Origin of the sequence: Frischella perrara, from assembly GCF_000807275.1 — a bacterium.
GTDB lineage: Bacteria > Pseudomonadota > Gammaproteobacteria > Enterobacterales > Orbaceae > Frischella > Frischella perrara.
In genome coordinates, this window is the sequence record NZ_CP009056.1 from 2,364,532 (window position 1) to 2,422,202 (window position 57,671).

Below are 57,671 nucleotides of genomic sequence, written 5' to 3' on the forward strand. Positions count from 1 at the left end.
TAAAACGCTGGTTGATACTCTACAAGATAAAGAACAACATGGTAACCTTTATCACTACGCGATTAGTTATAACGAAGAAAAACAGTTATATATACCAACTGTAAAAATAAGAACTCATGGGGTTGATAACAATTATCTGCTTGATCTCGCATTTGCTCACAGCAATGAGTATCGCAATATTTGTCACTTAGGTTCACAATTAAAAGGTCTAATTGAAGAAGGTGCCTTCATTCAACGAGGTGAACGCGTTGAACCAGTCACTCATTTTGAGGATGCTGTAGAATGGCTAATTAAAGAATCACGTCGTGGATTAACTATCCAACGCTATAAAGGGTTAGGTGAAATGAATCCTGAACAACTTTGGGAAACTACTATGGATCCAACTAGTAGGCGCATGTTGCAAGTGACAATCAAAGATGCGATTGCAGCCGATCAACTGTTTACTACCCTTATGGGCGATGAAGTTGAACCAAGACGCGCCTTTATCGAAGAAAACGCTCTAAAAGCAGCAAATTTAGATTTTTAGATTGATTGCTATTTGATAATAAATATAGAATAAATACAAACCAGACATGTTGTCTGGTTTTTTATTTTTCAATTCAAAATCGGCTAATCATCAGTGATGATCAATAATGAACATTACTAATTTTTATACGGTCGTTTAAAAAGCTAGCATAAATTAGATATTGAAAAGAGAATTATAATGTTATCTATTCCATTGCATATTTAATAATTTGTTTTTTCAAACAATTAAGTCGATTAATAGCATTCATGCCAACTCCTCTGGTCACATTTTTTATAGGGTTGTTACCGTTGAAAATATCTTGAATACCTTTCATTGCAGCCATCATGATTAAGGTATCTTTATGCCGGTTGAGTTGATAATAACGGTAATAACGTGATAAACCTATATCATGATGTTCTATATAATGACTATTAATCAGATCAGTTAACTGCTTAGAATCTTGAAAACCTAAATTAGCTCCCTGCCCTGCTAAAGGATGAATAGTATGTGCTGCATCGCCTATTAGAATTAATCGTGATTTAACGGTGTTCACACAATAACGTGCAATTAAAGGGAAGGTATAACGCTCGCTGATTAACTCACATTGTCCAGTATAATGTTCAACAATTTGATTTAGTTGATAATTAAATTCATCATTAGTTAACCCAACTAACCTATTGGCATTTTGTGGGTTGGTTGACCAAACTAAACAGCTTTCGTTAGATTTCCATAATGGTAAAAAAGCGATGATTCCTTGCGGATAAAAAATCTGTTTTGCACAGGCTTGATGGGCTATCTCTGTTCTCACGGTAGCAATAATCGCGTGGTGCTTATAAGGCTGAGTGAACATTTTAATTTTCTGTTGCTGACGAATAAATGAATTAGCGCCATCCGCAGCAATAATCAATTTAGCTGCAATTTGGTTTCCATTGGCAAGTTGAATAAAACCACGGTCAGAACTAAAAAATAGATCGGTCACCTTCTGATAGAAAAAGTGAACTTGTTTTTGTTCGGCAAGTTTATGATATAGCGTATTTTGAATTAATTGATTTTCAATTATATATCCTAAGTGGGAATGCGGATATGCAACGCTATGTTCGTTAAGAGAGGCAAAACCATCAACTTCCTGTACATCAATGCTATCAAATGGTTGAACTCTATTACTTGCAAGTAAATCATTCCAAATACCAATTTGCTGAAAATATTTCTGACTGGCATAATTAATTGCCGAAGCTCTGATTTCAACCTGATGCTCATCAAGTTCTCGGTATAATTGATGATTATCAGAAATAATTGCAATCTTCATGCCTTGCTGATACAAACCACAAGCTGTGGCTAAACCAATCATACCACCACCCACAATGGCAACATCAAAATCGACCACCCTAACCTCACATCCAATTAACGTTTATTTAAGCGATCATACCATATTTTAAATATTTCTATCAGCGATTAACGCTAACAAAATTACCATAAAATCCTATTAGAATTGTTAATAATGTTATAAATGGATCAGGTTATCGGAAAAAATTGATCTTAAAATGCCTTCTCATTATTACATATTAGGACATTTACAAGGGATAATTAACAATATTTACATAATATTCATATAGTTATAAAGAATAAATTCATCTATAATAGTTACCCCAACATTTTGTACCATAATAGAATAGGAAGAATAAATGAAAACTAATAAAAGTGTGCAAAATTTTAAGCAACGCCTTGCGGAGGTAATGCAAGATAATTCCATTGCAAGTTTTGCAAAAAAATGCGACATGTCGGAAACGGTAATACGTGATTACTTATCAGGAAAAACATATCCTTCTTTGAATCGCTTAGCGCTTATAGCTGAAAAATGTGGGGTCACTTATACTTGGCTAGCATCAGGATATCATCCACAGGATATCGATCTCATTGAGGATAGTCAGAATTATAATGACCCAATCCACCGTATTCCCGTTTATAGTAAACAGTGCCCTACGCTTGAAGAAGCAAGTACACAAAAATATGTTCGCGGTACACCACCTGTAATGAATTATCCCGTGTTAAACGGTTGGTTAGACTATAGAGGATTAGATGCTAATCAATTAATTCTATATTGGGCTAAAGGTAATATGATGTCGCCTGAAATCAAAAATAATAATGGATTACTTATTGATACTACCCCAAAAGATATTGTTGACGGTAGTATTTATCTCATTGAATACTTAGATATTACGATGATAAGGCGTATTAGATTAACACTAGATGGTTGGATTTTATTAGGAAATAATTCCGATTGTGAAACCATTACTGTAAATCGAGAAGATTTTAAAAATTATCACATTGTCGGCAATGTAGTACAAATCATTAAAGATCTTTATTAATTTCGTTCATAAAGATACTATTTAAACTTGTTATATAACCCTGCTTAATCGGGTTATATAACTTTTTTAAATTACATTAGTTAAATATTTTAATATCTAAAAAGACTATTGATTGTCTTACTAGTAATCATTTAGACTACCAAAATAAACAAGCCAAATTTACATTAGTATCTGCTTACAGATTAATAATAACTATATTGAGACAATATCGTGAAATTAAACCAGTTGCGTTATATTGTAGAAGTTGCTCGTTGCGGTTCCATTAATGAAGCAGCTAAAAAACTCTACATTACCCAACCTAGCCTATCAACTGCTATTAAAGAGTTAGAAGAAGAATTTAATATTAAGGTTTTTATTCGTACTACTAAGGGGGTTTCACTAACAACCGAAGGAATAGAATTCTTAGGCTATGCAAAACAAATACTTGATCAGGCTGAACTACTTGAACAACACTATAATAATAAAATACCATCAAAGCAACTTTGTAGTATTTCTACTCAACATTATGCATTTGCAGTAAACGCTTTCGTTAATTTAATTAAACGAAATCATACTAATGAATATGAATTTACTTTACGAGAAACACGAACTCACGATATCATTACTGACGTTGCAACCTTACGAAGTGAAGTTGGAATTTTATATCTAAATGATTTTAATCAAAAAGTAATTAAACGTTTATTAAAAGAAAATCAGCTTACATTCTCACCTTTATTTGAAGCTGCTCCTCACGTATTTATTAGTACCCAACATCCTTTATCAGGACAGAGTATTATTTCTTTGGAAGAACTTGATGACTATCCTTATCTTTCATTTGAACAAGGTGAATATAATTCATTTTATTTCTCTGAAGAAATACTTAGTACTATTTACCATAAGAAAAGTATCCATGTCAGTGATCGTGCAACGCTTTTTAATCTACTTCATGGTTTAAATGGTTATACGATTAGTACAGGCGTTTTGAGTACTGATCTAAATGGCTCGGATATTGCATCTATCCCTTTAGCAACAGATGAACGTATTCTTGTCGGTTGGATTACATCACAAAAAGTGCAACTTAGCCAATCTGCATTAAGTTATATTAATGAACTTAAAATCTTAATTCAAGATTATGGATTTAAATTAAGATAATTGATAATAAAAATTATTTCTTACAGTGTATTTTCTTTAACTTTTGAGATAAAATTTTATTACCTTACTACTACATACAATTTATTATGAAAAACTATAATATTTATAAACATCCGGATGGAAAAATTGAAGCTGTTAAACAAGGTTGGTCTTGGCCTGCATTCTTTTTTGGTTGGATTTGGGCGCTAATTAAACAATTATGGATGGTTGCAGGTTTATTAATTGCGTACGCAATAATATCATCTATTGTTATACAATTAATGATCCTCCCTTCATATGATTATTATGAATATGGCGGACAAGATTTATCTCAAGCTTTTCTATTACAGAGCATATCATTACTAATTCAATTGGGTATTGCGATCTATCTAGGTGTTAAAGGTAATAGTTTACGAGAAGCAAATTTAATTAAACGTGGTTATGAATGCATTGGTAATATAAATGCAGTCAATCCAGATTCAGCAATAAGTGACGCTCTTAAAAATTAATATTTTATAGAATATAATATTGATTATTTTTTAATAAAAGAGAAATCATCAAGTGATTTCTCTTTATCCATTTGTATTTATTTACCTTTACTCATCCTTTGCGTGATTACCAATTTAATAGAGCAAATTTCCGTATTATGCTATTGACTTTTTAAAGATTAATCAATCATTATTGTTATCAAATAACTTAAATAAAATAGAGTAATACAGGAGTAAAATATGAAAATTGGTATTATCGGTGTCGGTCATTTAGGTTCAGCTATTTTACAAGGGTTAATCACTAGTCAATATGTTAATGCTCAAGATATCCTAGTTAGTGGCGGTAAAAGTGGCAGAGCTAAACAGATAGCAGCCCAGTTTGATTGTCATTTTTGTATCAATAATCGAGAACTCGTACAACAAGTTGACGTAATTATTTTAGCTGTTATTCCTCAAATATTGCCTAAAATATTAGAGGAAATTAGTTCCGCAATCTCGCAAGAGCAAATTATTATATCGACAGCCGCTTCTTTTACGCTGGCGCAAATTGTTAATAGTCTTCCTCTAAATGTTGCAGTCATTCGAGCAATTCCAAATATTCCAAGTAAAGTTTGTCAAGGTATGACTACAATTAGTGCAGCTAGCAATGTTAGCTTAAAACAACTAGAGTTGGTAAAACAGTTATTTAGTGCAATCGGTAAAATTGCCATTGTTGAAGAAAATAAATTAGATATCAGTAGTACCGTTACTGGCTGCTCACCTGCATATGTTGCACTTTTTATTGAAGCTTTAGCCGATGCCGGTGTTTATGCGGGTTTATCTCGTGAAGAGGCGTATCTTATGAGTAAACAGGCGGTCTTAGGTGCAGCAAGCGTTTTACTTGAACATGATATGTTACCAGCCGAGTTAAAAGATGGAGTCTGTTCACCGGGAGGTACAACTATTCGCGGTATTGCACAATTGGAAAAATTCGGTTTGCGAAATGCCGTAATTGAGGCTGTAAAAGCATCTGCAAAGATCAAAGACTAATGGTTAGAATGTTTAAACTCGCTCAACAACTGTTATTATACGACTCATTGAGCGAGGATAGAAAATCAGCATTATTTTTGACTAAATTCTTTATCATTTAGTACACGGAGTACTTCCATATCGCTTTCCCCTTTGATCACTAACGATGCATCAGAGCGAAGACAAGCACCGCCATAATGCCCACCAACTGTGAAAGTACAGATTTGTAGGTATTTATTGGCAACTTTAGGTAAACAACAAAGTTGTTGGTAAATATTTTCTTGCTTTGCAAAACGACCATTCGTTCTGTCTAATATTTGTTCTTTGCCATTTATTAATTCAATATTACTACCACAGCGACCAGCAATCGGTTTTACTGCATAGCCGTTGTTAATTAAATGCTCATTAAGCTCAAATGTAGATTCTAATAAATAACGATGATTTGGGAATAACGACCAAAGTACGGGAGAAATAGCTTTATTACTAGGAATAACTGTCCATAATGGTTCAAATACTAGAATTTCAGGTCGTAATAATACATCAATCAATCGCACTTTATCTTGTGGATGACCGGTTCGGATTGGTGGTGCAGCGATCTGCGATTCACTTTCTTCACGTAACTGTTCTAATACTGTTTCCCAAGCCCATGTTTTCCAAACACATTTTACTTGGCGATCGTCATTATCGACGACTCGACCACGGTTATCCCAATGCAAATCATCTAATCCATGCAAAATTTTACTATCAAATCCAGCCTGACTAAGCGCCTTTTGCATAAATAAGGCATGGTAATTTTCTTCATTGTTATTATCTTGCATGATATGTACAAAAGATTTTGCATCACTGTGTTTCCAACAATCAACCAAACTATCTAGCAATGCATTACCTGGATTATTTCCATTAGTTAAGCCTCCTTGTTCCGCCCATTTTTCAGTAATTAATCCACATTCTGTATGACAAGAAGCTGAATCAGCATTATATTCATAACTTTTTAATCCATGTTCATCCATACAAAAATCAATACGTCCACTGATCATTTGATAACGACGTTTCTGCCAAGATAAACGTACCCGTGGCCATAAAATCTCTGGAATATCAAAATTGCGTAATAAATTGTCATCTTTTAATACTTTATCGGTAGCATGCAGATACATTAAATGCAATTCATTAGTAGCCCGAATTAATTCCTGCTCAGCGCTAGCTGAAATTGTGAAATACTGATAAGGATCGCTCTGATTGATCTTGTGTCCATTAGCTAATACATAGGCATGCTCAACAGGATCATTTTCATCTAACCATTTACCACTAAATTGCCCATGGTTTTCAAGGTACTGACAATGAATTGAACGATATGGGAGTGGTGTTATTGGCTGCGGTAAACTATAAGTTGTATCATCAGTTTGAATCATCCATCCTAAAATGACAGTATCATCAAAGTTATCTTCTAAAAAGTAGTGTCCATTTTGTACTTTTAATTTAAGCTCTCTCGTCCACTGCTGACCAACCGGTAAACGGCGATGAATTACATTTTGTTCGACAATACGAACTTTATCATCAAAAATCTCGGTTATAATTGCAACATGTCCCGTATGCTCAAAAATCCCACCTTCTTGCCAAATGAGCAACGCGCCAGCAATAGGTGGTTTTTGACTACCATTGGCAAATGCTTGTAAAGGTAACAATGCTTCATCGACAACCCGACGTAAAATTCTTAAAGAAAAGATCTCATAAGCCATTCCAACATCAGTAAATACCATGCCATAATTGAGATATAAAAATCGGCGAGCAAATTCAACGCATTGCCATTTATATCCCATATATTCATGTCCAATGTAACTACGATAAGATGTATCTTCTGGATAATTGTCTTTATGAATAGTTGTATAATCTGAAGAATAGATGGCAACACCACCAGGTGCAAAACCCAATAATGTGCCAAATGGTTCGGTTTCATTAACAATAGTTACTGACATGATATAAGCCTTAATCTATTATTGCTTTAAAAGTAGCCTATATCATATGCCAATTTATCCGTAATCTCTACCTGAAATCACTTCATGAGCAACCGAATAAAAATTGATATTTATTACTTAAAACCGTCTAAAAGATCGTTCAAAAGGTAATGAATAAAATAGTTTAAATACTATAATTATGTACTATATAAAGTAATAAGGTTGAGGCAATGATCCACATTATAAACGCAATAATCATCTCAATAACACGCCATACTTTTGGTCGCATAAAATAGACTGACAATTTTTGTGCACCATAGCCTAAGCTATAAAACCATATTCCTGAAGCTAGCATTACACCAATCATAAAGAACACCTTTTCCATATTATCAACAATAGTTACTGATACACCGCCAATAATAACTACCGTATCTAAATAAACATGAGGATTCAGTAAAGTAATGCCAAGTGTCGCCATGATGCTCTGAAATACTGATGTTTTTTTTGTGCCATTTTGATCTAATGTCAGATTGGAATTGCCTCTTAAAGCAGAACGAAAAGATAAAAATCCGTACCAAATTAAGAAAATTGCGCCGGCAAATGTAAGAATAAATAACAGAATTTTATTTGCACTAATTATTTCACCGACTCCAAATATCCCCATACACATAAGGAAAAAATCACATATAAAACATGTTGTGCAAATCCAAAAAATATTATTTTTTAACAATCCTTGTTTTAGGACAAACGCGTTTTGCGCACCAATAGCACAAATCAATGATAGCCCTATGGAAAATCCTTTAAACATGGTTAAAAACATTGTATTTCCTATATCAAATAACAAAGTAAAAAATGGAATAATCTATCATAAATATCATCATTATTATAGATAACCTAGGTTGTTTGCAATATGCAAAATTTAGCAACAAGTTTTGAATTCATTTATTGCGATAAAGCCTGATCTTTTATTGTAATAGACATTAAATAAGTTAATAAATATACAATTAACTTATTTTTAATTAAGAACATATATCCTCATAAAATTAAAAAACTTAGATCTTGATTTAGATAAATATCATCAATCATTTTATAATGAGATCTATATCAATTAACACAGATAAAATAGCTGAAATCAAATGACAATAAGGGTATGCTATATCGGTTGAATTATATTTTGTCGCATTAGCTCTTTGTTTAGTCTATATATTTTACTTGAGCGATTAAGGTTCTTAAGTGAATAAGGTTAAAGTAGCGAAGCTACCTGCTTCAACAATATATTGTGACAATAAATGAGATATAGCAATAATACAATGCAATATTTAATTAACCCTATGTTTATAAACCTGATGTCAGACAAGGAATAATAGAAAATGACTAACCTAAAGATTATCGCAGTAGGTGAATATTTATGGGATTATTTACCCAACGGCAAAAAAATAGGCGGAGCTGCGGCTAATTTTTGTTATCATGCCAAATCAGCTGGTGCACAAGCCATACTAGTTTCGGCTGTAGGTAATGATGATAATGGTCGTGAATTACTTAATCAGCTTAATATTTTAGGAATCCCTCATGATGTCCAAACGTCGACTCATTATGAGACAGGAAAGGTAATGGTCGAACTTGATGCTGCGGGTAAGCCAACTTATAACATTATTAATCCCGTCGCTTGGGATGACGTTCAACTCACCGAATCATTACAAAAGCTGTTGAAAGACGACATTGTGGCGATTTACTTCGGTAGTTTGATTCAACGCAATAAAAATAATCATCAATTATTAAAAACCATTGTAACAAGTTTACCATCTAACATTAAAATTATTGTTGATATTAATCTTAGACAAAATCATTATACCTATGAGATTCTACGTTTTTCCCTTGAACACACTCACATTCTAAAACTCAATGATGAAGAACTACCCGTTATTGCCGATTTGCTTAATATAAAAGCAGATCCTAACGTACTGTATGATTATCTACATAAAAACTATCAACTTGAATTGTTGATTTATACCTGTGGTAGTGAAGGTAGCTATCTGATTAGTGAAAATGAACAAGATTATTGTCCTGCGGAAAAAATCACACCAATTGATACCGTAGGCGCTGGAGACTCCTTCATGGCGACAGCGAGTATACTGTATTTAAAAGGCAGAAAGTTAAAAGAAATTAATGCTAAAGCAAACCACATTGCAGCCTACGTCTGTACTCAAAGTGGACCGATGCCTCTAATGCCTGAAGAGATGGTGAAAGACTTGTAATATATTGATTATTAAATCCGCGACAGCAAGTTGATTGCATTGTTAACTATTATTTAAATATCAGTAGTACTATATTTAATCGATACCCTCCCTAAATGTGACCATTAATCCTACACATTTAGGAAGGGATTAAACCTTCCGTTGGCGCTGTAATCTATGTTTTCACAATGCCCCAACTATTGCATGTGGTAAATATAGCTCTTCTAGATATTTAACATCTTCATCCGTCAATTTAATCTTTAAAGCGCCAATAGCATCGTCTAAATATTGTGTTTTGGTTGCACCAATGATCGGCGATGTTACCCCTTTTGCAAACTGCCATGCCAAAGCGATTTGAGTCATTGTTACTTGATATTTATTTGCCAAATCTTCAACTCGTTGCACAATGTGACTATCGGCTTCCTGCGTTTTATCGTATTTGGACATTGCCGTTGTATCAGTTTTACTACGCATTGTATCTGCTTTCCATTGTTTACGCGATAATCGACCCGCAGCTAATGGACTATATGGCGTTAAAGCTACATTTTGTTGTCGACAAATAGGAATCAATTCCCGTTCATCTTCTCGATAAAGTAAATTATAATGATTTTGCATAGATACAAAGGGGGTTAATCCTTCTTGTTCCGCCAGTAATTGCATATTATAAAATTGATAACCATACATTGCTGACGCACCAAGTGCTCGAACTTTACCGGCTTTAACTAACTGATGTAAAGCCTCCATAGTCTCCGCAATGGGAGTTGTATAGTCAAAACGATGAATAATATAGAGATCCAAATAATCGGTTGCTAAACGCTTTAGTGTTCCATCAATTTCTTTCATGATGGCTGTTTTAGAAAGATGATTCTCATTAAAATAGACTTTGCTCGCTAGCACGACTTTATCACGAGCAACATTTTTCTTCAGTGCTCTAGCAAGATAATCTTCACTAGTACCTGCTGAGTAACAATTAGCTGTATCAAAAAAATTGAGACCAAGATCAAGCGCATGTTTAATGATTGTTTCTGATTGTTCTGGATTAAGCGTCCAAGCATGCATTTGACTAGCTGGATCGCCAAAACTCATACAACCAACACCAAATCGCGACACATAAATATCGGAATGACCTAATTTTACATAATCCATACTAAAATCCTTCTGCTGATGATCAGTTAAGTTACTTTAAATTAGAAATCAACAAAGCTTAAAACATAACATCATATTACGCCCTTTTCCCTTAAAATAAATGGGTTTTTACTATATAACTTTGTTTTCAAAATTATTGTTGGAATATCGATCGCAAACTCTCATTTTTGGTCTATGCTTAAATAATCTGTAATATACTATATTACAGATTATTTGTTTTATCGGATAAAAAGATGGATATAAGATTAACCAAGCGCGATAAACACTATATTGAAGGAACTGAGGACGTGTATGCAATTATGCAACGTATATTATTACGTGAAAATAAAGTTGATCAAGAAAAGGAACATCTTTGGATGATTGGCATGAATCAAGCTGGTTATATTTTATATATAGAATTAATTGCATTAGGTACATTTCGTTCTGTGGACATTGAACCAATGAATGTATTTCGTGTTGCAGTTATGAAGAATGCCTCTCGCGTTATTCTGATTCATAACCATCCTTCAGGCTCATTAATACCTTCGGATAACGATAAAGATGTGACAGATCGTCTCATTCAAGTCGGTCGGATTTTAAATATTGAACTTACAGATCATTTGATTATTACACCATTTAACTACCTTAGCTTTCGTGCAGAAAAACTCATGGATAAGCTTGAGAAAAGCATAAAATACGTACCTACCTATAAAGTGATCGAGCAAATTCGCAAAGAAGAACGGAAAATTACTAGAGAGAAACTAGCTATCGCCAATAACAAAATTAAAGCAGAAAAAGACAAAACCAAATTAGCGCGAGAAAAAGCTAGAACAGAAAAAGAACGTCGCAAAAAACTTGAATATAATATGATAATTACGTTGTTCGAAAAAGATATTTCCATAACTGATATCGCTAAAATAATGGGCATAACAACGAAAAAAATAGAGAAAGTTGTGATCAGTCGAGAATAACTGATTTTATTTGAATACATAGAGCTATTTCTAAAATAGCGAATATACAATTCATTTTATCTTCAGTTTAACTCCCCCACCATCAACCCGATTTTGGTGAAGAATTGGTTAAATATGTATTGGCTAAATGGGATAAGCGTCGGCATGAGGTAAGATAGTATAATCAGGCCTAATAGTAATGTCGCCGGATAGCCAACAACAAAAATAGAGAGTTGTGGGGTCATGCGATTTAGAATGCCCAGAGCCATATTCATGATTAATAATAATGTCATTAAGGGTAGTGCCAACATAATGCCGTTAATAAATAGCAGTCCACTCGAATCAATCAAAGTTAAAAAGCCATTAGCATTAAGCGGTATAGTATTGATAGGAATAATGTCAAAACTCTGGCTTAAACAATAAAGTAACCAAAGATGGCCATCAAGACTTAAAAAGATAAGTAAAGTAATTATATTAAACAAACGTGATAATACTGAGGTTGATGGCCCGCCAATGGGATCATAGAAAGTTGCCATACCGAGTCCCATTTGCATGCCAATGAGTTCCCCAGCAATGCGTAATGTCATAAATGCCAATTGCATGGTATATCCAATAACAACACCAATGATAATTTGTTGGGCAATGACCCATATACCAATTGGAGAAAATAACGCGATTGTTAGATGGTTATTTGCTATAGGTAATAATAATGCAATTAATAATGCTATCCCTATTTTTACTCGATTAGGCACCTCTTTCTCGCCAGTAATGGGAGCAACCATAACTAGCGCTAATATGCGAACAAATGGAAAAAAGTACTGTTGCGCTAACGTTGAGAAATCAAGATTAAATAGGTTGTCCATACTTGATCTACTTAAAGCGGATTAACTCGTTAAATTGGGAATATCAGTTAAGAGAATTCTAATATAATCAACAATAACCGATAGCATCCATGGTCCAGCAATAATCAAGACCATTACCACAGCTACTATTTTGGGAATAAATGATAACGTCATTTCGTTAATTTGTGTCGCAGCTTGCAACAAACTAATGATTAAACCGATGATTAATGCTGCAAATAATAATGGTCCTGCTAATGATGCTGCAACTTTTATCGCTTGTATTGCTAATGTACTGATATACTCAGGTGACATAATAATCCTTAGCTGAAAAAACTCTGCGCCAATGATCCAAGTAACAGATGCCAACCATCAGCTAAGACAAATAGCATCAATTTAAATGGTAACGAAATCGTGGCTGGAGGTACCATCATCATCCCTAATGCCATTAGAGTGCTGGCAACGACTAAGTCAATCACTAAGAAAGGAATGAATATCGTAAATCCGATTTGAAAAGCTGTTTTTAATTCACTGATGACAAAAGCAGGAACAAGTATACGTAAGGGCATATCTTGGCGTGATTGAATTTCCCCTACATGTGACATATTGGCAAAAAGTGCCAAATCATTCTCTCTCGTCTGATTAAGCATAAATTCGCGTAAAGGTTGTGTGGCTTTATTCAGCCCTTGCTGCATTGTAATTTGATTTTCTGAATAAGGCACATAGGCATCTTCATATATTTTATCGAATACTGGTGACATAATGAATAATGTCATAAACAATGCTATACCTAATATTACTTGATTAGGGGGAGCAGATTGAGTCCCTAATGCATTACGCAAAAGCCCTAATACAATCACAATACGAGTAAAACTAGTCATCAACAATAAAATTGCCGGAATAAACGTTAATAAAGTTAAAAAGACTAGCGTTTCAACCGGTAATGACCAACTTTGTCCTCCACCATCTAACGGTTGGCTGATAATAGAAGGCAACGGGGTTTGTGCCATACAGTGATAACAGTTAAAAAGTAGAGCACCAAATAAAACCAATTTGAATCGCATTACGTTTTCCTTTTTAATGCTGATTGCAAAAGTCGATAAAAGTTATTGTCATTTATCGGGATCTTAGGCGTATCTTGTTGCGTTAAAATCGCCTGACTATCTTGTTGATTGATCGTATGCAATAATGTCATTTGTTGTTGCGTTACACCAACTACTAATAATTGATGATTAACTTCAATGACGATAATGCGTTCTTTAGCATTAATGGAATAATTATCGCGAACATGAATTAAGCGTTGTTTAGATCGATTAAATCTACTCCGTTTCAATAACCAACCTAAAACCATGATTAAACCCATCACCCATAAAAGAGACATCCCCACATTGGTATAGATATTGAACTCTGGTATAGCTGAATCTATTTTACTAGTAGAAGTAGCAGAATTGAGTGTATTTGGCACGTTATCAATCATGAGTTGATTGCTTATATCCATTAACGACTTAACCTTCTTACTCGTTCTGAAGGGGTGATAATATCCGTTATTCGCACGCCATAATTATCGCCGACTACCACGAGTTCACCTTGAGCGATTAAATAACCATTTATTAATATATCTAAGGGTTCCCCTGCTAGCCCTTCTAAGCCGATAATTGAACCTTGTGTAAGCTTCAATAATTCTTTAATCGTTATCTTGGCACGCCCCAGTTCAACGCTCATATTAACTGGAATATCAAAAATAAGATTAATATCTTGTTTTTGATTACTCGTGGCCAGAGGTGATAATGTTTCAAATTCCGCTTCTTTAGTTTCTGATTCATTAGATTCATTAGATTCATTATCAACCATGTTCATGTCTTCATCAGTGGTATTGGAGTTATTCATTGGAGATTTCCTCATTCAATTGTTCTAAAACAGGATTTATTACCTGTTCAACTTGAATTGCATATTGTTTGTTTGCTTTACCATATAGCCCTTTTAACACCGGCACGCCGCCAACCGTGACATCAAGCAAGGATGGTTTATCTATGAGCAAGACATCATTTACTTTTAATTCCAACAATTTATTAACTGTTGTCGGAATTTCTGTAAAATTGGCGACTAATTCAACTGTCGAATTTTTAATTCCCGATGTGATAGAGCTTAACCATGCTTTATCATCTTGATAAGATTGTTGTTCTATGGGTGGTTTGACTAATAATTCTCTAATGTGCTCAACCATTGAGTATGGAATACAAATACAGAATCTCGCTTTAAACTGCCCAACTTCGACCATAAATGTCGATGTCAACACGATATCTTCCGGTGAACTGGTAATATTAGTAAATTTACTATGTATTTCTGAACGCACATATTCAGCTTCAATTGCATAGATGTCAGCCCAAGCGTTTTGATAAATATTAAGTGCTATTTCTAAAACACGTTTGATAATTTGTTGCTCAGTATGGGTAAATTCTCGTCCTTCACGTTCGATACGATTAAAACGCCCTTCACCACCAAATAAGGTGTCTACAACAATAAAAACGAGCTCTGGCGATAAGGCAAATAAACATGTTCCTCTTAGAGGATTAAGATGAACAAGATTTAATTGAGTTGTTGAAGAACGGCTTGAAAATTCATTAAAGGTTTGTGATTCAATAGGTGCAGTTATAACATCCGTATTACGTCTCAATAAATTGAATAAGCCAATACGAAATTGCCTAGCGAAGCGTTCATTAACAATTTCTAATGCCATCAACCTTTCGGGAATTACATTGTGTTTAACTGATAAATCATAAGGTTTTACTTCAATTTTTTTATCATCAACTTTTCGAGTTAATTGCTTCTTATTCACGGTTATTTCAGCGTTTAATTCAACTCGTTTTTTTTCCTGATTATTGTCAGGTTGACTTGCCGTAGTAGCTTCCTGATTATCCGTCATGGTGATCACCGTATAATAAAATCCGTAAACAATACCTCATTAATTTCAATAGGTTGATTAGTATCATAACCACGAGATAATTCTTCTTTAACTAGTTCTTTAAGTTGTAACTTACCTGATTCACTATTAAGATTATCAATACTTTGTTTGGATAGTAGTAGTAATATATTGCTTCTTATTTCTGGCAAATATTCAAGTAATACCGACTTTTGCTCTTCATTTGTTAACCTTAATACCATACCGATATAGAGAATTCTGTTAACTTCATAGCCATTTTTCATTCCAGGTAAGGAAACGGTGAAGGGTTTTAAGGTTAAGAAAACCGGTAATTGACTTGGCTGAGGTACTTCTTCTTTATTTTTGGTTTTTGCTTTTCGATATGATTTGCTAATCGACTGATTCTGATACCAAAAATAACCCGCAGCACTTAAAGACAATAAAGTAATAATCATCAGAATTAGGGTGAGAAAACTCACTTTTTTTTTGGTAGTTGTCATATTGTGTTATCGTCTCAATAAGAATTAAAAATAATTATATCCAATCTGTTAACACGTACAGGCAGGCTATTGTCCCTATCATTATTATTACCGCTCCATTATTATGGCAACGCTTGGCTAGCCTTATGAAACTTAACGATTCATTACGCATTTGATCGGATTAGAATGATTACAAATAATAAATCATCATTTCAAAATTTAATTTGAAGAATAGATAATAAAAATATCATCTATTCAGCGTTTATAGTCATGCCAAGACATTAATGATTTAAGCAAAGACGCTTAATCCCTCCTGATTGTTAGGCTTTGGTAATGTAGGATCAAGCAATACCTCATTATCACTTAAGATGTTGACGGTATCTTGATGTGAAGCACTAAACTGTTGTTGAAATTGTGAGGATTGATCGTTTTCCATCATAGTCGTAAAGTCAGTGACTTCTGTTTGTTGTAATTCAATACCTTGTTCAGCTAAATATGTGCGTAAATAAGGTAGGGCTGATTCCAAAATCCCCTTAACGACTCCAACTGCCGCAGCCATATGTAATTGCATTTTGCCATCATGCATACTAAGTTTTATCTGTAATGAACCTAATTCTTCGGGATGCAATCGAATTTCAGCCTGTTCAATATTATGGCGCTTAAAAAGTATAATTTGTTGAGCGAGTGATTCTTGCCACTGAGGTTGGTCTACAGCTACAGGTAAACTTATTATAGGTGAATTTGCAACAACTGATTGTATTGAGGTCGTATTATTTGCTATAGCACTTTGTAATAAATGATGATTAGTTGTAGAATCACTTTGCCATTGATTGAGTGATATATCATTCAACTTAAACGTTTGATTTAAATTTGGCTGATTTGTGGCATTACTAATCTGATTTGATGATATCATGTTGTTAGATAGCGCCTTGGTTGTACCGCTTGGCTTTTTCTGCTCTAATATTTTTGGTTTTACTTGTCGTCGATCAACTAACGTTGTTGATGAATTTGATAATAAGTTGTCAGTTAATTGATCGTTAACAAAATCATCATCCTCTGGTTGATTGAGCAAAAGATCCTCTTCATCAATTATTGTATCAACAACTAATTGCTCTTGATTAAATAACATTAAAGATAGTTCAGAAGACGAATTGACTTGAAAATCTGGTTGATTAACAGTTGCTACTGAAATAGCATTGATTAGCATCGCCATATCATTAACATATAAAACATCATCGTTTATAGATGACTGTTTATTTTTTTTGGTTTGTGATAATCGCTCATCAACTTTCTCGACTTGACTCTTTTCATTAATTTGTAATAACCGTTTAAATTGTTCGCCATCAGTTGTGATAGGATCACTTTGATATTGATTTGACTGATTTGATGTTAGCGTACTAGCCCCAACCAAATTACTAAGATTCATATAAAGCTCTCCTTATTGATTGTTGTTGCGCAAATTCATCCGTCATTTTTTGTTGTATACGATTTTGTTGCTGTAATCTAATTTGCTGCTTTTTTTCAAGCAACGTTGTATAACCATTCAATTTCTTTTGACATTGATAAAGGTGTTGTGTGGCTTGCTTTTGTTGAATACTTAGCATAATTAAGCGTTGCTTTTGCTGTGTTATCGATTGTTCCAATGTGATAATAAATGATTGAAAATTTGCGAGCTGCCCCCCTCCCATTCCACTTAATAAAGCGTGATTCAGACGCTGTTGATATTCTTGGTAATAGTCATTCAATTCATTAAGCTGATGCTCTACAGAATGATAATGGTCACAGGCTTTTTTTAATTGAATCGCGGCTTTATCTACCGCTTTCTGTGCTAACTCTTGTAAAGTTAAAAAAGCGGTTTGATTATCATTTTGGTGGTAATAATGCGCTGACATAAGATCTCACTAATGGGATAACAAAGGATTAACAATATTGGCGAGTTGCTCACAAGCCTCGCCATAACCACAATATTCATGAATACCTTGCTGCAAAAATTGTTGTAGCGTTGGAAACAACTTAATCGCCTGATCGAGTTGTGGATCACTGCCGGTCGCATATGCCCCTACATTGATAAGATCGCGATTGCGTTGATAGCTAGAGAAAAGTTGTTTAAATAAACGCGCTTTTTTCTCATCTTCTAATGGTGTTAAATCAGTCATGACGCGACTAATAGATGCTTCTATATCAATCGCTGGATAATGACCTGATTCGGCTAATGATCGTGATAACACAATATGTCCATCTAAAATTGCACGTGCTGAATCGGCAATTGGATCTTGTTGATCGTCACCTTCTGTTAACACCGTATAAAATGCTGTAATAGAACCTTTACCTTGTGCATCATTGCCGGCACGTTCCACTAATGCTGGTAATTTGGCAAAAACTGATGGCGGATAACCTTTAGTGGCGGGAGGCTCACCTATAGCCAATGCAATTTCACGTTGTGCCATAGCATAACGAGTTAAAGAATCCATAATTAATAAGACATTAAAGCCGCGATCTCGGAAGTCTTCAGCAATTTTGGTTGCATAAGCTGCGCCTTGCAAACGTAAAAGTGGCGATACATCAGCAGGCGCGGCAACCACAACAGCACGTGCTAAGCCTTGTTCACCTAATATATTTTCAATAAAATCCTTAACTTCTCGTCCACGCTCACCGATCAAACCTACAACAATAATATCGGCTTGGGTATATCGCGCCATCATACCAAGTAATACACTTTTCCCAACGCCTGACCCGGCAAATAATCCCATACGTTGCCCTTTGCCAACCGTTAAGAGTGCATTTATTGCCCTAACTCCAACATCAAGAACGTCATGAATAGGTGTACGTTGCAATGGATTAAGAGTTTTATTGGTTAAGCATTGATAGACAGCTTGGTCAGGTAATGGTTTACCATCTAAAGGATTTCCTGTTGCATCCAAAACCCGGCCAAGTAATGCTGTTCCTACCGGTAATAACTTTTGATTACCTTGTTGTTGATCTTGACGTGAAGTATAAACACGTGCTCCCGATAAAATACCGTCAATCGCATCAAACGGCATCAGATAAAGATTTTGTGCATTAAAGCCAACTACTTCACACTCAACAGCTTCAATACTGTTTTGAGTTTGACGCTCAACAAAACAACTGGCTCCTAATGGTAGCGTTAATCCAGTAGCTTCTAACACTAATCCCGAAGCTTTGACTAGCCGACCATAATGCCTAATCAGCGATAAATTCTGTAATTGTGAAACTGTTTGATCAAGTTTATTAGACCAGCGTGATAGATATGCCACCTTAGCTCCTTTCACCGTTGACAACATCACGAAGTGTTTGCCATTTACTGTTTAATGTCACATCTATCTCATTTTTATCAGACAACAATTTACACCCGCCAGCATCAATTGTTGGATCGGCCACTAACTGCCAGTGATATTTATTAAGTTCATCACTAAGTATCGTTTCTATGTATCCAATATCATCTGGATTAACATGTAATTGAATTGAGTCCGGCAACAAAGGAAATTGTTGAATCAGCGTTTGGATTGATTTTTTTAACTGCATATGTAACGATTTAGGTAAATCACTAACCATTTTTTGAGCCGCAACCAAAGCCACATCAGCTAACTGAGGAATAATGACATCATCCAAGTCATTTAACGCTTGTTGGAAATTAGCCAGTAAACTCGCCATAGACTGACTTAATTTCATTTTTTCTTCATTGAATTGTTGCTCAGCCTGCGCAATACCTTGTTTTAATCCTTCTTGATAACCTTGATCATGCCCCAATTGTTTACCAACATTAAATCCATCTTGCTGGCCCAAAGTATGTCCTTCATGGTAACCTTGTTCGGTAGCTTCAGTTTTAAGACGCTCTAGATCAAAAGTGATTTCTGGCATAGCCTCTTCCGTCTCGTTCATTAAAGATGATGCTTCAATCATCTCTACTGTGCTATCTTCTTCAATAATAGCGATAGATGGACTATTGGATAATGTAAAGTCTTGTAAACTCAATGGTTGCCAATAATTAGAATCTGATGAACTATACATATTCATCATCTCCACGACTTAATATCACTTCACCTGTCTCCGCTAAGCGACGCGCAATAACCAAGATATTTTTCTGTTCTGTTTCAACTTGTGACATACGTACAGGTGGTCGATTTTCAAGATCTTCACGTAAAATAGTAGCTGCCCGTTGTGACATATTGTTTAAGAACTTCTCGCGTAATTCCACTGAGGCTCCTTTTAGGGCAATGATCAGCGTTTCATTATCCACTTCTTTGAGTAAACGTTGGATACTACGATCATCAACTTCAACCAGATTTTCAAATAAGAACATTTCATCAATGATTTTTTGTGCCAGATCATTGTCGTATTCACGTAAAGCGGCGATAACCAATTCTTCTTGCTGGCTTTTCATTAAGTTAATGATTTCTGCTGCGGTACTAATGCCGCCCATATTATTAAGCTTGATATTTTGTCCATGTAATAAGGTTGATAAAGATTCTGACAGGACTTGCAATGCCGATGGCTCGACCCCGCCAAAAGTGGCGATCCGGAGCATGACATTATTACGTAGTTGATCGTCAAACAGATTTAAAATTTCAGCCGCTAAATCACGTTTTAAGTGTACTAATATTGTTGCGATAATTTGTGGATGTTCTTTCTTGACTAGATCGACAGCCGTTGAAGCATCAACATAATTAAGCATATCCAACCCATTAGATGTATCTTCATCATGATGCGCTAAAAGATCATCAAGTAAGCGGGAAGCTTTTTCTCCACCAATAGATTTTTCTAGAATACTGCGCAAATAATCATTGGTATTAATATTAAATATCGCACACTCTTCCATTGTTTTTTGACAATCATCTAACACGTTTTTTAGCTGTTCTTGTGATAATTGTGGCATGCTTACCATGGAACGACTAATCTGTTGTACTTCTTTAGTACTTAAATAACGTAGTACTTGAGCAGCTAAATCTTCCCCTAAAGTCATCAATACAATTGCTGATTTTTGTGTTTGACTAAGTATCATTTATTGACCGTCCTTATCATTCATCCAACCACGAATAATCAATGCTAATACACGTGGATCTTTGGTCACCATTTCACGGATATACTGTTGTTGTTGTAAACTATCTTCAAAGTTTTTCTGCTGTTGTCTACTGTAAGCTTTATAACGATTATTTTCTTCATTATTATTTTGGGATTCATCATCATTATTTTTGTTTGCAAAAATTTGGTTTTGCCATTTCAACCAAATTGGTTTAATGAATTTGCGCCAAAGGACCCAAATAATTAATGCCCAAACAATATATTGCACATAGGTTTTCATTGCGTCGTAAAACTCGCTAGTTTTCCAAAAGGCAATACCATCATCGTCAACTGTTGGCTGTTGAGTAAATTTTAGATTTGCAACAGTCAGTGTATCGCCTCTTTCAGATGAATACCCCATAGCCTGACGAGCTAATGCTTCAATATTATTTAATACTTCCTCATCAAGTCGCTGATAATCCGTAGTGCTAGTTGGATTGTCTGATTCATCAAACTCTTCAACATCATCACTATCCTCTGGTGATTGAACAGCTTTTTCTATCGCTTGATAATTAACTAATACTGCCACTGATAGACGTTTAATTCTTCCTTCAGGAATCTGACTATGTACGATATGACGGTTAACTTCAAAATTAAGGGTATCATCACGTTGTTGACTATACTTTTGATTATCCGTCTGTTCAGTTGTTTTATTCTCGTTTTGCGCTTCATCTATTGGTGCACTTGCTATCGGTACCGGCTGATTAGATAAAGCACCCGGCACGCCCCCTACACCGTTAACATTCCCTGATTGCAAATTTTCTGTTTGATGTTTGCTACGAATAGTTTGATTAGCGATATCACTATTAGGATCGAACCGTTCCATCGTTGATTCTTGTCGACTAAAATCAATATCAGCAGTAACTTGAACATTGACATTATTATTACCAACTACTGCACCGACTAATTTAACAATGCGATCGCGTATTCGTTTTTCGATTCGTTCAGCAAAATCAATCTGTGTAGCATTAAGTAAAATATTTCGATTTTGTTCATTAGTTAGTAAATGTCCATGCTGATCGATAATAGTGACTTTATCTTCTACCATTTCGGGGACACTGCTGGCAATTAAATGAATAATGGCATCAATTTGCCCCTGAGATAATGATCGACCGGCATATAATGAAAGTGTTACAGAAGCGGTAGGTTGTTTACGTTCACGTACAAACAAAGAAGGCTTAGGCATTGCTAAGTGAACACGAGCGCTTTCAATGCTATTAATGGTGGATATGGTCCGAGATAATTCTCCCTCTAATGCTCGCTGATAATTGACTTGCTCAGTAAATTGACTCATACCAAATCGTTCTTTATCCAGCAACTCAAAACCAACTGCGCCTCCTTTTGGCAACCCTTGTTGGGCTAAGCGTAGGCGCGTATCATAGACTTTATTTTCAGGAATTAGAATCGCAGAGCCTCCAGCAGAAAATTGATAAGCAATATTCATTTTTTCTAGCTGGCTAACTATTTCACCACCATCCTGATTACTAACATTACTAAAAAGAACCCCGTATTTATCTTCTTTTAGCCATAGTAATGCCATCATGATAATTGCCGTAACAATGACACCACCTATAAGCAGGAGCATTTTAGGATTTTGTTTGAGTCGATTAATAAAAGATAGTGCATTGCTCGCGGCACTACCCTTATTGCCCACAGTTTGGGTATTCATAATTATCCTGACTTAACCTAATTAGACTTTCTACATTCTGTATTATCTGAGCAATTACAAAAATCAATAGCTTAAAAAGCATATTTTTTTTGCCTTAGTTATTAGCTTTAAGTAACGTTGGCTATGATAAATTAACTTCGTTATTAGTCAGGAGAAAATTCTATGTCAGTCCAAGCACTTCATGGCAATCTCAACTTTACACTGCCTAACTTAATCGAAGTTAATAATGCTCGATCTCCTTCTTTAGAAGGCGGTTTTTTAAACGAGTTCAAAACGGCATTAGATACTATTAGTCAAAATCAAATCCAAGCGCATAATCAGGCAAAAGCTTTTGAAATGGGGGAGCCAAATACATCTTTAAATGAAGTCATGGTTGATATGCAAAAATCCGTGGTTTCTTTGCAATTTGGTATTCAAGTCCGCAATAAATTAGTTGCAGCTTATCAAGAAATTATGAATATGAATGTTTAGCTTACTGACCAATGTTTTGACCAATAAGCTATTTAACTTTTTTATTTTTAATTAGCTGAACAATATTAACTATTAAGTCAAAGTGGCAATTTGATGATAGTGATTAATTTTTACCTGTTGATCTACGGTTTCACCAATTAACTTACCCAACTGCGTGTGCTGAGCTTTAAGTAATAAAGACAGTTGTTGTTGGCTATTTAATATATCATTAATAGATTCCATTAACGTAATGCGTAGTTGTGACCGATCCTCGGTTAAAATTTCCGTTATATCATATGTTGATAAGTACTCCGATAACGTCAAATATTGTGTTTGTAGAGCAAAGAAGATTTGCCATTCATTTTGTCTAACAGCGGTAAGCATCGATTCTATTATAGTGTGAAATTGCTTATATTTTTCTATCAAAATATGATTCATAACTATCCCTTATGATTACGCAATTTCTCGCCAAGATTGAGCGATATTATTTAATAAATCATAACAGCTATCTAACTTAGCTACATCATTATGTAGATTTGCCAATACTAATTGATGACTAATATAGTGGTAAAGATCATCCAAATTAGCTGCAATTTCCCCGCCTTTTTCCATATCTAAACAACTTTTTAAACCATTATCAATAATATTGATTGCCTTAGAAATTGCTGTACCTTTGCCGGCAATATTACCTTTTTCAATATACAGTTTAGCTAGTTTTATGGCATTAAGCGCACCGTCAAACAACAATACGATTAACTGATGTGGTGAAGCTTGATTAACACTAGTTTCTAAACTAACTTGTTGATAAGCCTTTGAACCGGCTTGATACATCGGGAAACTCCTACTTCAGATTTTTCATCATTTCAAATTGTGTATTTAAATAATTACTCATACTATCAAGTGAACTGATCATGACATCAAGTTGAGTAAACTGGGTTCGATAACGTTCTAAGGTTTGGTCAATCGATTGATTGACTTGATCATAACGTTTCTCTAATGATTTCAAAGTGCTATTTAAACCATTCGTTACTGTATCAATTGTTCCATCACTATCAATAAAACTGCTAACTTTGGCAAAAACCTCATTAGCAATACCCGTTGTTTGACCATCACCGGTAAAAAGTTTTGCTACTGCATCACTATTTGTACTCAATGCTTTATTAAGTTCATTTTCTTTGATGGTTAATGTGCCGTGACTATCCATATTTATACCAATTTGCGCCAACACACTGATTTCACCAGGTTGACCCTTAGAAAATATCGAACGAATACTTTGATCAATATTTCTTAACGTTGCATCGCCTAATAAAGGACCATTACTACTATTTAGTTCAGCAGAATTGGGGTCTTTAGCCGTAAATTGGGTTAAAGAAGACATCGTAGATTGAAGTTGATTAAATGCATCCACCCATTCTTTAATTGCAGTTTGTGCTTGTGAATTATCCGCTTCAACTGTTAGGAATTGTTCTGTCGTTGTTACTTCTTTTAATGTGATATCAACCCCTGTTACCACATCTTTTATTGTATTACTTGCGCTTGTTACGGCGATTCCATTTAAGGTAAAGTGAGCATCTTGTGCTTTAGCAACTTCAGTCATCGCACTTTGTTCGCTATTTTGGCTATCAAAACCCATAACCGCATTTAATTGTTGATCGCTAGATGAAATAGCAGTAATGGCGTTTTGCTCACCGGTCTCTTTAGATGTGATAACTAACTGATAATCACCAGCACCTGAACGCACTATCGTGGCGTTGACACTTGAAGGACTAGTCGTACCATCTTCATGTGTAATCTTGGCATTATTAATCGCATTGGAAATTGCTTCTAGAGAGGTTTCATCTTTATTCAAGGTAACTTCAAGTTTTTCACCATTTGCTTGTTCAATTGTTATTGTGCGTGATTCATCATCATTGCCAAGTTGTGCCGTTTTATCATTGGTGGCCGTTGTAGCAACCGAATTTGCTGTTGCGAGTTGATCAATCTTAATGGCATAACGACCTAATGCAGCATTACTATTAGCTTTAGCCGTAAAGAAATTATCATTGCCTGTGATTTGTCGGCTATTAAATAAATCAGTCTTTTGTAATTTTTCAGTAGCAGAATTAAAACTTGTGAGGGCACTTTTAAGTTTACCAAAAGCACTAATTTTAGCATTGATCGCTTTTTGTTGTGTTTTAATAGGCGTTAAACGCATTCTTTCTGCTGTTTCTAATTGATCCAATACTTCATTTAAATCAATCCCTGAACCAATTCCAAGTATACTCATTGACATGATTAATTACCTTATCACTAATTTTTACTTTCTGTTATATCGGCTAATAAAATAAAAAGTTTAGGCTTTTTTAGCATTTTTAATTTTATGAAAGTTATACCGTATTATTAGATTAAAGCTTATCTAGATTAATGACTATAAATCTAACAATGATAAAAAAACGGTATTATTAGCTTCAGTTAACTTCAAATTTCAGTGAATGTCAGTAGTGGATAATTGTTATTTAAGGAGGTTCACTTTAATACTATAAATGAATTTACTTTGAAACATTACTTTTGATTTTTTAACCCATTTTCTACTGCTGAAACGAACATAAAATCTATATTTTACGATTCTATCAAGATTGTTAATAAGACAACATATTGATTTATTTATAATAAAAATAATCATTCGCTGATTTATTCAGCAATAATAAATAAATTTGCAAAAAATATTAAAGTTATCAAATCGGCTTCCGATAATTTATCTGTCAGGAAAATTGATGACAGGCTAATAAGCTGATTATTTTAACAATTTAAGAGGATATAAATATGGCACAAGTAATTAATACCAATACCATGTCTTTGGTGGCGAAAAATAACCTAAATAATTCACAAAGTCTATTAGGTACTGCAATTGAGCGCCTTTCTTCTGGTATGCGTATCAATAGTGCAAAAGATGATGCAGCGGGTCAGGCAATTGCTAATCGTTTTTCTTCCAATATTAAAGGTCTTACTCAAGCAGCTCGTAATGCTAATGATGGTATCTCTATTGCTCAAACAACTGAAGGTGCATTAAACGAAATTAATAACAACGTTCAACGTATTCGTGAACTAACTGTACAAGCTGCAAATGGTACTAACTCTCTAAGTGACCTTGAATCAATTCAAAATGAAATCGACCAACGTTTAGATGAAATTGATCGCGTTTCTAAACAAACTGATTTTAATGGTTCAAAAGTACTTTCCGAGGATAAAACTCTAAAAATCCAAGTCGGTGCGAATGACGGCGAAACAATTCAAATCAATTTGAAAAAAATTGACAGCACTGAATTAGGTTTACAAAATTTCAATGTATCTGATGCTCCAACAGCAGATCCACTAAAAACAATTGATGCTGCATTATCTAAAATTGATGCATTACGTGGTGAACTTGGTGCGGTACAAAACCGATTCGAATCTACCGTTAACAACATCAACAATACTGTTAATAACTTAAGCTCTGCTCGTAGCCGAATCGAAGATGCTGATTATGCGACTGAAGTTTCTAACATGACTCGTGGTCAAATTTTACAACAAGCGGGTACATCTGTATTAGCACAAGCTAATCAAGTTCCACAATCAGTACTTTCTTTATTACAATAATAAGTAGTTTTAGTGCGAAAAAAACAAACCAATTATTAAAAATTGGAACGTAGCACTTTTTAGGGGCTTCCTACTAGCCCCTTTTAAAAAAACTGACATTCACTCATACAATATTAATTATTGTCTATAACCTCGAAAGCCTAACTTATAAAGTTATTCATCTTATTTTTGCATTTGCTTACATTAAATTTATGGATGCTACTATCTTGTTTTATAGAAAATCTAATAAACGAAATAATCAACTAAGATCTTATTAATTATAAAGCTACACAAAATAACAAAATGCCTTGTAAAAGTTGCAGTTTTTTGGGCTTTAGCCAAATTTATGATAAGCTTGCGAGTTAATTATTTTTATGGAATACACTTATGATGTCTTTACCGATGATCGTTACGTTTGCTATCTATATCGTTGGGATGATTGCAATCGGACTTTTTGCATTTTATGCCACTAAGAATTTTGGCGACTATGTACTTGGAGGTCGAAAAATTGGCAGTTTTGTGACAGCTTTATCTGCTGGTGCTTCTGATATGAGTGGCTGGCTTTTAATGGGTTTACCCGGTGCGGTATTTTTATTTGGTATTTCTCAAAGCTGGATTGCTATTGGCCTCATTATCGGAGCTTATTTTAACTGGCTACTTATTGCTGGGCGTTTACGCGTATTTACTGAAGTGAACCATAACTCATTAACGTTACCCGATTATTTTGCACGTCGTTTTAACGATAAAAGTTCATTACTGCGCTTAATTTCTGCCATTATTATTTTAGTCTTTTTTACTATTTACTGTGCTTCTGGTGTGGTTGCAGGGGCAAAACTATTCCAAAGTACCTTTGGACTCAGTTATGGTTGGGCTATGTTAGCCGGCGCAGGGGCAACGATAGCCTATACATTTGTAGGTGGATTTTTGGCGGTTAGTTGGACGGATACCGTTCAAGCCAGTTTAATGATGTTTGCTTTAATTCTAACCCCCATTATGGTAATTATTTCTTGCGGTAGCTTTAGCGATACCATAGCTTCAATTGAAACACTAAATCCGCAGTATTTGAATATCTTTTCTAATATGAATGTGATTACTATTATTTCATTATTAGGGTGGGGATTAGGTTATTTTGGTCAACCGCATATTTTAGCGCGGTTCATGGCTGCTGATTCACATGAAGTTATGAAAAATGCTCGTCGTATTAGTATGACTTGGATGATTTTATGTTTAGTCGGTGCAATTACAGTTGGCTTCTTTGGTATTGCTTATTTTTCATCCCACCCGCAATTTGCATACTTGGTCAACAATGATAATCATGAACGTATTTTTATCGAACTGTCTAAGTTACTCTTTAATCCATGGATGGCAGGTGTATTATTAGCCGCCATTTTAGCAGCTGTTATGAGTACATTAAGTTGTCAGTTATTAGTATGCTCAAGCGCAATAACCGAAGATTTATACCGTGCATTTTTAAGACCAAAAGCGAAACAAAAAGAGTTAGTTTGGGTTGGACGATTTATGGTGCTATTAGTTGCCATCATCGCCATTTTATTAGCACTTGACCCGAATAATAGTGTATTAAATCTTGTCAGCCATGCATGGGCTGGTTTTGGCGCTGCATTCGGTCCATTAATTATTTTTTCAGTTTTCTGGCATCGAATGACACGTAATGGCGCTTTAGCGGGCATGTTGATTGGCGCATTAACCGTATTATTATGGATTGAATATAATTGGTTTAATCTTTATTCATTAATTCCAGGCTTTGCCTTTGCCTCTATTGCCATCATTGTGGTGAGTTTACTTGATAAAAAACCGCCTGAAGAAGTTTTGGATCATTTTAATACTGCTAATAAACTATACCATAACAAAGGGTAATATCGGCAAATCACGGCTTAATTTCTATCAAACTGTTGATTTATTCCTATAAAAGAATTAGTTAACAACATAAGACATTATGAAAAGAATACGCTATACTCATTCGCTTATAAATGATGAATGTTTTAGTAGCATTTGAATGAAAAATAGGATAAAAAAATAAGGTAATATTATGGCAATAGATGTGATCAAACAGCTTCAAGAAAGAGGATTAATTGCTCAAGTCACTGATGAAACAGCGCTAACCGAACAAATTATGCAGGGTCCGATTGCACTGTATTGTGGTTTTGATCCCACTGCTGATAGTTTACATTTAGGTCATTTAGTACCATTGCTCTGTTTGAAACGTTTCCAACTAGCTGGTCATAAACCTGTAGCATTAGTTGGTGGCGCAACTGGATTAATTGGTGATCCAAGTTTTAAAGCTGTTGAAAGAAAACTTAATACACAAGATACTGTTCAGGATTGGGCTGATAAGATTAAGCAGCAAGTGTCACCATTTTTAGATTTTGATAGTGGTGATAATGCGGCGATTGTTGCAAATAATTATGATTGGTTTGGTAGCATGAACGTGCTAGACTTTTTACGCGATATTGGTAAATTCTTCTCAGTTAATCAAATGATTGCTAAAGAATCTGTGAAACAGCGTATCGATCGTGAGGATCAAGGTATTTCATTTACTGAATTTTCATATAGCCTTTTGCAATCTTATGACTTTGCCAGCTTAAATAAACAGCATAAAGTAATATTACAAATTGGTGGCTCTGACCAATGGGGTAATATTACTGCCGGTATTGATCTAACACGTCGTTTAAATCAACAACAAGTCTATGGTTTAACTGTACCTTTAATTACCAAATCCGATGGCACTAAATTCGGTAAAACAGAAAGTGGTGCGGTATGGTTGGATCCGAAGAAAACCAGCCCATATAAGTTTTATCAATTTTGGATTAATACTGCCGATTCTGATGTTTATCGTTTCCTTAAATTCTTCACATTTATGTCTTTGGATGCTATTAATGCACTTGAAGAAGAAGATAAAAACAGCGGTGTCGCGCCACGTGCACAACAAGTGTTAGCTGAAGAAGTGACTAAACTTGTACACGGTGAACAAGGTTTAATTGCAGCAAAACGCATTACAGAAAGTCTTTTCTCTGGTTCGCTTAAATCATTATCACAAGATGATTTTGCACAACTTGAACAAGATGGTATGCCAACGGTTTTACTAAATACAGATGCTGACTTACAGCAAGCATTAGTCAATGCTGATTTAGCACCGTCACGTGGCCAAGCGCGTACAATGATTGAATCTAATGCTATTTCAATCAATGGCGAAAAGCAATCAACCGCAGATTATAAATTTAGTGAATCCGATCGATTATTTGGTCGTTATACGCTATTACGTCGCGGTAAAAAATACTATTGTTTATTAATTTGGCAGTAGGCATCATTACAGAATGTGAAGTAGTAAAACTTTTTTAAGTTATCCGGTTATCTATATATTTTAGATGATTCCATACATAATAGAGACATTTTATATTTCCAATGGACTGGCGACCGCTTCACGTCTTTGATTATACCAATGGCTAAATGCCATTGGTGCAGTAATCCCAAGTAATACCTAATTTGATTATTAACTATAGTTCAAATTAATGAAAAAATACTATAGTAATTCGGTAGTTAAGTATTACAAACGTCAATAAGATGTTAAAATATAATACCCAATAATGATTTAAAACAAAAAAATAATAATTCATGATATGAATATCATTAAAATTATACTTTTTTCTTTTGTGAGGTCCTCATGAGCGAAGAAAATAACGCGGATCATGAACACGTTGTTTCATTAGGTAACAAGTTATCACTTTTACGCCAAAAATTAGGGTTATCCCAAGCTGATATCGCAGCAAAACTTCATCTTCATTCCGCTATAATTGAACAAATTGAAACAGATAATATACCGAATATCCCTAATGTGTTTATCAAAAGTTACATTAAATCGTATGCGGAAATCGTTGGTTTACCCGCTGAAGAGTATTCACCATTCTTACACATTAAGTCGAACCAACAACCCAAACGACATATGAAAAATTACTCTCAAAAATCGCAACATAAGCGATTAGGTAAAATGATTTTTTTTATGACAATCATAACCATTTTAATTGCATTGGGAATTACTTGGTTTTCGGTCTGGAATGATAACAACAATAATTTTATTGAAATTAGCCACTATGTTTCTCCTCCTAAAGAAGCCGTCAACAACAGTTAGTTAACAATACATTTTTATGTCAGGATATTGACTAACGAAATGATTCTGCCCTTTTGAAAAATAAAAATCTAAATAAGGGCAGTTAGATAAGTTAATCACCAATGCTGAATCTTATATTTCATTAACTTGGACTCCCCATGTTAAGATTTGAACATATTCGCCACTGATTGAGTAATATTACAAAAATTAGCCACCAATTTGAACAATAAATATCCATATAATGCGGATATTTTTCGATTTCATTTACAGACATTTTTATCAATTCTTGCTAAGATTAGCGAATTTATTTTTATATTTAGTTTAGGCTGATTTATGAGTCACAAAGATTCGCCAATTAGACGGCGGGAATCTACTCGAATCTATGTAGGAAATGTTCCCATTGGTAATGGTGCACCAATTGCTGTACAATCAATGACAAATACTCGAACAACTGACGTTGCTAGTACGGTGGCTCAGATTAAATCACTTGAAAGGGTGGGAGTTGATATTGTACGTGTATCCATTCCAACCATGGATGCAGCAGAGGCATTTAAGTCAATAAAACAGCAAGTGAATGTACCTCTTATCGCCGATATTCATTTTGATTATCGTATTGCTTTAAAAGTAGCTGAGTACGGCGTAGATTGTTTAAGAATTAATCCTGGCAATATTGGTAATGAGAACCGAATTCGAGCGGTAGTTGATTGTGCTCGTGATAAGAATATTCCTATACGTATTGGTGTTAATTCTGGTTCACTTGAAAAAGATATACAAGAAAGATATGGAGAGCCAACACCGCAGGCAATTGTGGAATCAGCCATGCGACATGTTGACATCCTTGATCGGTTTAACTTTGATCAATTTAAGGTTAGCGTAAAAGCATCTGATGTGTTTACCGCTATTGAAGCTTATCGATTATTGGCGAAGCAAATTAAACAACCATTGCATCTGGGTATAACTGAGGCGGGTGGTGCAAGAAGTGGTTCAATCAAATCAGCCATTGGTTTAGGTATGCTACTCTCGGAGGGGATTGGGGATACATTAAGAGTATCTTTGGCTGCTGATCCAACAGAAGAGGTTAAAGTCGGATTTGATATTTTAAAATCACTCCGTATCCGTTCACGGGGCATTAATTTTATAGCCTGTCCAACCTGTTCTCGACAAGAATTTGATGTTATTGGTACCGTTAATGAGTTGGAACGTCGCTTAGAGGATATTATTATTCCTATGGATGTTTCAATAATTGGTTGTGTTGTAAATGGTCCTGGTGAAGCACTAGCCTCAACGATGGGCGTTGCAGGTGGGCATAACAAAAGTGGCTTTTATGAAGATGGTATTCGCGTAGATCGTATAGATAATGATAGTATGATTGATGTGCTAGAAGAAAAAATCCGATCCAAAGCGAATTTATTAAAAAACCGGATTAAAACCAAAGAATTATAATCTTATACAAAATTAATAAAGTGAATAAAATGGCAAAGCAAAAGATACAAGCTATTCGTGGCATGAATGATTTACTTCCAACTGAAAGTGCCCTTTGGCAACAAGTTGAGAAGATAGTTAAGAACGTCTTAAACAGCTATGGTTATAATGAAATCCGGACTCCAATAGTGGAAGAAACCGCATTATTTAAACGTGCTGTTGGTGAAGTAACTGACATCGTTGAAAAAGAGATGTACACCTTTAATGATCGAAAAGATATCAGTCTTACTCTCAGACCTGAACTAACCGCGGGTTGTGTAAGAGCGGGTATTGAACATGGATTATTATATAATCAAGAACAACGTTTATGGTATTTTGGTCCTGCTTTTCGCTACGAACGCCCACAACGTGGACGTCATCGCCAATTCCATCAATTTGGTGTAGAAGTATTTGGCCTTGCTGGGCCGGATATTGATGCCGAGCTCATTTTATTAACAGCGCGTTTATGGAAGGCTTTAGGCATTGCGGAACATACTCATTTAGAACTTAACAGCATTGGTTCATTAGCTGCACGAGATAATTATCGACATGCATTAGTCGAGTTTTTAGAACAACATAAAGATAGTTTAGATGAAGACTGTAAACGTCGTATGTATACCAACCCTTTACGGGTACTCGATTCAAAAAACCCAAGCATACAAGAATTATTAAACCAGGCGCCTAAATTATTTGATTATTTAGATCCCGAATCAAAAGATCATTTTGTCGGTTTATGTCAGTTACTAGATGCAAACGGAATCAAATATACAGTTAACCAACGATTAGTGCGTGGACTTGATTATTATAATCGTACCGTTTTTGAGTGGGTAACCAATAGTTTAGGCACTCAAGGAACCGTTTGCGGTGGTGGTCGTTATGACAGTTTAGTTTCACAACTTGGTGGTCGTGCAACACCAGCTGTAGGTTTTGCTATCGGAGCAGAAAGACTAATATTACTTATTCAAGCGGTTAATACTCAATTGAAAAGTGATAATAACATTGATGTTTATATGATATCATCAGGCAATAACACTCGAGTACAGGCACAAAAATTGGCTGAAAAAATGCGTGATGTTATGCCAACTAAACGAATTATGACGAATTATGGCTCCAATGATTTCAAAAAACAATTTAGTCAAGCCGATAAATATGGTGCTAAACTCGCTATCGTCATTGGTGAAAACGAAATATTAACTAATAAAGTAGTCGTTAAAAATTTACAAAGCGGTGAACAAATTGAAGTCGAACAAGACCAAGTAGCCGATTATTGTTTGAACATTTTGGGTTGAGGAGATTAATGTGAGTCATTCTGATACAGAAGAACAGTTATTGAAATTGAGAGAATTTTTCGCAAAAACTTGGAAAATTATTGTTCCGGTAATTGTGTTAATTTTCGTAATCATGTTTGGCTGGCATTTTTGGCAATCACATAAAGCTGAACAATTGCTTATTGCATCTGACAAATATGAATCTTTACTCACTCAATTCAATCCAACAGATCCAAAATCAATTGATGACCTTGTCAACTTTGCTAATGAAAACGATAACATCTATGGTGTTTTTGCCGATTTAAAGGTAGCTCAATTTTACGTTGTGCAATCAAAAGATTTTGCTGGAGCCGAATCATTATTAATAAACGCTCGCAAAAAGACTAACTCTGAAATCGTTTTAGCGATTATTAATATTCGTATCGCTAAATTGCAATATCAATTGGAAAAATATCAGGATAGTTTAGATACTTTAGATCGAATAAAAAATGCTAAATGGGCAAGTGCAGTAAACGATATTCGTGGCGACATTTTTGTTAAACTTGAAAAATATGCAGATGCTTGTAATGCTTATAACTTGGCTTTATCAAGTTCATTACCAGAAAAGCTAGCTGAATATATCAAGATTAAACTAAATCAAGCTGAAATACTGAAAAGTAAACAAGTTTTTGAGCAAGAAAAAGTGGCTAAACAAAAAGATTCGGAAACTAAAACAAATTAATTATTGCTTTATTACGGGTATTATAATTTAGTTATTTGACATAATAATATTAAAACACAGGTGATGAAAAAATACTGTAAAAAAGATTTAACTTCTAGCTGATTAATCAATCAGTTATTATGTGTTTTAATTATTAAATTATAGTATTACATTTTACTGATATGTTAAGTAGCACGAGTTTGTGAAATTTAACATCGTCATAGGAAAATAATATGAATTTGCGTAAATATTTATTGGCAAGTGTTATTGCTCTTTCGGTAGCATCATTAGCTTCTGGGTGTTCAATTTTTGGGAGTGAACAAGATACAATTGAAGTTGCGCCCTCACCCGTTGTCGATACATCATTTCCACTAAATCAGAATTGGCATAACGACTTATCGGGAAATGCTAAAATTTATTCGTTATTGTCCCCAGATGCCTATTTAAATATTGTTTATGCCGCTAGCCGTAAAGGGCAAATTAAAGCTATGGATTTAGAAAGCGGTAAGACCTTATGGAATATTGATGTTTCAAATAGCTCTTTTTTCAGTAGCCAATCCGCATTACTGTCTGGTGGCGTAATTGTCGATGATAAATATGTATATGTCGGTAGTGAACGGGCAACAATTTATACCATCGATAAATATTCCGGTACCATAATTTGGCAAAAAGATGTGAAAGGTGAAGTCATCGCCAAACCTATTTTAGTTGATGATAATCTTATCGTTTTAACTTCAAATGGTTATATTCAAGCTTTCAATCGTGATAATGGTAATGAATTATGGGAAGTCAGTACCGAAGTTCCTACTTTGAGTCTTCGAGGTCAATCAACGCCATCATTAGCCTACGGTGCAATCGTTTTAGGTGATGATAGCGGCCATGTTAATGCTTATTATGCAAAAGATGGGCAATTAATTTGGCAACAACGTATATCTCAGCCTAATGGTTCTACAGAAATTGCTAAGCTCAATGATGTTGATGCCTCACCAATCATTGAACAAGGGTTAGTCTATTCAGTTGGTTACAATGGTAACATTGTTTCGTTAGATCTAAGTAATGGGCAGATTGTCTGGAAAAAACCGTTGGGTTCTTACCATGATATCGTAATGAATAACAATGATCTTTTTGTCGTTGATCAAGATGATAATATTTATTCATTAGCTAAAAATGATGGTGCAACAATTTGGAAACAATCTGAGTTATTACATCGTCAATTAACTGATCCCGTAATTTATCATAATTCGTTAGTGGTCGGTGATTTTGAAGGCTATCTCTATTTGATCGATATCAATAGTGGTAATATTACTGCTAAAACGCAAGTTAGCAGTAGTGGTTTACTTTCTAAACCACTCATTGTGGATAATAAAATTATTGTTCAAGCTAAAAATGGCGATGTTTTTGCTTATAGTCCAAAATAAGCTCGGCAAAGTCTTTTAAATTGATATTTGATGTTACTTCCTTATAGGAAATTAATGTCGAATTAATATACATTAATTGTTAAATCATTAGGTCGTTTTTTACGACCTAATGTTTATAAAATCTTTAATTAGCAAAGATTTGTTAGATATAATAAGTGCTAATATTAAACACTTATTTTTTAAATATTGAATTTTGAAATGGTAAATGTGGTGAATTTAATATGATTATTATCGATCATTATTGTATCCATGACCATTTTATTATGAGTTATTGAAAGTTATTATTTGATCTTAATTCAGTACGATTGAATCTATTTCCAATCCTAGCGCTACAGATGATAAGATTGGCTACATTAAAAAGAGAATTGACATGATACCCGTCATTGCATTAGTTGGTCGCCCAAACGTTGGCAAATCAACATTATTTAACCGTTTAACTAAATCCCGAGATGCTTTAGTTGCCGATTTTCCAGGATTAACTCGTGATCGTAAATATGGTCGCGCTGAAATTAAAGGCCATGAATATATTGTTATTGATACCGGTGGTATTGATGGCTCAGAAGAAGGCATTGAGAGCTTCATGGCTGATCAATCACTGCAGGCAATTGAAGAAGCCGATATTGTTTTATTTATGGTAGATGCGCGTGCAGGTGTGATGCCAGCAGATCACGCCATTGCTAAACATTTACGTACCCGTGACAAACCAACTTTTTTAGTTGTTAATAAAACTGATGGACTTGATGCTGATGTAGTCATTAATGAGTTCTATGAGCTTGGTGTTGGTACTGTATACCCTATCGCAGCGAGTCATGGACGTGGGGTTACCTCATTAATTGAAACTGTTTTTGAACCAATCTTTAATTTTCAAGACAATGCTGAGTTAGATGAGATTGATGATGATAGTAATGCATTACCTGAATCTTATGATGACTCTATTTTAGATGATACTGAGTCTCTCATTAATCAACCCATAAAAGTTGCAATAGTTGGGCGACCAAATGTCGGTAAATCAACACTTACTAATCGTATTTTAGGTGAAGAGCGAGTTATAGTTTATGATATGCCTGGCACCACTCGCGATAGTATTTATATCCCAATGACGCGTGATGAACGTGAATACATAATCATTGATACCGCTGGCGTTCGTAAACGTGGCAAAATTAACGAAACAGTCGAAAAATTTTCGGTTATTAAAACATTGCAAGCAATTGAAGATGCAAATGTAGTGATATTAGTTATTGATGCTAGAGAAGGTATTTCTGATCAAGATCTTTCATTACTAGGTTTTATCATTAATAGCGGTCGTTCATTGGTAATTGCTGTAAATAAATGGGACGGCTTATCAATGGATGTGAAAGAACAGATCAAATCAACTTTAGATGATCGTCTAGATTTTATTGATTTTGCTCGATTGCATTTTATTTCAGCTTTACATGGCAGTGGTGTTGGTAATTTATTTGATTCAATACAGGAAGCGTATGATTGTGCTACTCGCCGAGTTAATACTGCATTATTGACTAAAATCATGCATATGGCGCAAGATGATCACCAACCACCATTAGTACAAGGTCGACGCGTTAAGCTTAAATATGCCCATGCTGGTGGCTATAATCCACCTATCGTGGTCGTTCATGGTAATCAAGTAACCGATCTTCCTGATTCCTATAAACGTTATCTAATGAACTATTTTAGACGCTCACTGAAAATTATGGGAACACCTATCCGTATTCAATTCAAAGAAGGTGCTAATCCATTTGAAGGGCGTAAGAATAGTTTAACGGCCTCACAACAACGTAAACGCAGACGATTATTGAAACATGTAAGAGGACGACGTTAATATCTATGTGTAGCGAACATCATATATCTGGCACTGAAGGAATTTGTCCGATTTGTCACCAACAGATGGAACGAATAAAACCTACAATATGTTATTGTCAGCATTGTAAACAAAACTACAATGAGCAGTATGTTTGTCCATTATGTTCATCAGCACTACAACAAATTAAAGGATGTGGAGCGATAAATTATATTTGTCGTAACGACGGATTAATCTCCACTAGCAAAGTAAAATTTCATTATCTCCCGATTTCGGGTGAATAAATTATAAATAAAAGAGGTTATTGTATAATGCGAATCATTCTATTAGGTGCACCCGGCGCCGGTAAAGGTACACAAGCTCAATTTATTATGCATAAATATGGTATACCACAAATTTCTACGGGTGATATGTTACGCGCTGCAGTTAAAGCAAAAACACCATTGGGCTTACAAGCTAAAGAATTAATGGATGCGGGAAAATTAGTAACGGATGAATTAGTCATTGCACTAGTTAAAGAGCGTATTGCTCAACCTGACTGTAAAAATGGTTTTTTGCTTGACGGTTTTCCACGTACGGTTCCACAAGCCGATGCAATGAAGGCTGCCGGAATCAACATTGACTATGTTTTAGAGTTCGATGTCCCTAATGAAGTCATTATCGATCGAATGAGCGGGCGCCGTGTACACTCAGCTTCTGGGCGTGTTTATCATGTAAAATATAACCCACCTAAGCAAGAAGGAATTGACGATATTACCGGTGAACCATTAACCACCCGTAAAGATGATCATGAAGATATCGTAAAAAAACGTTTAGTTGAATATCATGAGTTAACTAAACCATTAATTAGTTATTATCAAAATGAAAAACAAGCTGGCAATACTGAGTATTTTAGAATTGATGGTACTCAGCCCGTTGAAGAAGTGACCAAAGAATTACAAAAAATTTTAGGTTAATTCATAGCTTTCACTTTGGATAACGACAGTCAAAAGATACTCATTTTTGGCTGTCATCTTTAAATATTTACTTTTATGATCAACTATCATTATTGCTAATAAATGATCAGCTATTCTTTACAACAACTAAAAACATGACACTCTAATGATATCTTAATTAATAGATATTGATGCCTTGATAAAATTATAACTATATTCATTTAGTATGTTGTTTTTGAATTCGTATTATATAAAAGCATGTAAGCTGATCACTCTTTTCTAAATAAGTATATCCTATTAATTACTGTTATAATTTGTCTCCACTTTGGAGAATAAACCGCTATTTCTTAAGACTTATGATTGTAATAATTACAAAGCTAATTTTTTATTTTAGAGCTCAAGCATTAGTGCCTTCAATTAGTAATGCAATTAGCGAGTAAAGTTGTACATCAACCCATCTTAGTTAAAATTAACAAATGCCAATTAACCAACATAAATTGTTTCAACTGAGCAATCTTTTATTCATTGATTAGATACTTCTAAATCACTAAAACCTAAAAAATACAATTCAATTACTCTTTAATATCTATTCACTAATAATTTTTTTAGATTATTTTTGTAATAAATTAACTACTTATAAGAACTAACAGAATTTATTTTTGTCTTATATGTGTTATTTAATAAGTCGCAATATATAAAATACGTAACATATAAAATAATTGTAGGCATTTTGCTTGTATCAATTATCCAATAATAATGATTTCAATTTAATATGTATTAATAGAAATTGAGTCATAAATAAAACAATTGGTAACGTGTAATTAACATTAATTTTTTGTTATATAACAAGAAATTTTTCAGTAAGACGATGATTCTATGAAAATATTAATTACCGAAGATGATCCATTATTACTGAAAGGATTATATAGCGCATTAAGCGCAGAAGGATTCGTTTGTGAAATGGCAGATACAGCCAAATTAGCTAAACAGTTGATGCAAAGCTATTCGTTTAGTGTTGCCATACTGGATTTAGGTCTTCCCGACAGTGATGGCTTGCAGTTATTACGTACATGGCGCCAACAAAACAACGATATCCCAGTATTAATATTGACAGCGCGAGATACGATAGAGGATCGGGTAGAAGGTTTAGATTTAGGTGCGGATGACTATCTAATAAAACCTTTTGCTTTGCAGGAATTACTAGCGCGTGTCAGAGCTTTAATTCGTCGTCGTGAAGGTATTTGTCTTAACATTATCAATTATGGGCATTTTAAAGTAGATCTTAAGCAACAATTAGCCTTTGATAATAATATCCCCCTGAATTTAACACCTAAAGAATTTGCACTTTTGGCTAGGTTAATAACTAAACCGGAACAACAAATTCATCGTGATATTTTACAGAATGATTTGTATAACTGGAATAATGACCCAAATTCTAACGTCTTGGAAGTACATATTCACGGTTTACGACAAAAAATTGGCAAAAGATTTATCCAAACCGTTCGAGGCTATGGCTATCGTCTGACTTTAAATTGATGTGCTTTTTATGGAATATCTTAGATGCGTCTAAAACGTAAATTAGCAAGTTTAAAATATAGTATTCGGTGGAATCTTTTTATTACCTTAGGTTTACTGATGTTTATTGGTCAAACTATCACCGTGTTTTGGCTATGGTTCGAAAGCAAAGAACAAATAGAGGTTATGGTTGACTTAACATTAAATAAAAAGATTACCGATTCGATTGTCAGAAAAGAAGAATTTGAAGCAGTCATGGTATTATTATTTTCAACTTTTACTATTATGTTAATAACATTATTATTAGCATATCAAGCCATTAAAAGAATCACTAATCCATTAGAACAATTACAAAAAAAATTATCTCTTCGTACCGCTGAAAATCTCACACCTATCAATTCACTTAGTCAAATGAACGAAATAAAATCAATTACCCAGACATTAAATGGGTTATTCACTCGTTTAGATGAAACACTACAGCAAGAAAGATTATTTACAGCGGATGTTGCTCATGAATTAAGAACACCATTAGCCGGAATTAGATTGCATTTAGAGCTATTAGAACGTAATGAAAATATAGACTGTCAAGATTTGATCGAACGTATCGATCGCTTAGTTAATACCGTAGAACAATTGTTAGCATTAGCCCGTTCTAGTCAAAAATTTATAAGTGGAACTGAGCAAGTGATTAATTTTCAAAATGATATATTTAATCTATTAAATGGTGAACTAAATGATATGGTAAAAACTAAACAACAAATATTAATTTGGCAATTAAGCGCTCACCCTCTGTTATTTAAAGGCGATTGTACATTAATTTGTCTTTTATTACGTAACTTAGTCGAGAATTCTTCACGTTATAGCCCAACCAATAGCCAAATCACTATTAATTGTTCCTGCCATCAACAAAAAATTGTTATTGAGGTTATTGATGAAGGAATCGGTATTGATGAATCTAAACTTAGTTACCTTACGCAAGCTTTTTTTAGAATGGATAGACGTCATAAAGGTGTCGGGCTTGGTTTAAGCATTGTCAGTCGTATTATAAAATTACATCGAGGCGAATTAATTATCAAAAATCGAGATAATACATCACGTGGCACATGTGTTAAGTGTATTTTACCAATTTTAACTATATAATATTAATACGTTTTTATCTTATATAGGATAATCGGTATGTTTAAAATGTTTAAAAATTCCATTGATTGTAAAATTATTATCTGGACAACTATCATAGGTGGTTTTATCAGCTCATTAGTAAAATGGGGATCAGAAGTCAATATGCCACCACGTCAACCTGGTGAAATTTCACCGCCGGGCGCAAATATTGACGCTTGGTTAGGTTGGACAGGTTTTAACTCACATAGCCTCGATTATGTCTATCAAGCAACAACAGTTACTGGAGCTGTAACGCTTTACCATTGGCTATTTAGTTTCATTTTTGCATTTGTGTATGTTTATATTTCTTATTTTTGGAATAATATTCGCTTATGGTATGGTGTTTTATACGGTTTGATTATTACCGTTGTTATGCATGGTTTTCTCATTCCTTTATTTGGATTTAGATATCCAGCATATAATAATGGTGCCATTGGTTGGTTGTGGAATCTTAATGGCTATGAATTATGGAGTGAGATTCTGGGTCACATTTACTGGTCAGTTTCAATTGAAATTTGTATGATAGCAGTATTAGCTCATTTCGCTAGACCAATTCGTGGTGTATGGCATCAGTAAAATAATATATTCACCATCGACAAAAAAGCCATATTTGAAGATGGCTTTTTTGTTGTTATAAATTAATCTAATAATTAAATCAATTACTTAGCAACTACAACCATTGCAGGACGTATTAAACGACCATTTAAGGTATATCCTTTTTGAATAGTATTAACGATTTCACCTGATTGATGATCTGGCGACTCAATCATAGTAATTGCTTGGTGCACATCTGGATTTAACTGTCCATTTTCTGTACCCACAACTTCAATACCAAATTTCTTAACAGTATCTAAAAACGATTTAAGTGTTAATTCCAACCCTTCAACCGTAGCTTTATGCTCAGGATTTTCTTTATCTGTAGCTTCTAAAGCACGTTCAAGATTATCAATAACTGGAAGTAACTCATTAGAGAATTTTTCTAAAGCGAATTTATGTGCTTTTTCAACGTCTTGTTCAACTCGTTTACGAACATTGTCAATTTCTGCTCGTGCGCGAACCATTGCTTCGCTTTCATTTTTCTTAGCAATTTGTAGTTCTTTTTCTAATGCTTCAATTCTCTGATCTTTAGCTTGGATTATTGATTCAAATTGGGATTGTTTATCATCATTGTCTGATTTTGTTTCAGTGATATTTTCTGCCCCTTCTGGTTTTGTGCTAATATCTTCACTTTGTTCTGACACCGTCTTTTCTTGCTCAGTCATAGGATACTCCAAAATTATCAAAAATATTTTTTATTTAAGGTATTATGGGGATAAAATTTAAGATTACAAGACCAGACCTTAAAGTGGAAGGGATAAAACAAATTTCTTTCAAAGAATCAATAAATTAACAAGGGTTATTTTATGCATAAGCAATTTAATTGCATTGGATTAATAGGAATACCTAGACAACCGACCGCCTTAGTTACTCATCAAATTATCTTTAATTGGTTGAAAGAAAATGGCTATCAAGTGTTAGTCGAAGAAAAACTAAGTGAACATCTTGCTTTTGATGTTGAACATTTTGCATCGCTAGAAGAAATCGGAAAACAAGCTCAACTTGCGATTATCATAGGTGGTGATGGCAATATCTTAAGAGCTGCTCGTTTTCTTTCATATTATGATATAAAGATGATTGGTATCAATCGTGGAAATTTGGGCTTTTTAACAGATATTTCGCCCGATAATGCCATCGAAAATCTATCAAAAGTGTTATTAGGTGATTATATTGATGACCCAAGGTTTTTACTTGAAGTCTCAATTTACAATAAAAAGGGTCAGAACACAGCTTCAAGTTTTGCCGTCAATGAAATTGTACTTCATCCTAGCCATGTAGCCCATATGATAGAGTATGATGCTTATATTAATAACCGTAAAGCCTTTTCTCAACGGGCTGATGGTGTGATTGTTGCTACTCCAACGGGTTCAACAGCCTACTCGCTTTCAGCTGGAGGTCCAATTATCACGCCACAGTTAGATGCGATTATTATTACACCTATGTTTCCTCATTCATTATCAGCTAGGCCATTAGTTATCAAAAGTAATAATGTAATCAAATTAAAGTGTCCAAGTGCTAAAGAAGCGCTCCAAATAACATGTGATAGTCAAGTTATTCTTAATGCTGAAGCTACAGATAGTATCATTATTAAACGTTCTCAAAATGCGTTTAATTTAATACATACCGCTAATTATAACTATTTCAAGAACCTATCAAGTAAATTAGGTTGGTCAAAAAAGCTGTATTAGATAGTTCAAGAACTATGGAATATTAATGGAAATTTCTATACATTATAAAGAATGTGCAATTGTATTTAATATGCTTATTACATAATTGGTTTATTAAGATCAATAAAAAGAAAATTATCGTGCAATAAATGCACGATAATGAGTAGATTGGTTGTTAGCGATTACTACGGGTTAAGTCAATAACACGTAATTTAGCAAGTGCCTTAGACAATTCAGCTGAAGCTTGCGCAAAAGACATATCCCCTCCCGGGTTGTTAATATGTTCTTTCGCTTGTCTTACCGATTCTTGTGCCCTTGCTTCATCAAGATCTTCTCCACGAATCGCCGTATCAGCCAAAATCGTGACCATTGTTGGCTGCACTTCTAGAATACCACCTGATAGATAGATAAACTCTTCTTCTCCATCTGCTTTAACAATTCCAACCATACCAGGTCTAATTGTTGTTAGCAATTGAGTATGACCAGGAAAAATACCTAATTCACCTTCACTACCGGTTACTCTTATTCGCTGAACTTCACCTGAAAAAAGGTGAGATTCAGCACTAACAACTTCTAATTGATAGGAAGTTAGTGCCATAATACTATCTCCGCGCTAGTTATCTCTTACAGAGATTTTGCTTTCTCGATTGCTTCTTCAATTGAGCCAACCATATAGAATGCCTGTTCTGGTAAATGGTCATAATCACCATTCATAATTCCGGTAAAGGCACTAATAGTATCTTTTAATGGTACATATTTACCCGGTGAACCGGTAAACACTTCGGCAACGAAGAATGGTTGAGATAAGAAACGTTGAATCTTACGTGCACGAGCAACTGTTAATTTATCATCTTCTGATAATTCATCCATACCAAGAATTGCAATAATATCTTTAAGTTCTTGATAACGTTGTAAGATAGATTGTACGCCACGTGCACAATCATAGTGTTCTTGCCCAACCACTAATGGATCTAATTGTCGACTTGTTGAATCAAGTGGATCTACCGCTGGGTAAATACCTAATGATGCAATTTGACGACTTAATACGATAGTCGCGTCTAAGTGTGCGAAGGTCGTAGCTGGTGACGGGTCAGTAAGGTCATCGGCAGGAACGTAAACAGCTTGAATCGAAGTAATTGATCCTTTTTTAGTTGAAGTAATACGTTCTTGTAGCTGTCCCATTTCTTCCGCTAGTGTCGGTTGATAACCCACAGCTGACGGCATACGACCTAATAATGCTGATACTTCAGTACCGGCTAAAGTATAACGATAAATGTTATCAATGAATAACAATACATCCTTACCTTCATCACGGAATTTTTCTGCAATGGTCAAACCGGTTAAAGCAACTCGTAAACGGTTTCCTGGTGGCTCATTCATCTGACCATAAACCAGAGATACTTTGTCTAATACGTTTGATTCACGCATTTCATGATAGAAGTCATTACCTTCACGTGTACGTTCACCAACACCTGTAAATACCGAATAACCAGAGTGCTCAATAGCAATATTACGGATTAATTCCATCATATTAACTGTTTTACCTACCCCAGCACCACCAAACAAACCGACTTTACCACCTTTAGCAAATGGACATATTAAGTCAATAACTTTAATACCCGTTTCCAAAAGTTCGGTTGAGTTTGCTAGTTCTTCATAATTTGGTGCGCTACGGTGAATTCCCCAACGTTCTTTTTCATTAATTGGGCCCGCTTTATCAACAGGATCACCTAATACATTCATGATACGACCTAAGGTTTCAGTTCCTACTGGTACTTCTATACCATGACCAGTATTAACAACATTTAAACCTCTTCGTAAACCATCGGTAGATCCCATTGCAATACAACAGACGACGCCACCACCTAATTGTTGCTGAACTTCCAGAACAAGTTTATCTGCGCCAGTTTCCACTTCTAATGCGTCATAAATATTTGGTACCGCATTTTCCGGAAATTCGACATCAACAACCGCGCCGATAATCTGGACAATCTTTCCAGTAGCCATCTTTAATCCTCTATGTCTTAATCTTAATTAATCTGTTGCCTATTATTATTTGTAGGCAACATGACCTTAACGTTAACCTGAAACTGCCGCAGCACCGGAAACAATATCAATCAATTCATTGGTAATAGCACCTTGACGTGCTTTATTATAAACAATTTGTAATTCATTGATTAGATTTGCACCGTTATCGGTTGCAGCTTTCATCGCGACCATTCGTGCTGCCTGCTCACTTGCCAAGTTTTCAACTACCGCTTGGTAAACTTGTGATTCAATATAACGACGTAACATCACATCCAATAATGAACTTTCATCAGGTTCGTAAATATAATCCCAAGTTTTTGATTTAAGCTCATCATCATCAGCTGGTTCTAATGGTATCAGTTGTTGTATAGTCGGTTTCTGTGACATTGTGTTAATAAAACGATTTGTCACAATATATAAGCGATCGATTTTACCTTGATCATAAGCTTGCAACATTGTTTTCACAGGACCTATCAGATTTGATAGCATCGGCTCATCACCTAAACCTGTTACTTGTGTCAAAATATTAGCTTTAATTGATGTAAAAAACGAAACACCACGAGAACCAACCAGCGCCACATCAGCTTCAACGCCTTGTGCTTGCCAGTTATTCATGTCAGCAACAACAGATTTAAATAAATTAATATTTAAACCACCACATAAACCACGATCCGTTGAAATGATCAGGTAGCCAACGCGTTTAACATCCCTTTCGATAAGATAAGGATGTTTAACGCCTGAATGCGCTAACGCTAAATGCCCAATTACGTTACGAATTAACTCTGCATAAGGACGACTTGCCGCCATTCTATCTTGCGTTTTGCGCATTTTAGAATTTGCAACCATTTCCATCGCTTTAGTAATCTTTTGTGTACTTTGAATACTTGCGATCTTCGTTCTTATTTCTTTTGCATTAGCCATTTATTCACCTCTGCTTGATAATTACCAAGTTTGTGTTGATTTAAAGCCTTCAAGAATTTCTTTTAGCTTATTTTCAACATCATCATTGTAATTACCTGTTGTAGCAAGTTCAGTCATAAAATCAGCATATTGACTGTGTGCATAAGAAAGAAGTGCTGCTTCAAAGGTTAGAACTTTTTCTAGCTCAACATCTTCTAAATAACCACGCTCGGCAGCAAATAAAACAACAGCCTGTTCAGCAACAGTCATCGGTGCGTATTGTTTCTGTTTTAGTAATTCAGTAACTTTTTCGCCATGACTTAACTGATTACGTGTTGCTTCATCAAGATCTGAAGCAAATTGTGAGAATGCAGCAAGTTCACGATACTGTGCTAAAGCAGTACGAATACCACCTGAGAGCTTTTTCATTACCTTAGTTTGTGCAGCACCACCAACACGTGAAACCGAAATACCAGGGTTAACAGCAGGTCGTACACCTGAATTGAATAAACTTGTTTCTAAGAATATTTGACCATCAGTAATCGAAATTACATTGGTAGGTACGAATGCTGAAACATCCCCTGCTTGCGTTTCAATAATCGGCAATGCTGTTAGAGAACCGGTCTTACCTTTTACTTCGCCTTTTGTAAATTCTTCTACATACGCAGCATTAACACGTGCAGCACGTTCTAATAAACGTGAATGTAAATAGAAAACATCACCAGGATAAGCTTCACGTCCAGGTGGACGACGTAATAATAACGAAATTTGGCGATAAGCGACCGCTTGTTTTGAAAGATCATCATATACAACCAAAGCATCCTGACCTCGGTCACGGAAATATTCGCCCATTGCACAACCTGCGTATGGTGCTAAATATTGTAATGCAGCCGATTCAGATGCTGATGCAACCACAACAATTGTGTTTTTCAATGCATCATGATCTTCTAATTTACGGACAACATTAGCGATAGTTGATTGCTTTTGACCAATCGCTACATAAATACATTTTACACCTGAATCACGTTGGTTAATGATGGCATCAATTGCCATTGCTGTTTTACCAGTTTGACGGTCTCCAATGATTAATTCACGTTGACCTCGACCAATTGGAATCATAGAGTCAACTGCTTTATAACCAGTTTGTAATGCTTGATCTACCGATTGACGATCAATTACACCGGGTGCCACAACTTCAACTGGTGAAAAACCATCATTTTGAAGTGCTCCTTTACCATCAATTGGTTCACCTAATGTATTAATTACTCGACCAAGTAATCCTTCACCAACAGGTACTTGCAAAATATGACCCGTACATTGAACTTTCATACCTTCAGAAAGATCTTCATAAGGTCCCATTACAACAGCACCAACTGAATCACGTTCTAAGTTAAGTGCCATTGCATAGCGATTTCCGGGTAATGCAATCATTTCACCTTGCATTACTTCTGTTAAGCCATGAATACGAAGAATACCATCGCTAACTGATATAATCGTTCCTTCATTGTGAGCATTACTCACGACATTGAACTGAGCAATTCGCTCTTTTATTAGTTCACTAATTTCAGTTGAATTTAGATGCATTATCAGTCCCCTTAAGACTGTAGCGCGTCACTTAAACGATTAAGGCGCCCTCTAATACTACTATCAATAACCATATCACCCGAACGAATAATAAAACCAGATATAATTGATTTATCAATATGACAATTTAGTTTTACTTTTCGAGATAAACGTTGTTCGACTGCTGCCGTAATTTTATTAAGCTGTGAATCTGTTAATGGTGCAGCAGATATAACATCCACATCAGCCACCGCTTCTTTCGCTAGATTATAGTGAATAAAAAGCGTCAACACTTCAGGCATTAAAATTAATCGCTTATTTTCAGCCATTACTTTAATAAAATTAGTTTGATATTCATCAAGTTGATCATTACAAATATTGATGAATAATTTCGCAATTGAGTCTGGCTTCATATCAGATGTTAAAAGACTTTTAATTTGGTCATCTTGGCTGATATGTGATGCTAATGTTAGTATCTTCTGCCATGCTTCAACACGATTATGTTCAACAGCAAAATCGAAAGCAGCTTTAGCGTAAGGGCGAGCAACTGTAATATTGTCAGCCATTGCTCTGTCTCCTTTTATAATTCTGCTACAAGTTTGTCAATAATATCGCTATTAGCGGCTTCATTCACAGAACGTTCAATAATTTTTTCTGCACCAGCAATAGCAAGACTTGCAACTTGTTGTTTTAACTCATCTCGGGCACGTTTACGTTCTGCCTCAACTTCAGCAAGACCTTGTGCGACGATTCTTTCTTTTTCACGATTCGCTTCTTGCTGAGCTTCCTCAATTATTGCAGCTTTACGCTTATTTGCTTGCTCAATAATTGCATTAGCTTCAACCTTAGCCTGTTGCATAATTTCAGATGTATTTGCTTTGGCTAATTCCAAATCTTTTTTGGCGGTTTCTGCAGAATTTAAACCATCAGCTATCTCTTTTTGACGTTTTTCGATAGCATTAATAACTGGTGGCCATATAAACTTCATACAGAACCAAACAAATAATACAAATGTAATTGCTTGGCCGAGGAGCGTTGCATTCATATTCATGAGACAATTCCTCTTAAAATATTCATATACAATTGGTTGTTAACTAAGCAACAGCGAAAATAACATACAATGCAATACCAACACTAATCATTGGAATAGCATCAACAAGTCCCATTAAAATGAAGAACTGTGTACGCAACATTGGCATTAATTCAGGTTGACGAGCTGCACCTTCAAGGAACTTACCACCTAGAACACCGATACCAATCGCTCCACCAATTGCAGCTAATCCCATCATTAAGCCTGCAGCTATATATAATATTTCCATCTTAATACTCCAGTAATATCATTAAAAATAAATGTTTATTCGTGATCTTCCGTTGTCGATGCCATAGCTAAATAGACAATCGTCAACACCATAAAAATAAATGCTTGTAACGTTATAATCAAAATGTGGAAAATAGCCCACGGTAAAGATAAAAACCATTGCGACCACCAAGGTAGCAGAGCAGCAATAAGAATAAAAATCAATTCTCCTGCATACATGTTACCAAACAGTCGCAGCCCTAAAGAAATTGGTTTAGATATAAGACTAACCATTTCAAGTAGGAAGTTTATTGGCGCAAAAGCCCAATGATTAAAAGGATGTAATGTATAATCCTTAATAAATCCTTTTACACCTTTGTATTTAAAGGTATAAACAAGTATTAATATAAAGACACCGATAGCCATGGACATCGTAATATTAGCATCAGCTGTTGGTACAACACGTAAATAAGGTAAACCTAATTGCTCAGTTATGTATGGTAGAAAATCTATTGGTAGTAAATCCATAAGATTCATGAAGAATACCCATACAAATACTGTTAACGCTAAAGGTGCGATTAATTTACTTTGACCACTAAACATGTCTTTAACAGTTTTATCCACAAATTCAATGATCATCTCAACTGCACACTGTAGTTTGCCTGGCACCCCTGACGTAGCTTTATTAGCGATACGATAAAATAGGAGTAGGAAAATAAGACCGAGTGAAATTGAGAAAAATAACGAGTCAATATTAAACGTCCAAAATCCTTCACCAACTTGCAAGTTGTGAAGATGGTGTTTAATGTACTCTTGTGGTGAACTTGGAGAAGAGATTGTCATATTACCTCTTACCTTTATTATTAAAAATAGAAAAATATTGCTTCATTCCTTTATTATTGAATTCAATAAAAGAAATAAACCAATCGCTTTTATAATTTAAATAGTGCCCGTTATTGTAAACCTAATTACCTATGCCGAGTCAATAAATGATTCAGAGAAATGGGGAAATTCAACACAATTTAACAAATTATTAACGATAATGGCTAATATTTGCACTATATTTAACGATAAATAAACAATTTCCCGTGAAGTGAATATAGAGAATAATCCGACTTTTGTCGGATTATTAATAAATATAATAACGAAAATGTTTAAAATTCCATTAACTCTTTTTCTTTTTCAGCTAAAACTAAATCTAATTTTTTAATCATTGCATCTGTTATCTTTTGGACAACATCTTGCGATTTTCGTTCCTCATCTTCAGAAATTTCTTTATCTTTTAATAATGCCTTAATTTGATCATTAGCATCCCGACGAATATTACGGATGGATACTCGACCTTGTTCCGCTTCACCACGCACAATTTTTGTTAAATCACGACGGCGTTCTTCTGTCAAAGGTGGCAATGGAACACGTATGACGGTACCAGCAGAAGCGGGGTTTAAACCTAAATCAGAAGCCATGATAGCTTTTTCAACGGCTGGTGCTAAAGATTTGTCAAAAACAGTAATAGCAAGTGTTCTTGAATCTTCAGCAACGATATTAGCTAATTGGCGTAGTGGCGTAGCACTACCATAGTATTCGACCATAATACCATCTAATAAACTTGGTGATGCTCGACCTGTTCTAACTTTTGCAATATGATTTTGGAATGCTTCTAAGCTCTTTTCCATTCGGTCTTGAGCATCTTTTTGAATCTCATTTAACATAGTAAAAACCTTTTCCCTTTAATTAACTCACTTTCACATCATTATTAATAAGAGTTCCTTCTTGTTCGCCTAAAATAACGCGACGAAGAGCTCCTGGTTTATTCATATTAAATACACAAATTGGTAAGTTATGATCACGTGCTAAGGTAAAAGCAGCAAGATCCATAACTTTTAATTCATCATCTAAGACTTTTTCATAACTCAATGTTTTATATAATTGAGCATCAGGATGTTTAACTGGATCAGCTGAATATACCCCATCAACTTTGGTTGCTTTTAGTACAACATCAGCTTCTATTTCAATACCTCTTAAGCAAGCAGCTGAGTCTGTTGTAAAAAAGGGATTACCTGTTCCTGCGGATAAAATCACGACTTTACCATGACGTAATAAGCTAATTGCTTCTGTCCATCGGTAATCATCACACACACCATTTAGTGGAATTGCCGACATTAATCGAGCATTTACTTCAATACGATGTAAAGCATCACGCATTGCTAAACCATTCATAACAGTGGCTAACATTCCCATATGATCGCCTACAACGCGGTTCATACCTGCTTTTGCTAAACCCGCGCCACGGAATAAATTACCACCACCAATAACAAGAGCGACTTCAACACCCATTTCTACCAAATCTTTTACTTCTAATGCCATTCTATCAAGAACAGAAGCATCAATGCCAAAACCTTCATCACCTTGTAGTGCTTCACCACTAAGTTTTAGAAGAATACGTTTATAACGGGGAGTTTGCTTTATCATTGCGGGAAAATCCTATGGATAAAAAATAATGACTGTATTGCTATAATTCTAAAGTATTTTGTTGGTAAAAAAAACCGCCAAACGGCGGTTTTAATATTTTTATAAATAAATTAAGATTGTTTAGAGATCGCTGCAACTTCAGCTGCAAAATCAACTTCAACTTTCTCAATACCTTCACCCACTTCAAAGCGGATGAAATTAGCAACAGTGGCTTTTTTCTCTTTTAATAAATCACCAACAGTTTTAGATGGATCCATAACAAATGGTTGACCAGTTAAAGATACTTCACCAGTGAATTTACGCATACGGCCTTCTACCATTTTTTCAGCGATTTCACGTGGTTTACCTGATTGCATAGCGATATCAATTTGAATTTGGCGTTCATGAGCAACCACATCTGCTGGAACATCATCAGGATTAACATATTCTGGTTTACTTGCAGCGATATGCATTGCAATATGCTTAACTAATTCATCATCAGCTCCGTTTGCTGCAACTAAAACACCAATACGTGCACCATGTTGATAGCTACCAACAACATCACCAGCAATTTCAGCTACACGACGAATACCGATATTCTCACCAATTTTCGCGACTAATGCAGTACGTTCTTCTTCAAATTTAGCTTGTAATGCTGCAACATCACTAATACGATCGGCTAATGCAGTTTCAGCTACTTTATTACTAAATGCTAAGAATCCAGCATCTTTTGCCACGAAGTCAGTTTCACAGTTAACTTCTAAAATTACACCAAATTTCTTATCATCAGAAATTTTTGAGATAATCACACCTTCAGCAGCTACTCGACCTGCTTTTTTAGCTGCTTTAGCTTGGCCTGATTTACGCATGTTATCAATCGCTAATTCAATATCACCATTAGCTTCAACAAGCGCTTTTTTACATTCCATCATTCCTGCGCCTGTTCTTTCGCGCAGTTCTTTAACCATAGAGGCAGTTACTTCAGCCATTTTTTAACCCTCTGTTTAAAATCCGTCATTTACTCAAAGTTGTTTTTCAGTAAATTATATTTGATACACAAGATAGGAGGAGTAAACTCCTCCTTTATATAAGATAAATAATTTTCTATTAATTATTCAGCAGTAGCTACAGATTCTTCAACAAATGTTTCTTCTGCTACTGGAGCTTGGTTTTGCTCACGACCACTACGTACTGCATCAGATACAGCATTAGCATAAAGCTGAATTGCACGAATAGCATCATCATTACCTGGGATAACGTAATCAATGCCGTCTGGATCTGAGTTAGTATCAACAATCGCTATCACTGGGATACCAAGATTATTGGCTTCTTTGATAGCAATATGTTCATGATCTGCACCAATAACAAAAATTGCATCTGGTAATCCGCCCATATTTTTAATACCGCCAAGGCTATTCTCTAATTTAGCCATTTCACGGGTACGCATTAAGGCTTCTTTTTTAGTCAATTTATCAAAAGTACCATCTTGTGATTGCGTTTCTAAATCTTTTAAACGCTTAATAGATTGACGAACTGTTTTCCAGTTAGTCAACATACCACCTAACCAACGGTGATTTACATAGAATTGTCCACAGTTTTCTGCTGCTTGTTTTACCGCTTCACTTGCAGCTCGTTTAGTACCAACAAACAAGATTTTACCGCGACGCGCAGCAATTTTGTTAAGTACATCTAATGCTTCATTGAACATTGGAACTGTTTTTTCAAGGTTAATAATATGAACTTTATTACGAGCACCAAAAATGAATGGTTTCATTTTTGGGTTCCAATAGCGGGTTTGGTGACCGAAGTGAACACCAGCTTGCAGCATGTCGCGCATAGAGACTGTAGTCATGATTTCCTCATTAAAAAGTTGGGGTTATGCCTCCACATATTCGCTCTAACCGACTTTAATCAATAATTAAAGCACCCCGGTAAAGTGTGGTAATATGTGTGTGTTATAACGTTAATAAAATTAAAGTGTTTTAGCTTTAAACTATATACATAGAATGAAGCACGCGTTTTATATCATATTCATAAAAGAAATACTAGTATTATTTATGTTCAAAATCGGTTTAATTACTCAATTATATCGTGATTAAACGTGTAGTTTACTAATTGAATGGTTAAATATCTAATTAAATGCTTTGTTAGTCTTCAAAAATATAATTGAGTAAGAGCGTATTAATTATGTGTTGACCTTATAGTCACTTTAAGTGTTTATAGCATAAGTAAAACTAAAATCTATTATAATTTATTGAAAAACAATGAATTTTAATTAAAGGGATAACTTATGGTTCACTATCTTTTTATTTGGATTAAAATTATATTAATATCTCTTTGATAAAAAAGGAAATTAAGTGAAAACTAACACATATCAATTTATCATTGAAGGCATGTCTTGCGCATCTTGCGTTAATCGAATTGAAAAAGCATTAAACAAAGTTAGTGGTGTTTTAAATGCAAGTGTCAATCTAGCTACTGAAAAAGCAACGGTGCAAACAAATAATGATATTGATATTACTGTTTTATTGCACACCATCGAAAATGCTGGCTATCACGCAATACCAATTACCGCAAAAGACGAGCATTCTGAGATCACCTTATCCATCATCGGAATGAGCTGTGCCTCATGCGTTAATCGAGTTGAAAAGGCATTAAAAACAGTCACTGGCGTTCAACAAGCGGTTGTTAATTTAGCAACCGAAAAAGCAACCATACGTGGTAATAATATTAATGTTACTGATCTTATAATTGCCGTTAAAAAAGCCGGTTATGATGCTAAAATACTCAATGATCAACAGTCGCAGCAATATCACTATAAATCACCTTCATTAAAACCAGTAATTATATCTGCTTTATTGGCATTTCCATTATTGCTCCCTATGTTATTAATGCCTTTTGGAATTATTGTAACATTACCGGGTTGGCTACAACTTTTACTTGCAACACCCGTGCAATTTATTTTGGGGGCAAGATTTTATCGTAGTGCATGGAAAGCAATTAAATCGCTATCTGGTAATATGGATCTTTTAGTTGCCATTGGTACTAGCGCTGCATATGGATTATCCATATTCCAGTTAGTTATACATTGGAATAGTAATCAGATGCCGCACCTCTATTTCGAGTCATCGGCGGTAATAATAACTTTAATTCTCTTAGGTAAATGGCTAGAAGCCAAAGCTAAACATCAAACAACTCAAGCTATTGAAGCATTAACAGCTCTTCGACCTGAAACTGCAAGGGTCAGACGTGACAACCAAGAATTAATGATACCTATTAATCAAGTTAAAGTGGACGATATCGTAATAATTAAACCCGGTGAAAGTATCGCTGTAGATGGTATAATTATAGAAGGTTCATCTAGCAGTGATGAATCGTTAATTACGGGTGAGAGTTTACCCGTAATTAAGCACATTGGTGATCCCGTTACTGGAGGCGCTATTAATGGTGAAGGGCTGCTAATTGTTAAAACTACAGCAATATCAAACGATTCAACATTAGCTAAAATCATTCACATGGTTGAATCTGCTCAGACAAAAAAAGCACCAATTCAGCGTATTGTTGATCGGATTAGTGCTATCTTTGTTCCTATAATCTTGCTTATCGCATTCATCACTCTGCTATTATGGGGTTTTATTACAAATGAATGGCAACTCGCCCTTATAAATGCAATCGCTGTATTAGTCATTGCTTGCCCGTGTGCACTAGGCCTTGCAACGCCTACAGCTATTATGGTAGGAACAGGTATAGCCGCTCGGCAAGGTATTCTAATTAAAGATGCTCAAACACTTGAAACAATACATAGTATTAGAGCCGTAGCTTTCGACAAAACAGGAACATTAACAGTTGGTAAACCTGAACTTATCATATTTAAAGTAATAAACAATTCAAATGAAGAAGCGTTATTAACCATAGCCGCAAGTATTCAGTCAGGTAGTGAACACCCATTAGCCAAAGCAGTGTTAGCCAAAGCTGATGAAAAACACTTAAATTATCAATATGCTAAAAATATAGAAACAATTACAGGCGCTGGAATTAAAGCGATTGTTGATAATCGTCAGTATTATTTGGGAAGTTATCCTTGGATAAAGTCATTAATTGGTGATACGAATAATATTCAAGATACTATAAATGAATTGGAGAAAAAGAATTTAACCATATCTTTATTAGCTGAAAAAACAACAAATAACATTAATATCATAGCTATTCTAGGTTTTTTTGATGTTATTAAACCGGAAGCAAAACCCGCTATTGAAGCACTTCATGAGCTACATGTTAAAACGATTATGCTAACTGGTGATAATATTAATACAGCTAACATCATTGCTCATGATTTATCAATTGATGAAGTATTTGCACAAATTACACCTCAAATTAAAGCAGAAAAAATCTATGAACTACAAAAGAATTATGGCAAAGTTGCTATGGTCGGAGATGGAATCAATGATGCGCCAGCTTTAGCTGCAGCCGATATTGGTATCGCGATGGGCACAGGTACCGATGTAGCTATGCACACGGCTTCAATGACCTTAATGCGTGGAAATCCATTATTAATTGCTGATGCGATTGATATTTCTAGAAGAACCTATAATAAAATCAAACAGAATTTATTTTGGGCCTTTTTCTATAATGCTATTGGTGTACCTTTAGCCGCTTTAGGTCTTCTCAACCCGATGATTGCAGGAGCTGCCATGGCACTAAGTAGTGTGAGTGTAATTACAAATGCGCTATTATTAAAACGTTGGCAACCTAAGGCTAAACAGCGAAAAGTGTAAAAAATAATAGCTAACGCTTTATTTTTCAAAATCACTAAATCAAAGATTACCGGTCATTATCATTATTGACTAGAGGTTGAAAAATGAAAATTTAGCCTAATATAGAAATTATTAACAAAATAATAGTTAGGGATAAAACGACATTATGCACTTACTTACTTTTATCATTTTTTTCGTATATCTCTATATCGAATTTAGCATTTTCAATGCTGTTGCCAATATGATAGGTGTGTTTTTTACATTGATTGCCATTATTATGACATCAGTTATTGGCTTTTATTTAGTTAAATCACAGGGTATTAAGAATTTTATTTTAATGAAAGATAAAATCGCCAATAGAGAAAATCCAACTAATGAAATAGTGAAAAGTGTTTCTTTTTTATTCGCTGGAATACTCCTTTTAATACCCGGCTTTTTTACAGATATTTTAGGCGCTATTTTAATATTTCCACCGATTCAGGACATATTAATACAGCGAATAGTTCAGAAAAAGAGTTTCAAAACATATAGTAATAGACATTCTTCAAAACAGAGTATTGATGACACTGTCATTGATGGCGAATTTACACACAAAGATGATGAATAATTAATCACTTAATTATTTTTTTGATGGGTTCAACTTGAAGTATGTTTATTCGATCCCCATGTTAAGTTCACTATTACATAATATGCTTAAATATATTATGCTTTCGCTTTAATTTATTTTATTGAAACTTAATTTAAAATTAGTTTAGGAGAATAATAAATGAAAATTCGTCCATTGCATGATCGAGTTATCATCAAACGTAAAGAAATTGAATCAAAATCAGCGGGTGGAATCGTTTTAACTGGTTCTGCTGCAGGTAAATCTACTCGAGGTGAAGTTTTAGCTGTAGGTAATGGTCGTATTTTAGAAAATGGTCAAGTACAACCATTAGATGTGAAAGTTGGTGATATCGTTATTTTTAATGAAGGTTATGGCGTTAAAACAGAAAAAATCGATAATGAAGAAGTTTTAATTCTTTCTGAAAACGATATTTTAGCAATTGTTCAGGCATAATTTGATTATTAATCAGTATAAAAGGCAGATTTTAGGAGAAATTTAGAATGGCAGCTAAAGAAGTTAAATTTGGTGATGACGCGCGAACAAAAATGCTTCGTGGTGTGAATATTCTTGCTGATGCAGTTAAAGTTACTTTAGGTCCAAAAGGTCGTAATGTTGTTTTAGATAAATCATACGGTGCTCCATTAA

General features: G+C 34.8%; 60 protein-coding genes (2 of these 60 only partly in view). 27 read left to right on the forward strand and 33 right to left on the reverse strand.

Annotated features, from left to right (window positions below; translation table 11 throughout):
- Positions 1-526 carry the 3' portion of a DNA topoisomerase (ATP-hydrolyzing) subunit B gene (gene gyrB / locus FPB0191_RS10210; protein ID WP_039105857.1) on the forward strand. 1,886 nt of this gene lie to the left of the window's left edge, so only the last 526 of its 2,412 coding nucleotides appear in the window; the start codon falls outside the window, past its left edge; the stop codon is at positions 524-526.
- 184 nt (positions 527-710) lie between these two features.
- Here the strand turns inward: gyrB and FPB0191_RS10215 are convergent, their stop codons facing one another.
- Positions 711-1,889: an FAD-dependent monooxygenase gene (locus FPB0191_RS10215; RefSeq protein ID WP_039105859.1), complete on the reverse strand. Its 1,179-nt coding sequence runs from the start codon at positions 1,887-1,889 to the stop codon at positions 711-713.
- A 298-nt stretch (positions 1,890-2,187) separates the two neighbouring features.
- Between FPB0191_RS10215 and FPB0191_RS10220 the strand changes: the two genes are divergently transcribed.
- The 4 genes from FPB0191_RS10220 (at position 2,188) to proC (ending at position 5,498) form a co-directional block, all read left to right on the forward strand.
- Entirely contained in the window at positions 2,188-2,871 is a 684-nt protein-coding gene (locus FPB0191_RS10220; protein ID WP_039105861.1) for a LexA family transcriptional regulator, read from the forward strand.
- A gap of 210 nt (positions 2,872-3,081) precedes the next feature.
- The gene (locus FPB0191_RS10225) at positions 3,082-4,002 is read left to right on the forward strand and encodes a LysR family transcriptional regulator (protein ID WP_039105863.1); all 921 of its coding nucleotides are present in this window, start codon (positions 3,082-3,084) and stop codon (positions 4,000-4,002) included.
- Between the two features lie 86 nt (positions 4,003-4,088).
- The gene (locus tag FPB0191_RS10230) at positions 4,089-4,490 is read left to right on the forward strand and encodes a DUF2628 domain-containing protein (RefSeq protein ID WP_039105866.1); all 402 of its coding nucleotides are present in this window, start codon (positions 4,089-4,091) and stop codon (positions 4,488-4,490) included.
- 219 nt (positions 4,491-4,709) lie between these two features.
- Positions 4,710-5,498 (forward strand): pyrroline-5-carboxylate reductase, encoded by a 789-nt coding sequence (gene proC, locus FPB0191_RS10235; RefSeq protein ID WP_039105868.1) that lies wholly within the window; start codon positions 4,710-4,712, stop codon positions 5,496-5,498.
- Positions 5,499-5,569: 71 nt separating this feature from the next.
- On the opposite strand, the gene gss is transcribed toward proC, so the two are convergent.
- Both gss and FPB0191_RS10245 read right to left on the reverse strand, forming a co-directional pair.
- Positions 5,570-7,450, reverse strand: a complete 1,881-nt coding sequence (gene gss, locus FPB0191_RS10240; protein ID WP_039105871.1) for a bifunctional glutathionylspermidine amidase/synthase — start codon at positions 7,448-7,450, stop codon at positions 5,570-5,572.
- Positions 7,451-7,613: 163 nt separating this feature from the next.
- Positions 7,614-8,249, reverse strand: coding sequence for a LysE/ArgO family amino acid transporter (locus FPB0191_RS10245; RefSeq protein WP_039105872.1), 636 nt, complete (start codon positions 8,247-8,249; stop codon positions 7,614-7,616).
- A gap of 550 nt (positions 8,250-8,799) precedes the next feature.
- On the opposite strand from FPB0191_RS10245, the gene FPB0191_RS10250 reads away from it, so the two are divergent.
- The gene (locus FPB0191_RS10250; RefSeq protein WP_039105873.1) at positions 8,800-9,684 is read left to right on the forward strand and encodes a PfkB family carbohydrate kinase; all 885 of its coding nucleotides are present in this window, start codon (positions 8,800-8,802) and stop codon (positions 9,682-9,684) included.
- A gap of 162 nt (positions 9,685-9,846) precedes the next feature.
- On the opposite strand, the gene FPB0191_RS10255 is transcribed toward FPB0191_RS10250, so the two are convergent.
- On the reverse strand, positions 9,847-10,809 hold the full coding sequence (locus FPB0191_RS10255) for an aldo/keto reductase (protein ID WP_039105874.1): 963 nt from the start codon (positions 10,807-10,809) through the stop codon (positions 9,847-9,849).
- A 233-nt stretch (positions 10,810-11,042) separates the two neighbouring features.
- Between FPB0191_RS10255 and FPB0191_RS10260 the strand changes: the two genes are divergently transcribed.
- The gene (locus FPB0191_RS10260; protein WP_052236935.1) at positions 11,043-11,759 is read left to right on the forward strand and encodes a JAB domain-containing protein; all 717 of its coding nucleotides are present in this window, start codon (positions 11,043-11,045) and stop codon (positions 11,757-11,759) included.
- 62 nt (positions 11,760-11,821) lie between these two features.
- Here the strand turns inward: FPB0191_RS10260 and fliR are convergent, their stop codons facing one another.
- The 13 genes from fliR to fliF all read right to left on the reverse strand — a co-directional run bounded on the left by fliR (position 11,822) and on the right by fliF (position 22,724).
- Positions 11,822-12,601 carry a flagellar biosynthetic protein FliR gene (gene fliR / locus FPB0191_RS10265; protein WP_039105877.1) on the reverse strand — a complete coding sequence of 260 codons (780 nt, stop codon included), beginning with the start codon at positions 12,599-12,601 and terminating at the stop codon, positions 11,822-11,824.
- Positions 12,602-12,622: 21 nt separating this feature from the next.
- Positions 12,623-12,892 carry a flagellar biosynthesis protein FliQ gene (gene fliQ, locus FPB0191_RS10270; protein WP_039105878.1) on the reverse strand — a complete coding sequence of 90 codons (270 nt, stop codon included), beginning with the start codon at positions 12,890-12,892 and terminating at the stop codon, positions 12,623-12,625.
- Positions 12,893-12,900: 8 nt separating this feature from the next.
- Positions 12,901-13,587 carry a flagellar type III secretion system pore protein FliP gene (gene fliP / locus FPB0191_RS10275; protein ID WP_110021819.1) on the reverse strand — a complete coding sequence of 229 codons (687 nt, stop codon included), beginning with the start codon at positions 13,585-13,587 and terminating at the stop codon, positions 12,901-12,903.
- Between the two features lie 53 nt (positions 13,588-13,640).
- Positions 13,641-14,075, reverse strand: a complete 435-nt coding sequence (gene fliO / locus FPB0191_RS11805) for a flagellar biosynthetic protein FliO (protein WP_052236936.1) — start codon at positions 14,073-14,075, stop codon at positions 13,641-13,643.
- Positions 14,075-14,464, reverse strand: a complete 390-nt coding sequence (gene fliN, locus FPB0191_RS10285; protein ID WP_039105882.1) for a flagellar motor switch protein FliN — start codon at positions 14,462-14,464, stop codon at positions 14,075-14,077. Before fliN ends, fliO begins: the two co-directional genes overlap by 1 nt.
- Positions 14,457-15,500, reverse strand: coding sequence for a flagellar motor switch protein FliM (gene fliM, locus FPB0191_RS10290; RefSeq protein WP_082018309.1), 1,044 nt, complete (start codon positions 15,498-15,500; stop codon positions 14,457-14,459). The genes fliN and fliM overlap by 8 nt, the downstream gene beginning before the upstream one ends.
- 5 nt (positions 15,501-15,505) lie before the next feature.
- Entirely contained in the window at positions 15,506-15,997 is a 492-nt protein-coding gene (locus tag FPB0191_RS10295; RefSeq protein WP_039105883.1) for a flagellar basal body-associated FliL family protein, read from the reverse strand.
- A gap of 268 nt (positions 15,998-16,265) precedes the next feature.
- On the reverse strand, positions 16,266-17,402 hold the full coding sequence (locus tag FPB0191_RS11810; protein WP_052236937.1) for a flagellar hook-length control protein FliK: 1,137 nt from the start codon (positions 17,400-17,402) through the stop codon (positions 16,266-16,268).
- Complete coding sequence (fliJ, locus tag FPB0191_RS10305) at positions 17,392-17,868, reverse strand: flagellar export protein FliJ (protein ID WP_039105885.1); 477 nt, start codon at positions 17,866-17,868, stop codon at positions 17,392-17,394. The genes FPB0191_RS11810 and fliJ overlap by 11 nt, the downstream gene beginning before the upstream one ends.
- A gap of 9 nt (positions 17,869-17,877) precedes the next feature.
- Positions 17,878-19,251 carry a flagellar protein export ATPase FliI gene (fliI, locus tag FPB0191_RS10310; RefSeq protein ID WP_238574440.1) on the reverse strand — a complete coding sequence of 458 codons (1,374 nt, stop codon included), beginning with the start codon at positions 19,249-19,251 and terminating at the stop codon, positions 17,878-17,880.
- Between the two features lies 1 nt (position 19,252).
- Positions 19,253-20,005, reverse strand: coding sequence for a flagellar assembly protein FliH (locus FPB0191_RS10315; RefSeq protein WP_039105890.1), 753 nt, complete (start codon positions 20,003-20,005; stop codon positions 19,253-19,255).
- A complete protein-coding gene (gene fliG / locus FPB0191_RS12245) occupies positions 19,998-20,996 on the reverse strand; it encodes a flagellar motor switch protein FliG (RefSeq protein ID WP_039105892.1) in 999 nt (332 codons plus the stop codon). The genes FPB0191_RS10315 and fliG overlap by 8 nt, the downstream gene beginning before the upstream one ends.
- A complete protein-coding gene (gene fliF / locus FPB0191_RS12250) occupies positions 20,997-22,724 on the reverse strand; it encodes a flagellar basal-body MS-ring/collar protein FliF (protein ID WP_052236938.1) in 1,728 nt (575 codons plus the stop codon).
- Positions 22,725-22,886: 162 nt separating this feature from the next.
- Between fliF and fliE the strand changes: the two genes are divergently transcribed.
- Positions 22,887-23,195, forward strand: coding sequence for a flagellar hook-basal body complex protein FliE (gene fliE, locus FPB0191_RS10330; RefSeq protein ID WP_039105895.1), 309 nt, complete (start codon positions 22,887-22,889; stop codon positions 23,193-23,195).
- A gap of 72 nt (positions 23,196-23,267) precedes the next feature.
- Here the strand turns inward: fliE and FPB0191_RS10335 are convergent, their stop codons facing one another.
- Genes FPB0191_RS10335 through fliD form a run of 3 tightly spaced genes read right to left on the reverse strand, consistent with a single transcriptional unit; the run spans position 23,268 to position 25,446 of the window.
- Positions 23,268-23,612 (reverse strand): flagellar protein FliT, encoded by a 345-nt coding sequence (locus tag FPB0191_RS10335; protein ID WP_039105897.1) that lies wholly within the window; start codon positions 23,610-23,612, stop codon positions 23,268-23,270.
- Positions 23,613-23,627: 15 nt separating this feature from the next.
- Complete coding sequence (fliS, locus tag FPB0191_RS10340; protein ID WP_039105898.1) at positions 23,628-24,005, reverse strand: flagellar export chaperone FliS; 378 nt, start codon at positions 24,003-24,005, stop codon at positions 23,628-23,630.
- 10 nt (positions 24,006-24,015) lie between these two features.
- Positions 24,016-25,446, reverse strand: coding sequence for a flagellar filament capping protein FliD (gene fliD, locus FPB0191_RS10345; RefSeq protein ID WP_052236939.1), 1,431 nt, complete (start codon positions 25,444-25,446; stop codon positions 24,016-24,018).
- A gap of 530 nt (positions 25,447-25,976) precedes the next feature.
- Here fliD and FPB0191_RS10350 point away from each other — a divergent pair.
- The 14 genes from FPB0191_RS10350 to FPB0191_RS10410 all read left to right on the forward strand — a co-directional run bounded on the left by FPB0191_RS10350 (position 25,977) and on the right by FPB0191_RS10410 (position 41,738).
- Positions 25,977-26,789 (forward strand): flagellin N-terminal helical domain-containing protein, encoded by an 813-nt coding sequence (locus tag FPB0191_RS10350; RefSeq protein WP_039105901.1) that lies wholly within the window; start codon positions 25,977-25,979, stop codon positions 26,787-26,789.
- A 366-nt stretch (positions 26,790-27,155) separates the two neighbouring features.
- Positions 27,156-28,643: a sodium/proline symporter PutP gene (gene putP / locus FPB0191_RS10355; protein ID WP_238574442.1), complete on the forward strand. Its 1,488-nt coding sequence runs from the start codon at positions 27,156-27,158 to the stop codon at positions 28,641-28,643.
- 172 nt (positions 28,644-28,815) lie between these two features.
- Positions 28,816-30,087, forward strand: a complete 1,272-nt coding sequence (gene tyrS, locus FPB0191_RS10360; protein ID WP_238574444.1) for a tyrosine--tRNA ligase — start codon at positions 28,816-28,818, stop codon at positions 30,085-30,087.
- Positions 30,088-30,447: 360 nt separating this feature from the next.
- Positions 30,448-30,912 carry a helix-turn-helix domain-containing protein gene (locus FPB0191_RS10365; protein WP_039105906.1) on the forward strand — a complete coding sequence of 155 codons (465 nt, stop codon included), beginning with the start codon at positions 30,448-30,450 and terminating at the stop codon, positions 30,910-30,912.
- A 312-nt stretch (positions 30,913-31,224) separates the two neighbouring features.
- On the forward strand, positions 31,225-32,334 hold the full coding sequence (gene ispG, locus FPB0191_RS10370; RefSeq protein ID WP_039105908.1) for a flavodoxin-dependent (E)-4-hydroxy-3-methylbut-2-enyl-diphosphate synthase: 1,110 nt from the start codon (positions 31,225-31,227) through the stop codon (positions 32,332-32,334).
- Between the two features lie 29 nt (positions 32,335-32,363).
- Positions 32,364-33,641 carry a histidine--tRNA ligase gene (gene hisS, locus FPB0191_RS10375; RefSeq protein ID WP_039105911.1) on the forward strand — a complete coding sequence of 426 codons (1,278 nt, stop codon included), beginning with the start codon at positions 32,364-32,366 and terminating at the stop codon, positions 33,639-33,641.
- A gap of 10 nt (positions 33,642-33,651) precedes the next feature.
- Positions 33,652-34,341, forward strand: coding sequence for a YfgM family protein (locus FPB0191_RS10380; protein WP_039105914.1), 690 nt, complete (start codon positions 33,652-33,654; stop codon positions 34,339-34,341).
- 212 nt (positions 34,342-34,553) lie between these two features.
- Positions 34,554-35,738, forward strand: coding sequence for an outer membrane protein assembly factor BamB (bamB, locus tag FPB0191_RS10385; protein ID WP_039105917.1), 1,185 nt, complete (start codon positions 34,554-34,556; stop codon positions 35,736-35,738).
- A gap of 370 nt (positions 35,739-36,108) precedes the next feature.
- On the forward strand, positions 36,109-37,575 hold the full coding sequence (der, locus tag FPB0191_RS10390; protein ID WP_039105918.1) for a ribosome biogenesis GTPase Der: 1,467 nt from the start codon (positions 36,109-36,111) through the stop codon (positions 37,573-37,575).
- Positions 37,576-37,580: 5 nt separating this feature from the next.
- Positions 37,581-37,838, forward strand: coding sequence for a YfgJ family double zinc ribbon protein (locus FPB0191_RS12050; RefSeq protein WP_082018312.1), 258 nt, complete (start codon positions 37,581-37,583; stop codon positions 37,836-37,838).
- Positions 37,839-37,865: 27 nt separating this feature from the next.
- Entirely contained in the window at positions 37,866-38,510 is a 645-nt protein-coding gene (adk, locus tag FPB0191_RS10395; protein WP_039105920.1) for an adenylate kinase, read from the forward strand.
- Positions 38,511-39,365: 855 nt separating this feature from the next.
- Positions 39,366-40,025 (forward strand): response regulator, encoded by a 660-nt coding sequence (locus tag FPB0191_RS10400; RefSeq protein ID WP_039105923.1) that lies wholly within the window; start codon positions 39,366-39,368, stop codon positions 40,023-40,025.
- A 24-nt stretch (positions 40,026-40,049) separates the two neighbouring features.
- Positions 40,050-41,144 carry a two-component system sensor histidine kinase PmrB gene (gene pmrB / locus FPB0191_RS10405; protein ID WP_082018313.1) on the forward strand — a complete coding sequence of 365 codons (1,095 nt, stop codon included), beginning with the start codon at positions 40,050-40,052 and terminating at the stop codon, positions 41,142-41,144.
- A gap of 45 nt (positions 41,145-41,189) precedes the next feature.
- Entirely contained in the window at positions 41,190-41,738 is a 549-nt protein-coding gene (locus FPB0191_RS10410; protein ID WP_039107049.1) for a DUF1440 domain-containing protein, read from the forward strand.
- Between the two features lie 83 nt (positions 41,739-41,821).
- Here the strand turns inward: FPB0191_RS10410 and grpE are convergent, their stop codons facing one another.
- Positions 41,822-42,424, reverse strand: coding sequence for a nucleotide exchange factor GrpE (grpE, locus tag FPB0191_RS10415; protein WP_039105927.1), 603 nt, complete (start codon positions 42,422-42,424; stop codon positions 41,822-41,824).
- A gap of 141 nt (positions 42,425-42,565) precedes the next feature.
- Here grpE and nadK point away from each other — a divergent pair, with 141 nt between their 5' ends.
- A complete protein-coding gene (nadK, locus tag FPB0191_RS10420) occupies positions 42,566-43,447 on the forward strand; it encodes an NAD(+) kinase (RefSeq protein ID WP_039105929.1) in 882 nt (293 codons plus the stop codon).
- Between the two features lie 154 nt (positions 43,448-43,601).
- Here the strand turns inward: nadK and FPB0191_RS10425 are convergent, their stop codons facing one another.
- The 12 genes from FPB0191_RS10425 to rpsB all read right to left on the reverse strand — a co-directional run bounded on the left by FPB0191_RS10425 (position 43,602) and on the right by rpsB (position 53,517).
- Complete coding sequence (locus tag FPB0191_RS10425; protein WP_039105931.1) at positions 43,602-44,024, reverse strand: F0F1 ATP synthase subunit epsilon; 423 nt, start codon at positions 44,022-44,024, stop codon at positions 43,602-43,604.
- Positions 44,025-44,050: 26 nt separating this feature from the next.
- Positions 44,051-45,433 (reverse strand): F0F1 ATP synthase subunit beta, encoded by a 1,383-nt coding sequence (gene atpD, locus FPB0191_RS10430; RefSeq protein WP_039105932.1) that lies wholly within the window; start codon positions 45,431-45,433, stop codon positions 44,051-44,053.
- A gap of 72 nt (positions 45,434-45,505) precedes the next feature.
- Entirely contained in the window at positions 45,506-46,375 is an 870-nt protein-coding gene (atpG, locus tag FPB0191_RS10435; RefSeq protein WP_039105934.1) for a F0F1 ATP synthase subunit gamma, read from the reverse strand.
- A 21-nt stretch (positions 46,376-46,396) separates the two neighbouring features.
- A complete protein-coding gene (atpA, locus tag FPB0191_RS10440) occupies positions 46,397-47,938 on the reverse strand; it encodes a F0F1 ATP synthase subunit alpha (protein ID WP_039105936.1) in 1,542 nt (513 codons plus the stop codon).
- 11 nt (positions 47,939-47,949) lie between these two features.
- Positions 47,950-48,483 carry a F0F1 ATP synthase subunit delta gene (gene atpH, locus FPB0191_RS10445; protein ID WP_039105937.1) on the reverse strand — a complete coding sequence of 178 codons (534 nt, stop codon included), beginning with the start codon at positions 48,481-48,483 and terminating at the stop codon, positions 47,950-47,952.
- A gap of 14 nt (positions 48,484-48,497) precedes the next feature.
- Positions 48,498-48,968, reverse strand: a complete 471-nt coding sequence (atpF, locus tag FPB0191_RS10450; protein WP_039105939.1) for a F0F1 ATP synthase subunit B — start codon at positions 48,966-48,968, stop codon at positions 48,498-48,500.
- A 43-nt stretch (positions 48,969-49,011) separates the two neighbouring features.
- Entirely contained in the window at positions 49,012-49,236 is a 225-nt protein-coding gene (gene atpE / locus FPB0191_RS10455) for a F0F1 ATP synthase subunit C (protein ID WP_039105942.1), read from the reverse strand.
- A gap of 35 nt (positions 49,237-49,271) precedes the next feature.
- Positions 49,272-50,057 carry a F0F1 ATP synthase subunit A gene (gene atpB, locus FPB0191_RS10460; protein WP_039105944.1) on the reverse strand — a complete coding sequence of 262 codons (786 nt, stop codon included), beginning with the start codon at positions 50,055-50,057 and terminating at the stop codon, positions 49,272-49,274.
- 311 nt (positions 50,058-50,368) lie between these two features.
- On the reverse strand, positions 50,369-50,926 hold the full coding sequence (gene frr / locus FPB0191_RS10465; RefSeq protein WP_039105947.1) for a ribosome recycling factor: 558 nt from the start codon (positions 50,924-50,926) through the stop codon (positions 50,369-50,371).
- Positions 50,927-50,948: 22 nt separating this feature from the next.
- Positions 50,949-51,686 carry a UMP kinase gene (gene pyrH / locus FPB0191_RS10470; RefSeq protein WP_039105950.1) on the reverse strand — a complete coding sequence of 246 codons (738 nt, stop codon included), beginning with the start codon at positions 51,684-51,686 and terminating at the stop codon, positions 50,949-50,951.
- 110 nt (positions 51,687-51,796) lie between these two features.
- Positions 51,797-52,654 carry a translation elongation factor Ts gene (gene tsf, locus FPB0191_RS10475; RefSeq protein WP_039105951.1) on the reverse strand — a complete coding sequence of 286 codons (858 nt, stop codon included), beginning with the start codon at positions 52,652-52,654 and terminating at the stop codon, positions 51,797-51,799.
- A 122-nt stretch (positions 52,655-52,776) separates the two neighbouring features.
- On the reverse strand, positions 52,777-53,517 hold the full coding sequence (rpsB, locus tag FPB0191_RS10480) for a 30S ribosomal protein S2 (RefSeq protein ID WP_039105955.1): 741 nt from the start codon (positions 53,515-53,517) through the stop codon (positions 52,777-52,779).
- A 505-nt stretch (positions 53,518-54,022) separates the two neighbouring features.
- Here rpsB and FPB0191_RS10485 point away from each other — a divergent pair.
- The 4 genes from FPB0191_RS10485 to groL form a co-directional block, all read left to right on the forward strand.
- Entirely contained in the window at positions 54,023-56,440 is a 2,418-nt protein-coding gene (locus tag FPB0191_RS10485; RefSeq protein ID WP_039105957.1) for a heavy metal translocating P-type ATPase, read from the forward strand.
- Between the two features lie 145 nt (positions 56,441-56,585).
- Complete coding sequence (locus tag FPB0191_RS10490) at positions 56,586-57,026, forward strand: FxsA family protein (protein ID WP_052236940.1); 441 nt, start codon at positions 56,586-56,588, stop codon at positions 57,024-57,026.
- A 159-nt stretch (positions 57,027-57,185) separates the two neighbouring features.
- On the forward strand, positions 57,186-57,479 hold the full coding sequence (locus FPB0191_RS10495) for a co-chaperone GroES (RefSeq protein WP_039105960.1): 294 nt from the start codon (positions 57,186-57,188) through the stop codon (positions 57,477-57,479).
- A 47-nt stretch (positions 57,480-57,526) separates the two neighbouring features.
- Positions 57,527-57,671 carry the start of a chaperonin GroEL gene (groL, locus tag FPB0191_RS10500; protein ID WP_039105961.1) on the forward strand. It continues 1,499 nt past the right edge of the window, so the window shows 145 of its 1,644 coding nt (coding positions 1-145); the start codon lies at positions 57,527-57,529; its stop codon lies beyond the right edge, outside the window.

Excerpts from the sequence above, each read along its gene's own strand:
- FPB0191_RS10220 (WP_039105861.1), top strand. The coding sequence starts at position 2,188 with ATGAAAACTAATAAAAGTGTGCAAAATTTTAAGCAACGCCTTGCGGAG.
- FPB0191_RS10230 (WP_039105866.1), top strand. The coding sequence starts at position 4,089 with ATGAAAAACTATAATATTTATAAACATCCGGATGGAAAAATTGAAGCT.
- proC (WP_039105868.1), top strand. The coding sequence starts at position 4,710 with ATGAAAATTGGTATTATCGGTGTCGGTCATTTAGGTTCAGCTATTTTA.
- gss (WP_039105871.1), bottom strand. The coding sequence starts at position 7,450 with ATGTCAGTAACTATTGTTAATGAAACCGAACCATTTGGCACATTATTG.
- FPB0191_RS10245 (WP_039105872.1), bottom strand. The coding sequence starts at position 8,249 with ATGTTTTTAACCATGTTTAAAGGATTTTCCATAGGGCTATCATTGATT.
- FPB0191_RS10250 (WP_039105873.1), top strand. The coding sequence starts at position 8,800 with ATGACTAACCTAAAGATTATCGCAGTAGGTGAATATTTATGGGATTAT.
- FPB0191_RS10255 (WP_039105874.1), bottom strand. The coding sequence starts at position 10,809 with ATGGATTATGTAAAATTAGGTCATTCCGATATTTATGTGTCGCGATTT.
- FPB0191_RS10260 (WP_052236935.1), top strand. The coding sequence starts at position 11,043 with ATGGATATAAGATTAACCAAGCGCGATAAACACTATATTGAAGGAACT.
- fliR (WP_039105877.1), bottom strand. The coding sequence starts at position 12,601 with ATGGACAACCTATTTAATCTTGATTTCTCAACGTTAGCGCAACAGTAC.
- fliQ (WP_039105878.1), bottom strand. The coding sequence starts at position 12,892 with ATGTCACCTGAGTATATCAGTACATTAGCAATACAAGCGATAAAAGTT.
- fliP (WP_110021819.1), bottom strand. The coding sequence starts at position 13,587 with ATGGCACAAACCCCGTTGCCTTCTATTATCAGCCAACCGTTAGATGGT.
- fliO (WP_052236936.1), bottom strand. The coding sequence starts at position 14,075 with ATGGATATAAGCAATCAACTCATGATTGATAACGTGCCAAATACACTC.
- fliN (WP_039105882.1), bottom strand. The coding sequence starts at position 14,464 with ATGAATAACTCCAATACCACTGATGAAGACATGAACATGGTTGATAAT.
- fliM (WP_082018309.1), bottom strand. The coding sequence starts at position 15,500 with ATGACGGATAATCAGGAAGCTACTACGGCAAGTCAACCTGACAATAAT.
- FPB0191_RS10295 (WP_039105883.1), bottom strand. The coding sequence starts at position 15,997 with ATGACAACTACCAAAAAAAAAGTGAGTTTTCTCACCCTAATTCTGATG.
- FPB0191_RS11810 (WP_052236937.1), bottom strand. The coding sequence starts at position 17,402 with ATGAATCTTAGTAATTTGGTTGGGGCTAGTACGCTAACATCAAATCAG.
- fliJ (WP_039105885.1), bottom strand. The coding sequence starts at position 17,868 with ATGTCAGCGCATTATTACCACCAAAATGATAATCAAACCGCTTTTTTA.
- FPB0191_RS10315 (WP_039105890.1), bottom strand. The coding sequence starts at position 20,005 with ATGTATAGTTCATCAGATTCTAATTATTGGCAACCATTGAGTTTACAA.
- fliG (WP_039105892.1), bottom strand. The coding sequence starts at position 20,996 with ATGATACTTAGTCAAACACAAAAATCAGCAATTGTATTGATGACTTTA.
- fliF (WP_052236938.1), bottom strand. The coding sequence starts at position 22,724 with ATGAATACCCAAACTGTGGGCAATAAGGGTAGTGCCGCGAGCAATGCA.
- fliE (WP_039105895.1), top strand. The coding sequence starts at position 22,887 with ATGTCAGTCCAAGCACTTCATGGCAATCTCAACTTTACACTGCCTAAC.
- FPB0191_RS10335 (WP_039105897.1), bottom strand. The coding sequence starts at position 23,612 with ATGAATCATATTTTGATAGAAAAATATAAGCAATTTCACACTATAATA.
- fliS (WP_039105898.1), bottom strand. The coding sequence starts at position 24,005 with ATGTATCAAGCCGGTTCAAAGGCTTATCAACAAGTTAGTTTAGAAACT.
- fliD (WP_052236939.1), bottom strand. The coding sequence starts at position 25,446 with ATGTCAATGAGTATACTTGGAATTGGTTCAGGGATTGATTTAAATGAA.
- FPB0191_RS10350 (WP_039105901.1), top strand. The coding sequence starts at position 25,977 with ATGGCACAAGTAATTAATACCAATACCATGTCTTTGGTGGCGAAAAAT.
- putP (WP_238574442.1), top strand. The coding sequence starts at position 27,156 with ATGATGTCTTTACCGATGATCGTTACGTTTGCTATCTATATCGTTGGG.
- tyrS (WP_238574444.1), top strand. The coding sequence starts at position 28,816 with ATGGCAATAGATGTGATCAAACAGCTTCAAGAAAGAGGATTAATTGCT.
- FPB0191_RS10365 (WP_039105906.1), top strand. The coding sequence starts at position 30,448 with ATGAGCGAAGAAAATAACGCGGATCATGAACACGTTGTTTCATTAGGT.
- ispG (WP_039105908.1), top strand. The coding sequence starts at position 31,225 with ATGAGTCACAAAGATTCGCCAATTAGACGGCGGGAATCTACTCGAATC.
- hisS (WP_039105911.1), top strand. The coding sequence starts at position 32,364 with ATGGCAAAGCAAAAGATACAAGCTATTCGTGGCATGAATGATTTACTT.
- bamB (WP_039105917.1), top strand. The coding sequence starts at position 34,554 with ATGAATTTGCGTAAATATTTATTGGCAAGTGTTATTGCTCTTTCGGTA.
- der (WP_039105918.1), top strand. The coding sequence starts at position 36,109 with ATGATACCCGTCATTGCATTAGTTGGTCGCCCAAACGTTGGCAAATCA.
- FPB0191_RS12050 (WP_082018312.1), top strand. The coding sequence starts at position 37,581 with ATGTGTAGCGAACATCATATATCTGGCACTGAAGGAATTTGTCCGATT.
- adk (WP_039105920.1), top strand. The coding sequence starts at position 37,866 with ATGCGAATCATTCTATTAGGTGCACCCGGCGCCGGTAAAGGTACACAA.
- FPB0191_RS10400 (WP_039105923.1), top strand. The coding sequence starts at position 39,366 with ATGAAAATATTAATTACCGAAGATGATCCATTATTACTGAAAGGATTA.
- pmrB (WP_082018313.1), top strand. The coding sequence starts at position 40,050 with ATGCGTCTAAAACGTAAATTAGCAAGTTTAAAATATAGTATTCGGTGG.
- FPB0191_RS10410 (WP_039107049.1), top strand. The coding sequence starts at position 41,190 with ATGTTTAAAAATTCCATTGATTGTAAAATTATTATCTGGACAACTATC.
- grpE (WP_039105927.1), bottom strand. The coding sequence starts at position 42,424 with ATGACTGAGCAAGAAAAGACGGTGTCAGAACAAAGTGAAGATATTAGC.
- nadK (WP_039105929.1), top strand. The coding sequence starts at position 42,566 with ATGCATAAGCAATTTAATTGCATTGGATTAATAGGAATACCTAGACAA.
- FPB0191_RS10425 (WP_039105931.1), bottom strand. The coding sequence starts at position 44,024 with ATGGCACTAACTTCCTATCAATTAGAAGTTGTTAGTGCTGAATCTCAC.
- atpD (WP_039105932.1), bottom strand. The coding sequence starts at position 45,433 with ATGGCTACTGGAAAGATTGTCCAGATTATCGGCGCGGTTGTTGATGTC.
- atpG (WP_039105934.1), bottom strand. The coding sequence starts at position 46,375 with ATGGCTAATGCAAAAGAAATAAGAACGAAGATCGCAAGTATTCAAAGT.
- atpA (WP_039105936.1), bottom strand. The coding sequence starts at position 47,938 with ATGCATCTAAATTCAACTGAAATTAGTGAACTAATAAAAGAGCGAATT.
- atpH (WP_039105937.1), bottom strand. The coding sequence starts at position 48,483 with ATGGCTGACAATATTACAGTTGCTCGCCCTTACGCTAAAGCTGCTTTC.
- atpF (WP_039105939.1), bottom strand. The coding sequence starts at position 48,968 with ATGAATATGAATGCAACGCTCCTCGGCCAAGCAATTACATTTGTATTA.
- atpE (WP_039105942.1), bottom strand. The coding sequence starts at position 49,236 with ATGGAAATATTATATATAGCTGCAGGCTTAATGATGGGATTAGCTGCA.
- atpB (WP_039105944.1), bottom strand. The coding sequence starts at position 50,057 with ATGACAATCTCTTCTCCAAGTTCACCACAAGAGTACATTAAACACCAT.
- frr (WP_039105947.1), bottom strand. The coding sequence starts at position 50,926 with ATGTTAAATGAGATTCAAAAAGATGCTCAAGACCGAATGGAAAAGAGC.
- pyrH (WP_039105950.1), bottom strand. The coding sequence starts at position 51,686 with ATGATAAAGCAAACTCCCCGTTATAAACGTATTCTTCTAAAACTTAGT.
- tsf (WP_039105951.1), bottom strand. The coding sequence starts at position 52,654 with ATGGCTGAAGTAACTGCCTCTATGGTTAAAGAACTGCGCGAAAGAACA.
- rpsB (WP_039105955.1), bottom strand. The coding sequence starts at position 53,517 with ATGACTACAGTCTCTATGCGCGACATGCTGCAAGCTGGTGTTCACTTC.
- FPB0191_RS10490 (WP_052236940.1), top strand. The coding sequence starts at position 56,586 with ATGCACTTACTTACTTTTATCATTTTTTTCGTATATCTCTATATCGAA.
- FPB0191_RS10495 (WP_039105960.1), top strand. The coding sequence starts at position 57,186 with ATGAAAATTCGTCCATTGCATGATCGAGTTATCATCAAACGTAAAGAA.